Origin of the sequence: Paraburkholderia fungorum, assembly GCF_046027605.1 — a bacterium.
In the GTDB taxonomy this organism is placed as follows: domain Bacteria; phylum Pseudomonadota; class Gammaproteobacteria; order Burkholderiales; family Burkholderiaceae; genus Paraburkholderia; species Paraburkholderia fungorum_F.
Genome location: NZ_JAQQEF010000023.1, coordinates 1 through 57406 on the forward strand (window position 1 = coordinate 1; position 57406 = coordinate 57406).

Annotated in this window: 50 protein-coding genes and 4 tRNA genes (1 of these 54 cut by a window edge); 39 read left to right on the forward strand and 15 right to left on the reverse strand. The window is 61.8% G+C overall.

The window, feature by feature from the left end:
• The 14 genes from PQR53_RS29200 to nagZ form a co-directional block, all read left to right on the forward strand.
• A partial coding sequence (locus tag PQR53_RS29200) for a hypothetical protein (protein WP_408461877.1) occupies positions 1 to 354 on the forward strand: 354 nt, incomplete at its 5' end.
• A 101-nt stretch (positions 355 to 455) separates the two neighbouring features.
• Positions 456 to 1055 (forward strand): RNA polymerase sigma factor RpoE, encoded by a 600-nt coding sequence (gene rpoE, locus PQR53_RS29205; RefSeq protein ID WP_006051939.1) that lies wholly within the window; start codon positions 456 to 458, stop codon positions 1053 to 1055.
• Positions 1056 to 1137: 82 nt separating this feature from the next.
• Positions 1138 to 1764, forward strand: a complete 627-nt coding sequence (locus tag PQR53_RS29210) for a sigma-E factor negative regulatory protein (RefSeq protein ID WP_408461880.1) — start codon at positions 1138 to 1140, stop codon at positions 1762 to 1764.
• Positions 1765 to 1768: 4 nt separating this feature from the next.
• A complete protein-coding gene (locus tag PQR53_RS29215) occupies positions 1769 to 2812 on the forward strand; it encodes a MucB/RseB C-terminal domain-containing protein (protein WP_408461883.1) in 1044 nt (347 codons plus the stop codon).
• A gap of 37 nt (positions 2813 to 2849) precedes the next feature.
• A complete protein-coding gene (locus PQR53_RS29220; protein WP_408461886.1) occupies positions 2850 to 4364 on the forward strand; it encodes a DegQ family serine endoprotease in 1515 nt (504 codons plus the stop codon).
• Positions 4361 to 4651: a glutaredoxin family protein gene (locus PQR53_RS29225; protein WP_408461889.1), complete on the forward strand. Its 291-nt coding sequence runs from the start codon at positions 4361 to 4363 to the stop codon at positions 4649 to 4651. The genes PQR53_RS29220 and PQR53_RS29225 overlap by 4 nt, the downstream gene beginning before the upstream one ends.
• Positions 4652 to 4900: 249 nt before the next feature.
• Positions 4901 to 6694, forward strand: a complete 1794-nt coding sequence (lepA, locus tag PQR53_RS29230) for a translation elongation factor 4 (RefSeq protein ID WP_408461892.1) — start codon at positions 4901 to 4903, stop codon at positions 6692 to 6694.
• Positions 6695 to 6712: 18 nt separating this feature from the next.
• A complete protein-coding gene (lepB, locus tag PQR53_RS29235) occupies positions 6713 to 7606 on the forward strand; it encodes a signal peptidase I (RefSeq protein ID WP_408461895.1) in 894 nt (297 codons plus the stop codon).
• 175 nt (positions 7607 to 7781) lie between these two features.
• A complete protein-coding gene (gene rnc / locus PQR53_RS29240; protein WP_408461898.1) occupies positions 7782 to 9029 on the forward strand; it encodes a ribonuclease III in 1248 nt (415 codons plus the stop codon).
• Positions 9030 to 9084: 55 nt separating this feature from the next.
• Positions 9085 to 9984 carry a GTPase Era gene (era, locus tag PQR53_RS29245; RefSeq protein ID WP_408461900.1) on the forward strand — a complete coding sequence of 300 codons (900 nt, stop codon included), beginning with the start codon at positions 9085 to 9087 and terminating at the stop codon, positions 9982 to 9984.
• The gene (recO, locus tag PQR53_RS29250) at positions 9971 to 10900 is read left to right on the forward strand and encodes a DNA repair protein RecO (RefSeq protein WP_408461903.1); all 930 of its coding nucleotides are present in this window, start codon (positions 9971 to 9973) and stop codon (positions 10898 to 10900) included. The genes era and recO overlap by 14 nt, the downstream gene beginning before the upstream one ends.
• Positions 10897 to 11661: a pyridoxine 5'-phosphate synthase gene (gene pdxJ, locus PQR53_RS29255; RefSeq protein ID WP_408461905.1), complete on the forward strand. Its 765-nt coding sequence runs from the start codon at positions 10897 to 10899 to the stop codon at positions 11659 to 11661. The genes recO and pdxJ overlap by 4 nt, the downstream gene beginning before the upstream one ends.
• Positions 11662 to 11677: 16 nt before the next feature.
• Positions 11678 to 12121 (forward strand): holo-ACP synthase, encoded by a 444-nt coding sequence (gene acpS, locus PQR53_RS29260; RefSeq protein WP_179733391.1) that lies wholly within the window; start codon positions 11678 to 11680, stop codon positions 12119 to 12121.
• A gap of 70 nt (positions 12122 to 12191) precedes the next feature.
• The gene (nagZ, locus tag PQR53_RS29265) at positions 12192 to 13220 is read left to right on the forward strand and encodes a beta-N-acetylhexosaminidase (RefSeq protein ID WP_408461908.1); all 1029 of its coding nucleotides are present in this window, start codon (positions 12192 to 12194) and stop codon (positions 13218 to 13220) included.
• Positions 13221 to 13353: 133 nt separating this feature from the next.
• Here the strand turns inward: nagZ and PQR53_RS29270 are convergent, their stop codons facing one another.
• The 4 genes from PQR53_RS29270 to earP all read right to left on the reverse strand — a co-directional run bounded on the left by PQR53_RS29270 (position 13354) and on the right by earP (position 17673).
• Positions 13354 to 14736, reverse strand: a complete 1383-nt coding sequence (locus tag PQR53_RS29270) for a sigma-54-dependent transcriptional regulator (RefSeq protein WP_408461910.1) — start codon at positions 14734 to 14736, stop codon at positions 13354 to 13356.
• Positions 14737 to 15052: 316 nt separating this feature from the next.
• On the reverse strand, positions 15053 to 15259 hold the full coding sequence (locus PQR53_RS29275; RefSeq protein WP_179733385.1) for a CsbD family protein: 207 nt from the start codon (positions 15257 to 15259) through the stop codon (positions 15053 to 15055).
• Between the two features lie 283 nt (positions 15260 to 15542).
• The gene (efp, locus tag PQR53_RS29280; protein ID WP_408461912.1) at positions 15543 to 16100 is read right to left on the reverse strand and encodes an elongation factor P; all 558 of its coding nucleotides are present in this window, start codon (positions 16098 to 16100) and stop codon (positions 15543 to 15545) included.
• Between the two features lie 382 nt (positions 16101 to 16482).
• Positions 16483 to 17673: an elongation factor P maturation arginine rhamnosyltransferase EarP gene (earP, locus tag PQR53_RS29285; RefSeq protein WP_408462123.1), complete on the reverse strand. Its 1191-nt coding sequence runs from the start codon at positions 17671 to 17673 to the stop codon at positions 16483 to 16485.
• A gap of 281 nt (positions 17674 to 17954) precedes the next feature.
• Here earP and uvrC point away from each other — a divergent pair, with 281 nt between their 5' ends.
• From uvrC to PQR53_RS29330, 9 genes are all read left to right on the forward strand, one after another.
• On the forward strand, positions 17955 to 20180 hold the full coding sequence (gene uvrC, locus PQR53_RS29290; RefSeq protein WP_408461915.1) for an excinuclease ABC subunit UvrC: 2226 nt from the start codon (positions 17955 to 17957) through the stop codon (positions 20178 to 20180).
• A gap of 108 nt (positions 20181 to 20288) precedes the next feature.
• Positions 20289 to 20882: a CDP-diacylglycerol--glycerol-3-phosphate 3-phosphatidyltransferase gene (gene pgsA, locus PQR53_RS29295; RefSeq protein WP_408461917.1), complete on the forward strand. Its 594-nt coding sequence runs from the start codon at positions 20289 to 20291 to the stop codon at positions 20880 to 20882.
• Positions 20883 to 21108: 226 nt separating this feature from the next.
• Positions 21109 to 21184, forward strand: a tRNA-Gly gene (locus tag PQR53_RS29300).
• 62 nt (positions 21185 to 21246) lie between these two features.
• A tRNA-Gly gene (locus PQR53_RS29305) sits at positions 21247 to 21322 on the forward strand.
• 104 nt (positions 21323 to 21426) lie between these two features.
• A tRNA-Cys gene (locus PQR53_RS29310) sits at positions 21427 to 21500 on the forward strand.
• Positions 21501 to 21527: 27 nt separating this feature from the next.
• Positions 21528 to 21986 (forward strand): hypothetical protein, encoded by a 459-nt coding sequence (locus PQR53_RS29315; protein WP_408461920.1) that lies wholly within the window; start codon positions 21528 to 21530, stop codon positions 21984 to 21986.
• Between the two features lie 146 nt (positions 21987 to 22132).
• Entirely contained in the window at positions 22133 to 22891 is a 759-nt protein-coding gene (locus PQR53_RS29320) for a TraB/GumN family protein (RefSeq protein WP_408461922.1), read from the forward strand.
• A 202-nt stretch (positions 22892 to 23093) separates the two neighbouring features.
• Positions 23094 to 24074 carry a sensor domain-containing diguanylate cyclase gene (locus PQR53_RS29325; protein WP_408461925.1) on the forward strand — a complete coding sequence of 327 codons (981 nt, stop codon included), beginning with the start codon at positions 23094 to 23096 and terminating at the stop codon, positions 24072 to 24074.
• A gap of 219 nt (positions 24075 to 24293) precedes the next feature.
• On the forward strand, positions 24294 to 24800 hold the full coding sequence (locus PQR53_RS29330; RefSeq protein WP_408461928.1) for a GNAT family N-acetyltransferase: 507 nt from the start codon (positions 24294 to 24296) through the stop codon (positions 24798 to 24800).
• A 145-nt stretch (positions 24801 to 24945) separates the two neighbouring features.
• On the opposite strand, the gene PQR53_RS29335 is transcribed toward PQR53_RS29330, so the two are convergent.
• Genes PQR53_RS29335 through PQR53_RS29345 form a run of 3 tightly spaced genes read right to left on the reverse strand, consistent with a single transcriptional unit; the run spans position 24946 to position 26897 of the window.
• A complete protein-coding gene (locus PQR53_RS29335) occupies positions 24946 to 25830 on the reverse strand; it encodes a cytochrome c oxidase assembly protein (protein ID WP_408461931.1) in 885 nt (294 codons plus the stop codon).
• 17 nt (positions 25831 to 25847) lie between these two features.
• Positions 25848 to 26309 (reverse strand): copper chaperone PCu(A)C, encoded by a 462-nt coding sequence (locus PQR53_RS29340; RefSeq protein WP_408461934.1) that lies wholly within the window; start codon positions 26307 to 26309, stop codon positions 25848 to 25850.
• 18 nt (positions 26310 to 26327) lie between these two features.
• A complete protein-coding gene (locus PQR53_RS29345; protein ID WP_408462126.1) occupies positions 26328 to 26897 on the reverse strand; it encodes an SCO family protein in 570 nt (189 codons plus the stop codon).
• Between the two features lie 474 nt (positions 26898 to 27371).
• On the opposite strand from PQR53_RS29345, the gene otsB reads away from it, so the two are divergent.
• A complete protein-coding gene (otsB, locus tag PQR53_RS29350; RefSeq protein ID WP_408461937.1) occupies positions 27372 to 28121 on the forward strand; it encodes a trehalose-phosphatase in 750 nt (249 codons plus the stop codon).
• 55 nt (positions 28122 to 28176) lie between these two features.
• A complete protein-coding gene (gene otsA / locus PQR53_RS29355) occupies positions 28177 to 29637 on the forward strand; it encodes an alpha,alpha-trehalose-phosphate synthase (UDP-forming) (RefSeq protein WP_408461940.1) in 1461 nt (486 codons plus the stop codon).
• A 115-nt stretch (positions 29638 to 29752) separates the two neighbouring features.
• On the opposite strand, the gene PQR53_RS29360 is transcribed toward otsA, so the two are convergent.
• Complete coding sequence (locus tag PQR53_RS29360; RefSeq protein WP_408461943.1) at positions 29753 to 31588, reverse strand: ABC transporter ATP-binding protein; 1836 nt, start codon at positions 31586 to 31588, stop codon at positions 29753 to 29755.
• 692 nt (positions 31589 to 32280) lie between these two features.
• Here PQR53_RS29360 and PQR53_RS29365 point away from each other — a divergent pair.
• The 3 genes from PQR53_RS29365 (at position 32281) to PQR53_RS29375 (ending at position 35087) form a co-directional block, all read left to right on the forward strand.
• On the forward strand, positions 32281 to 33345 hold the full coding sequence (locus PQR53_RS29365) for a glycosyltransferase family 4 protein (RefSeq protein WP_408461946.1): 1065 nt from the start codon (positions 32281 to 32283) through the stop codon (positions 33343 to 33345).
• Positions 33346 to 33616: 271 nt separating this feature from the next.
• Positions 33617 to 34471 (forward strand): hypothetical protein, encoded by an 855-nt coding sequence (locus PQR53_RS29370; protein ID WP_408461949.1) that lies wholly within the window; start codon positions 33617 to 33619, stop codon positions 34469 to 34471.
• Between the two features lie 151 nt (positions 34472 to 34622).
• Positions 34623 to 35087 (forward strand): DUF2214 family protein, encoded by a 465-nt coding sequence (locus PQR53_RS29375; RefSeq protein WP_408461951.1) that lies wholly within the window; start codon positions 34623 to 34625, stop codon positions 35085 to 35087.
• 191 nt (positions 35088 to 35278) lie between these two features.
• Here the strand turns inward: PQR53_RS29375 and PQR53_RS29380 are convergent, their stop codons facing one another.
• The gene (locus PQR53_RS29380; RefSeq protein WP_408461954.1) at positions 35279 to 37162 is read right to left on the reverse strand and encodes an ABC transporter ATP-binding protein; all 1884 of its coding nucleotides are present in this window, start codon (positions 37160 to 37162) and stop codon (positions 35279 to 35281) included.
• 546 nt (positions 37163 to 37708) lie between these two features.
• Between PQR53_RS29380 and PQR53_RS29385 the strand changes: the two genes are divergently transcribed.
• Positions 37709 to 38374, forward strand: a complete 666-nt coding sequence (locus PQR53_RS29385) for an XRE family transcriptional regulator (protein ID WP_408461957.1) — start codon at positions 37709 to 37711, stop codon at positions 38372 to 38374.
• Positions 38375 to 38746: 372 nt separating this feature from the next.
• On the opposite strand, the gene PQR53_RS29390 is transcribed toward PQR53_RS29385, so the two are convergent.
• From PQR53_RS29390 to PQR53_RS29410, 5 genes are all read right to left on the reverse strand, one after another.
• Positions 38747 to 39712 (reverse strand): hypothetical protein, encoded by a 966-nt coding sequence (locus tag PQR53_RS29390; RefSeq protein WP_408461959.1) that lies wholly within the window; start codon positions 39710 to 39712, stop codon positions 38747 to 38749.
• A 587-nt stretch (positions 39713 to 40299) separates the two neighbouring features.
• Positions 40300 to 40374, reverse strand: a tRNA-Val gene (locus tag PQR53_RS29395).
• Positions 40375 to 40422: 48 nt separating this feature from the next.
• Positions 40423 to 41157: a DNA polymerase III subunit epsilon gene (gene dnaQ / locus PQR53_RS29400; protein WP_408461961.1), complete on the reverse strand. Its 735-nt coding sequence runs from the start codon at positions 41155 to 41157 to the stop codon at positions 40423 to 40425.
• An 80-nt stretch (positions 41158 to 41237) separates the two neighbouring features.
• The gene (gene rnhA, locus PQR53_RS29405; protein ID WP_408461964.1) at positions 41238 to 41684 is read right to left on the reverse strand and encodes a ribonuclease HI; all 447 of its coding nucleotides are present in this window, start codon (positions 41682 to 41684) and stop codon (positions 41238 to 41240) included.
• Positions 41681 to 42568 carry a class I SAM-dependent methyltransferase gene (locus tag PQR53_RS29410; RefSeq protein WP_408461967.1) on the reverse strand — a complete coding sequence of 296 codons (888 nt, stop codon included), beginning with the start codon at positions 42566 to 42568 and terminating at the stop codon, positions 41681 to 41683. Before PQR53_RS29410 ends, rnhA begins: the two co-directional genes overlap by 4 nt.
• Positions 42569 to 42587: 19 nt before the next feature.
• Between PQR53_RS29410 and gloB the strand changes: the two genes are divergently transcribed.
• From gloB to PQR53_RS29445, 7 genes are all read left to right on the forward strand, one after another.
• Positions 42588 to 43379 carry a hydroxyacylglutathione hydrolase gene (gloB, locus tag PQR53_RS29415; protein ID WP_408461969.1) on the forward strand — a complete coding sequence of 264 codons (792 nt, stop codon included), beginning with the start codon at positions 42588 to 42590 and terminating at the stop codon, positions 43377 to 43379.
• Positions 43380 to 43535: 156 nt separating this feature from the next.
• Positions 43536 to 45230 carry a transglycosylase SLT domain-containing protein gene (locus PQR53_RS29420; protein WP_408461972.1) on the forward strand — a complete coding sequence of 565 codons (1695 nt, stop codon included), beginning with the start codon at positions 43536 to 43538 and terminating at the stop codon, positions 45228 to 45230.
• A gap of 202 nt (positions 45231 to 45432) precedes the next feature.
• Positions 45433 to 46674 (forward strand): MFS transporter, encoded by a 1242-nt coding sequence (locus tag PQR53_RS29425; protein WP_408461975.1) that lies wholly within the window; start codon positions 45433 to 45435, stop codon positions 46672 to 46674.
• A 482-nt stretch (positions 46675 to 47156) separates the two neighbouring features.
• The gene (carA, locus tag PQR53_RS29430) at positions 47157 to 48311 is read left to right on the forward strand and encodes a glutamine-hydrolyzing carbamoyl-phosphate synthase small subunit (RefSeq protein WP_408461977.1); all 1155 of its coding nucleotides are present in this window, start codon (positions 47157 to 47159) and stop codon (positions 48309 to 48311) included.
• Positions 48312 to 48472: 161 nt separating this feature from the next.
• Positions 48473 to 51727, forward strand: coding sequence for a carbamoyl-phosphate synthase large subunit (carB, locus tag PQR53_RS29435; RefSeq protein WP_408461980.1), 3255 nt, complete (start codon positions 48473 to 48475; stop codon positions 51725 to 51727).
• A 151-nt stretch (positions 51728 to 51878) separates the two neighbouring features.
• Positions 51879 to 52355: a transcription elongation factor GreA gene (greA, locus tag PQR53_RS29440; RefSeq protein ID WP_097389983.1), complete on the forward strand. Its 477-nt coding sequence runs from the start codon at positions 51879 to 51881 to the stop codon at positions 52353 to 52355.
• 20 nt (positions 52356 to 52375) lie between these two features.
• Positions 52376 to 52885 carry a DUF4149 domain-containing protein gene (locus PQR53_RS29445; protein WP_408461983.1) on the forward strand — a complete coding sequence of 170 codons (510 nt, stop codon included), beginning with the start codon at positions 52376 to 52378 and terminating at the stop codon, positions 52883 to 52885.
• 162 nt (positions 52886 to 53047) lie between these two features.
• On the opposite strand, the gene PQR53_RS29450 is transcribed toward PQR53_RS29445, so the two are convergent.
• Complete coding sequence (locus PQR53_RS29450) at positions 53048 to 53578, reverse strand: YhbY family RNA-binding protein (RefSeq protein WP_323044074.1); 531 nt, start codon at positions 53576 to 53578, stop codon at positions 53048 to 53050.
• Positions 53579 to 53761: 183 nt separating this feature from the next.
• Here PQR53_RS29450 and PQR53_RS29455 point away from each other — a divergent pair, with 183 nt between their 5' ends.
• From PQR53_RS29455 to folP, 3 genes are all read left to right on the forward strand, one after another.
• Complete coding sequence (locus PQR53_RS29455; RefSeq protein WP_408461986.1) at positions 53762 to 54424, forward strand: RlmE family RNA methyltransferase; 663 nt, start codon at positions 53762 to 53764, stop codon at positions 54422 to 54424.
• A 188-nt stretch (positions 54425 to 54612) separates the two neighbouring features.
• Complete coding sequence (ftsH, locus tag PQR53_RS29460) at positions 54613 to 56502, forward strand: ATP-dependent zinc metalloprotease FtsH (RefSeq protein WP_054036261.1); 1890 nt, start codon at positions 54613 to 54615, stop codon at positions 56500 to 56502.
• Positions 56503 to 56585: 83 nt separating this feature from the next.
• Positions 56586 to 57406, forward strand: partial view of a dihydropteroate synthase gene (gene folP / locus PQR53_RS29465; protein WP_459251636.1) — the 5' portion only. Its footprint extends 79 nt past the window's final position; only the first 821 of its 900 coding nucleotides appear in the window; its start codon is at positions 56586 to 56588; the stop codon falls past the right edge of the window.

A 57406-nucleotide genomic window follows, 5' to 3' on the forward strand; every position in this document is an offset into this window, starting at 1 on the left:
ATAGCGACGTTGGCCGCTTACACCTGCTTTGCGTCGCATCTGCGTGGCTCGCAGGTGGTTCCGTTGACGTTGGCCGTGTGGGCATTCTTGACGCTCTGTGCGATAAAGCATGAGCACGCGCAACCCGTCGCACTGAAAATCGGTCCGGACGGACTGTCCGTCTGGAATCGGACCGGCAGTTTGCTGATGCAGGGCCGCATTGCCGGCTGTTCGCAATGGAGCGGTCGTTTGCTTGTTCTGGCGCTGGCGCCGGACCATGGGCGCTCTCGTACGCTACTTCTTGCTGCTGACGCGCTTCCAGCGTTTGTCTTCCGGGAACTTGCCGTGCTGGGCCGGCGTGGCGCCCGTGCGTGACTGTAACGACTGTAACCGCTGTTACCGGAGTAACGTGCCGCGATGATGGGGACGCTACAATGGTCCCCCGCCATGCGCCCAATAGTTAACGGATTTATCAGGTGAGCGAAAAAGAAATTGATCAGGTGCTGGTCGAGCGCGTCCAGAAGGGCGACAAGGCCGCGTTCGAGCTTCTGGTCTCCAAATACCACCGTAAGATTCTCCGGCTGATCTCGCGCCTCGTGCGGGACCCGGCCGAAGTGGAAGACGTCGCCCAGGACGCCTTTATCAAGGCGTATCGGGCGTTGCCACAGTTTCGCGGCGAATCGGCCTTTTATACGTGGTTGTACCGGATTGCGGTCAACACGGCAAAGAACTACCTTGCGACCCAGGGGCGGCGCGCACCGACTTCGACGGAAGCAGATGCTGAAGAAGCTGAAACTTTCTCGGACGCCGACCAACTAAGGGATATCAACACGCCTGAGTCGATGTTGATGAGCAAGCAGATCGCTGAGACGGTCAATGCTGCAATGGCGGTTTTACCGGAAGAGTTGCGCACCGCCATTACTCTTCGTGAAATTGAAGGTTTGAGCTACGAAGAAATCGCTGAGATGATGGGTTGCCCAATTGGCACAGTCAGATCACGAATTTTCCGCGCTCGCGAAGCCATTGCGGCAAAATTGCGTCCGTTGCTTGACACACCCGAAGGCAAGCGCTGGTAAACACCGGCCCGCCGGTTGGGGCGCGGGTGCAATATCTGGATTAGTGGTGTCACTACGAGGTATTTGTAAGATGGGGAGCATCATGGGGTCGGTCTCGATGCAATCGCAAGCCAGCTCGCGCGGCGAGCGTCTGTCCGCTTTTGTCGACGGTGAGCTGTTCGGCGAAGAGCATCTGAACACGTTTGTTTCCGAACTGGACGGCGCGGATCGTGCCGCCTGGTCGTGCTATCACCTGATCGGCGACGCCCTGCGTTCCGACGATCTGGCGGTCAGCCCGGCGGCGAGCAGCGCGTTCCTGAGCGGTTTTGCCGCGCGTTTCGACAATGAGCCGCACGTGCTCGCGCCGGCTGCAATGCCGGTTGCGCGCCGTTTGCTGGCGCTGCGCCGGCGTGTGGTGCCGGCCTTTGCCGTCGCGGCTGCCGCGGCCACGCTGACGTGGATCGTCGTGCCGCAACTGCAAGGCGTGCCGGGCGGCCCGGGCGTGGCGCAGGTCGCGTCGATCCAGTCGCATGGCGATTCGGTGCAACGCGTGGCCATGGCGTCGGTGCCGGCCGCGACAGTCCAGCCAATCGCGCAAGACGCGAACATCATCCGTGACGCGAGTCTCGATCAGTATCTGGAAGCTCACCAGCAATTCGCGCAACAACCGGTCATGCCGGGCTCGATGCCGCTGATTCGCGCTGCCGCAGTTTCTACGCAAGGCCAATAGTTTGATGCAGACTCCGCGGTTGAATAAAACGACTATCTGGGGGCGGCTGCCGGCATTTCTGTTCTGCGCAGCCGTATTGTTGTCCGCTACACCGCGGGTCTTCGCACAAACCGACGATCCACTCGTCGCCCGTCGTACCGCTGCGGAGCTGCTCGATCGCATCCATCAGGCCGCCCAGCAGCAGAACTACGAGGGCGCGTTTGTCTATCAGCGCGGCAATTTCGTTCAGACGTCGCGGATTACCCATTACGCGACCCGGACGGACGGCGAATTCGAGCAACTCGAGAGCCTCGACGGCAAGCCGCGCAAAATGCTTCGCCATAACGACGATCTCTACACATTCGTGCCCGAGCGGCATCTGTGCGTGGTCGAGAAGCGCCAGAACAAGGATTCATTCCCGGCGTTGCTGGCTGTAAGCGGCGAGCAGGTGCTGTCTGTGTACGAGCCAAAGCTGCTCGGCGACGATCGCGTTGCCGGTGTCGACAGTCAGGTCATCGAACTCGACCCGAAAGACGCCTATCGCTTTGCTTATAAACTGTGGGCCGACAAGAAAACCGGCTTGCTGCTGCGCGCGCAGACACTTGATCCGAATGGTCAGGTGCTCGAACAGTTGTCGTTTTCGCAGATTCGTATCGGCGTGCCGGTGGACAAGACCCCTATCGTCAACGGTATTCGTAATACAGCAGGATGGACCGTGGTGCATCCGCCGGTCGAGCCGGTCGATATGGCTGCGCAAGGCTGGCAGATCACGCCGACGGTACCGGGTTTCCGCAAGATTCGTGAGCTGCGTCGCCCAATGGCCGCGCGTGACGCGGGCCAGCCGACCATTCCAGTCGACCAGGCGGTATTCTCCGACGGCCTCGCGGCCATTTCGGTGTTTGTCGAGCCGGTCGAGAACAATACGCGCAAGGAAGGCGCGGGTAGCAGCGGCGCCACCCACGTGCTGGTCAAGCGACGCGGCGACTTCTGGATTACTCTGCTTGGTGAAGTGCCCCAGACCACATTGCAGCAATTTGCGTCTGCCATAGAATATAAAGCTCCGAAGTAATCCTCCGAATCACTCGAATCCCTCGGCTTGCTACGATATGACGACTTTCTCGGTGCGCAAATTCCTCGCGGCCGCGGTGGTAGCGGCGTGTTTGCCGCTCGTGCCGCACATGGCGTCGGCGGCTCCAGCCGCCAATCTGCCCGATTTCACTGACCTCGTCGACAAGGTCGGCCCAGCAGTCGTCAACATTCGCACGACCACGCGCGTGTCGAACAGCGGTGCCCGGGGCGGATTGCCGCCGGGTATGGACGACGGTGACATGTCGGAGTTTTTCCGCCGCTTCTTTGGCATTCCATTGCCACAGTCACCGCAATCTCCGGGCGCCCCAAGCTCGCCGCGCGGCGACGATAACGGCGGAAGCGGCGGCAGCCAGGACTCGCCGGACAACAGCGATCCCGAACAGAACAGCGGCGTCGGCTCCGGCTTCATTCTGTCGGCTGACGGCTACGTGATGACCAACGCGCACGTCGTCGACGACGCGGACACTATTTACGTCACGCTCACCGACAAGCGCGAGTTCAAGGCGAAGCTGATCGGCGTGGACGATCGGACCGACGTGGCCGTCGTGAAGATCAGCGCTGCCAATTTGCCGACCATCACGATCGGCGACTCGAACAAGGTTCGCGTGGGCGAGTGGGTCGTCGCGATCGGCTCGCCATTCGGTCTCGAGAACACGGTGACGGCGGGTATCGTCAGCGCCAAGGGGCGTGATACGGGCGATTATCTGCCGTTCATCCAGACCGACGTAGCCGTCAATCCGGGTAACTCGGGTGGTCCGCTGATCAACATGCAAGGCGAAGTGATCGGCATCAACTCGCAGATCTACAGCCGCACCGGCGGTTTCATGGGTATTTCGTTCGCGATTCCGATCGACGAGGCGATGCGCGTGGCCGACCAGCTGAAATCCTCGGGCAAGGTCGTGCGTGGCCGGATCGCGGTGGCGATCGGTGAAGTGACGAAAGACGTGGCCGATTCGCTCGGGCTGCCGAAAGCACAGGGCGCGCTGGTCAGCAGTGTCGAACCGGGCGGTCCGGCGGATAAGGCGGGCGTGCAGCCAGGCGACATTATCCTGAAGTTCAACGGCCATTCGGTCGACACAGCAACGGACTTGCCGCGCATGGTCGGCGACACGAAACCGGGCACCAAGTCGACGATTACGATCTGGCGCAAGGGCCAGACGCGCGATCTGCCGGTCACGATTGCCGAGATGCAACCGGACAAGACCGCCAAGGCGGATCAGAAGAAGCCGCCGGTGCCGAAGCAGCGCGCCACGAACGTCCTGGGGCTGGCCGTCAGCGATATTCCTTCTGACCAACTGAAGGCGCTGAAACTGCACAACGGCGTGCAGATCGACGCGGTAGACGGGCCGGCCGTGCGCGTTGGACTGCAAAAGGGCGATATTGTCCTGCGCGTCGGCGACACGGACATCACGAGCGCGAAGCAGTTCGACGATCTGACCGCGCATCTCGACACGCAAAAGATGGTGGCGTTGCTGGTCCGTCGCGGCGAGAACACACAGTTCGTGCCGATTCGCCCGCGCGCGCAGAAATGAAACAGGTGGCGCCGCTCATGCTCTATGGGCGCGCGTGGTGCCACTTATGCGATGACATGCGCGCCGCGCTCGAGCCTTTGCTGGCTGAGTTTGGCGCGCAAGTCGTCGTGATCGACGTCGACACCGATCCGTTGCTGGAAGCGCGTTATAACGAATGGGTGCCGGTTCTCGTCTGCGACGGTGTCGAACTGTGTCACTATCACCTCGACGCGCCGCGGGTTCGTGCCGCACTTGCCGCACGCCTCACAGCGGCGCAATCGGAATCCCCGCATTCGGGGTCCAATTAAGGCTCCAGATCGCGCACGAACGTGCGTTGCCGCCTGCCTGTTTCACGTCTCTCCTGTCGACCCAGAGTTGGCGCTTCAGCGCTTACTCTGGTCCCATGCACGCTAGCTGCTGAGCCGTCTTTTCTGCCCGAGCTTCGCAAGATGCGCCGGGCGATAGCCTTTTCGGCTAAAATAGATAGGTTTTTCACCTACTTACAAGGCGTGCTCCGCTATTGTCCGAGCGCGCCTTTTTCGCTTGATCGGTACTGAATGGATCATATTCGTAACTTCTCGATCATTGCGCACATCGACCATGGCAAGTCGACGCTCGCGGATCGCATCATCCAGATCTGCGGTGGCTTATCCGACCGCGAGATGGAATCCCAGGTGCTTGACTCGATGGATCTCGAGCGCGAGCGCGGCATCACCATCAAGGCACAAACCGCCGCACTGACGTACAAGGCCCGTGACGGGCAGATCTATAACCTGAACATGATTGACACGCCGGGCCACGTCGACTTCTCGTACGAAGTCAGCCGCTCGCTGTCCGCATGTGAAGGCGCATTGCTGGTCGTCGACGCAAGCCAGGGCGTGGAAGCGCAAACCGTCGCCAACTGCTACACGGCGATCGAACTTGGCGTCGACGTGATTCCGGTCCTGAACAAGATCGACTTGCCGGCCGCGAACCCCGAGAACGCAATCGAAGAAATCGAAGACGTGATCGGTATCGACGCCACCGACGCTACGCGTTGCAGCGCGAAGACCGGCCTCGGCGTGGAAGACGTGCTCGAAGCGCTGATCGCTAAAGTGCCGCCGCCCAAGGGCGATCCAGAAGCACCGCTGCAAGCGCTGATCATCGACTCGTGGTTCGACAACTACGTCGGCGTGGTGATGCTGGTGCGTATCGTCAACGGCACGCTGCGTCCGAAAGACAAGATCCGCATGATGGCGACCGGCGCGCAATATCCGGTCGAGCATATCGGCGTGTTCACGCCGAAGTCGAAGAATCTCGAATCGCTGTCCGCAGGGCAGGTGGGCTTCATCATCGCCGGCATCAAGGAACTGGCCGCCGCGAAGGTGGGCGACACCGTCACGCTGGTGAACCGTCCCGCCGCCGAGCCGCTGCCAGGTTTCAAAGAAGTGAAGCCGCAGGTGTTCGCCGGTCTCTATCCGGTCGAAGCGAACCAGTACGACGCGCTGCGTGACTCGCTGGAAAAGCTGAAGCTGAACGACGCGTCGCTGATGTACGAGCCGGAAGTGTCGCAGGCGCTCGGCTTCGGTTTCCGTTGCGGTTTCCTCGGCCTGTTGCACATGGAAATCGTCCAGGAGCGTCTCGAGCGCGAATTCGACATGGATCTGATCACCACGGCGCCGACCGTGGTGTACGAAGTCCTGCAGCGCGACGGCACGGTCCTCATGGTCGAGAATCCGGCCAAGATGCCTGAGCCGTCGAAGATCGAGGAAGTGCGCGAGCCGATCGTCACCGTCAATCTGTACATGCCGCAAGACTATGTCGGCGCGGTGATCACGCTGTGCACGCAAAAGCGCGGCAGCCAGATCAACATGCAGTACCACGGCCGCCAGGTCCAGTTGACCTACGAAATCCCCATGGGCGAAGTCGTGCTCGATTTCTTCGATCGTCTGAAGTCGATCTCGCGCGGCTATGCGTCGATGGATTACGAGTTCAAGGAATATCGCGCGGCAGACGTCGTGAAGGTCGACATGCTGATCAACGGCGACAAGGTGGATGCGTTGTCGGTGATCGTGCACCGTTCGCAGAGCCAGTATCGCGGCCGCGAAGTGGCGTCGAAAATGCGCGAACTGATTCCGCGGCAAATGTACGACGTAGCAATTCAGGCCACCATCGGCGCGAACATTATTGCGCGCGAGAACATTAAAGCGTTGCGTAAGAACGTGCTGGCAAAATGCTACGGCGGCGATATTAGCCGTAAGAAGAAACTGCTTGAAAAACAAAAGGCAGGCAAGAAGCGAATGAAGCAGGTCGGGTCCGTCGAGATTCCGCAAGAGGCTTTCCTCGCGATCCTGCGTGTCGAAGACAAATAAGACGAACAACGGATCCCTATGAATTTTGCGCTGATTCTTTTTGTGCTCGTCATTTTGACGGGCGTCGCATGGGTCGCAGATAAACTGGTTTTCATGCCGCAACGGCGCCGCGCGGCGGAAGCCGCGGTCGCCGAGTTCGACCGCCAGCAGGCACGCGTCGGCGAGCGTTTCGCCGACGAAAATGCGGCGCAAACGCGCGCCCGTCTGCGTGACGACAAGCTGCGTCAACCGTGGTGGCTCGAGTATTCGGCGAGCTTTTTCCCGGTGATTCTGGTGGTGTTCGTGGTGCGCTCGTTCGTGGTCGAGCCGTTCAAGATTCCGTCGGGCTCGATGGTGCCGACTCTGCTGGTGGGCGATTTCATCCTCGTCAACAAATTCGACTACGGCATTCGCCTGCCGATCACCAACACGAAGATCACCGAAGGGCGTCCGCTCGAACGTGGCGACGTGGTGGTGTTCCGCTACCCGAAAGACGAATCGGTCGACTACATCAAGCGCGTGATCGGCTTGCCGGGCGACACCGTCGCTTATCAGGACAAGCAACTGACGATCAACGGCAAGCCGGTGCCGGAAACGCCGCTGCCTGACTACCTCGACGAAGAGCGCCTCGGCTACGCGAAGCAATTCGAAGAAGATCTGGACGGCCGCAAGAACGCGATTCTGAACAACCCGGCCGTGCCGCCATTCATCGTCGGTGCAGAAGATTATCCCTATCGCGATAACTGCACGTACAACGCACGCGGCGTGATTTGCAAAGTGCCGCCGGGCAATTACTTCATGATGGGCGACAACCGCGATAACAGCGCCGATAGCCGCTACTGGGGTTTTGCGCCGGATAAGAATGTCGTCGGTCGCGCGTTTTTCATCTGGATGAACTTCAGCAATCTGAAGCGCATCGGCTCATTCCACTGAGCACGCATGTCTTGATTGCACGACACGCCGCGCAGGTGGCCCACACTTCGGTCACATCAGTCGCGGCGTGTTAGCACGCTACTTTAAGAATCCGCGGTAACGTCGCTTCACCACGCTTTTTCCGCTGGCCGTCCCGCGTTTTCGCCGGGGCAGGCGCCCGCGTTATACTCTGCCCATGCCCCTATCTCCGTTGGAAAGCCGTCTGCGCTACGAATTTCGCAATGCGGAATTGTTGCGCCAGGCTTTAACGCACCGCAGTCATAGCTCCACGCACAACGAACGGCTCGAGTTCCTCGGCGATTCCGTTCTAAATTGCGCGGTGGCTGCGCTTTTGTTCCAACGTTTCGGCAAACTGGACGAAGGCGATCTGTCGCGCGTGCGCGCCAATCTGGTCAAACAGCAGTCGCTTTACGAAATCGCTCAGGCCCTGAATATCTCCGAAGGCCTGCGTCTCGGTGAGGGTGAACTGCGCAGCGGTGGCTTCCGCCGCCCGTCGATCCTTGCTGACACGCTCGAAGCGGTACTGGGTGCGGTATTCCTCGACGGTGGGTTCGACGCCGCTCAAACGGTCATCAAGCGCCTTTACGTGCCGATTCTCGATCATATCGACCCGCGCACGCTCGGCAAAGACGCCAAGACGTTGCTACAGGAGTATTTGCAAGGGCACAAGATTGCGTTGCCCACTTACACCGTCGTCGCGACGCATGGTGCAGCGCATAATCAGCAATTCGAAGTCGAATGCACGGTGCCGAAGCTCGACGTCAAGGTGTCCGGTTCCGGCGCGAGCCGTCGTGCGGCTGAGCAGGCCGCCGCCAAGAAGGCGCTCGACGAGGTGATGGCCGCCGCCCCTGCCGTGGTCGCCAAGCCGAAGCGCTCGAAAGGCGCCCGTGCGGCGAAGAAGAATGCCGAACAGGAGATCGTCCCTGGCGTGACCGGCGTACAGGCCGCGCTCGATTTGCGCAGCCCGGATCGCAAGAATGAGCGCGGGGCTGGGCGAGGTGAGTCCCGTGCCGCGCCGGTGACGGAATCCGCAGCCGAGAAGTCGACCCTGACTGCGACGTCCGCGCCGCTGGCTGTGATTCGTGCCGCGCACGTCGAATACAGCGGGCAGGACAAGTCGGAGCGCGCGGACAAGACGGAAAAGGCAGACAAAACGATCGTTCACGCGAGCGACCGGGCTGGTGACAAAGCCCCGGCGGACAAGCCAGCCGAGAAGGCGGACACCAAAACCGCAGACGCCAAGCCAGAAGGCACAAAGTCCGTTGACACAAAACCCGCCGAAGCCAAACCGGAAGCCGCCGCTATCCGCGGCACCGACAAGCACCGCAGCCGCGAAGCCGCACCTGGCGTGCCGGCACCTGTCGAACACGAACCCGGCGTAGCCGACGCGGTGCAAACCCGCGTCGCCGATGCGGGCCATTGATTGCCATCGGCGCGCCATTCTCCGCGCGTCGATCTGAACTTGCCGTAGCCCGAATATGAACGCTCCCACTCCCACTGGTTTTCGCTGCGGCATGGTCGCGATCGTCGGCCGCCCGAATGTCGGCAAGTCCACGCTGATGAACGCGCTGGTCGGCCAGAAAGTCAGTATCACGTCGCGCAAGGCGCAGACCACGCGGCACCGCATTACCGGCATTCATACACTAGAAGACGCACAGTACATTTTCGTCGATACGCCGGGTTTCCAGACCAAGCACAGCGGCGCGCTGAACCGCTCGCTCAACCGCGCGGTCACGTCCACGCTGACTTCGGTCGACGCGATCCTGTTCGTGATCGAAGCCGGCCGCTTCGGCCCGGACGATCAGAAGGTGCTCGATCTGATCCCGCCATCGGTGCCCACGCTGCTGATCGCGAACAAGCTCGATCGCGTGTCGGATAAGGACTCGCTGTTCCCGTTCATGCAGCAGGTCAGCGCGCTGCACAAGTTCGCCGAGATCGTGCCGTTGTCGGCGAAGAACCCGGACGACATCAAGCGTCTGATGGCGACCGTCAAGCCGTTCCTGCCGGAAGGCGCGCCAATCTATGGCGAAGACGACCTGACCGATCGCAGCGAACGCTTCCTCGCCGCAGAAATCCTGCGCGAAAAAGTGTTCCGCTGGACCGGCGACGAACTGCCGTACACGAGCACGGTACTGATCGACAAGTTCGAAACCGAAGGTCGTCTGCGCCGCATTTTCGCGACCATCATGGTGGAGCGCGATACGCAAAAGGCGATGATCATCGGCCAGAAGGGCGCCAAGCTGAAGCAGATCAGCACCGAAGCGCGCCTCGACATGGAAAAGCTGTTCGATGGCCCGGTGTATCTGGAAACCTTCATTAAGGTGAAGAGCGGCTGGGCGGACAACGAAGCCGGACTCCGTGCGTATGGGTACGAATGACGCGTGGATGACGCTGAATTCCGACGCTGACCCGGACGACTCGGCGCCGGCAGCGCCGGCTCGCGAGCCGTCCAAACCTGCGCGCAGTACCAGAAAATCCTCATCGAGCGCGAGAAGCGCTCAGGGTGCTCAAGGCGCTCAAAGCGCCCAAGGCGAGCCGCGCAAAGCACCGCCGCGCCGCGCGCCTCGCACCTCCGCTTCCGACTACCGGATCGCGGAGCAACCCGCTTTCGTCCTGCACAGCTATCCGTACCGTGAGACCAGTCTGATCATCGACGTGCTGTCGCGCGATCACGGCCGTCTCGCGCTCGTCGCGAAGGGCGCGAAACGTCCGCACTCCGCTTTGCGCGGCGTGCTGCAGACCTTCCAGCCGCTGGCGTTGTCGTGGTCCGGCAAATCCGAAGTGCGCACGCTGACCGGCGCCGAATGGGTCGGCGGCATGTTGCCTTTAGCGGGCGATGCGCTGCTGTGCGGCTTCTATGTCAACGAACTGCTGGTCAAATTCTGCGCACGCGAAGATCCGCATCCGCAACTGTTCCATCACTACGTCGTCACCATGACGCGCCTCGCGCATGACGAACCGCCGGTGCAGGTGCTGCGTTCGTTCGAACGTGTGCTGCTGCGCGAAACCGGCTATGCGATGGCGCTCGATCGTACCGTCGCGCGCAAAGCCGTGCAGGCCGAAGGCCGCTATGTGTTCGACCCGGAGCGCGGCGTGCGCGAAGCGTCCGACGATCTGCCCGCGCAATGGCCGGTGATCGCCGGACAGACCTTGCTCGATATGGAAAAGGACGATTACCATCGAGCGCAGACCGTGGCGCAAAGCAAAACGCTGATGCGCTTCCTGCTCAACACTTATCTTGGCGGCACGCCGCTCGCGACGCGCCAGATCCTGATCGACTTGCAGAACTTATGAGCTTCTTTCTTACGTCGCCGAATGTGATTGACCTGGGCGTGAACATCGATCACGTCGCCACGCTGCGCAACGCGCGCGGCACCGCTTACCCCGATCCGATCCGCGCCGCGTTGATGGCCGAAGAGGCCGGCGCTGACGTGATCACGCTGCATCTGCGTGAAGACCGCCGCCATATCGTCGATGCCGACGTGCGCACACTTCGGCCGCTGCTGAAAACGCGCATGAATCTCGAATGCGCCGTGACCCCGGAGATGCTCGACATCGCGTGTGAAGTCGAGCCGCACGACGTTTGCCTCGTGCCGGAAAAACGTCAGGAACTGACCACTGAGGGCGGCCTCGACGTCGCCGGTCAGTTCGAGGCCGTGCGCGCCGCATGCAGGCAACTCGCCGAAGCGAACTCGCGCGTGTCGCTCTTCATCGATCCGGACGAAACGCAAATCCGCGCCGCGCACGAAGCGGGCGCGCCGGTGATCGAGCTGCACACGGGCCGCTATGCTGAAGCGCACGATCCCGCCGAGCAGCAGCGCGAATACGAGCGCGTGGTGCGTGCCGTCGAGTTCGGCGCAACGCTCGGCATCAAGGTCAATGCGGGCCATGGCTTGCACTACACCAACGTTCAGCAGATCGCCGCGATCGAGGGCATCGTCGAACTGAATATCGGCCACGCGATTGTCGCGCATGCGATCTTCGCCGGCTGGGATAACGCGGTGCGCGAGATGAAGGCGATCATGGTCGCCGCCCGTCTCGGCGCACGCGCGTAACGCCGCGGCATCGCATATGACGATCTACGGCATCGGCACGGACATCGTTCAGGTCAGCCGCGTGGCCGCGGTGATGACGCGCACCAACGGGCGCTTCGCCGAGAAGGTGCTCGGTCCGGACGAGCTGCGCGTGTATCACGCTCGCCACGCGCGGTCGGCAGCGCGCGGTCTCGCCTTTCTGGCGACGCGGTTCTCCGCCAAAGAAGCGTTCTCGAAGGCGATCGGCCTCGGCATGCGCTGGCCGATGACCTGGCGCGCTCTGCAAACACTCAACAGGCCGAGCGGCGAGCCCATGGTGGTCGCATCGGGCGAACTCGCTGAATGGCTCGACGCGCGCGGCATCACGGCGCGCGTGACGATCAGCGACGAACGCGACTACGCCGTGTCGTTCGTGATCGCTGAAACGGGCGAAGCGGCGCGAGGGCCGGACGCCCCGCACGCACCCGCGAGCGACGAATAAAAAATATTTTGAACACGGCGCGCGTCGGCCGTGTCTCTCTTTGTCTCAAGCTTTTTTCTAGCGGAATTCGATGAAACTCACTCCCGGGCCGGTCATGCTCGACGTAGTCGGCAAAACGCTGAACGTCGACGACAAACGCCGCCTTGCCCATCCGATGACTGGCGGTGTGATCCTGTTCGCACGTCATTACGAGAGCCGCGCGCAATTGATCGCGCTGACTGATTCGATTCGCGTGATTCGCGATGATCTGCTGATTGCCGTCGATCACGAAGGCGGCCGCGTACAGCGCTTTCGCACCGACGGCTTCACGGTGCTTCCGGCCATGGGCAAGCTCGGCGCGCTGTGGGACAGCGACGTGTTGCATGCCACCAAGGTGACGACCGCGGTCGGCTATATCCTCGCGGCCGAATTGCGCGCGTGCGGCATCGATATGAGTTTCACTCCGGTGCTCGATCTGAATTACGGCCAGTCGCAGGTGATCGGCGATCGCTCGTTCCATCGCGATCCGCGCGTCGTGACGTTGCTGGCGAAGAGCCTCAATCACGGTCTCGCGCTGGCCGGCATGAGCAATTGCGGCAAGCATTTCCCGGGGCACGGTTTCGCGCAGGCGGACTCGCACGTCGCCATGCCGGTCGACGACCGTCCGCTCGACGAGATCCTGCGTGACGACGTGGCGCCGTACGATTGGCTTGGGGTGGCGCTCGGGGCCGTACTCCCCGCACATGTGGTTTATCCGCAGGTCGACTCGAAGCCGGCGGGCTTCTCGCGTGTCTGGCTGCAGGACATCCTGCGCAAAAAATTGCGCTTTGAAGGCGCGGTCTTCAGCGACGATCTGTCGATGGAAGCCGCGCGCCAGGGCGGCACGTTGACGGAAGGCGCGAGCGCCGCACTGCAAGCCGGTTGTGACATGGTGCTGATCTGCAATCAGCCGGATGAAGCGGAGAAGGTGCTGGACGCACTGCGCTTCACGCCGTCGAAGGAGTCGCAGCAGCGGCTCAAGCGCATGCGGCCGCGCGGCAAGGCGCTGAAGTGGAGCAAGCTGGTGGCGGACCCGCAATATCTGCAAGCGCAGGCGTTGCTGCGCAGCGCGTTTGCATGAGCGGCGGATAGACCGCGGGTCAGCTACTTCAAGCATTTGCATTGAACAAAAAAACGGCGCCTCACTATCAGGCGCCGTTTTCCATTCAAGCCAGGCTTCACGCGAACGCCGGCCTCCAGCCGGCCTCACTCACTCAGTTCAATCGCATCCGTTGCAGCTTGTTGTACAGCGTCTTCGGACTGATCCCCAGCAGCGACGCCGCGCGATGCCGCGTGCCGCCGACGGCATCCAGCGTCGCGCGAATCAACATTTCCTCGACGTCCGCGAGTGGCGTGCCGACGGTGACCTGCACGCGGCTGCCGTTCAGATCGCGGCCATTCACCGAGCCTGCTTCATCGGCGCGCAGCGATTCCAGCACGTCGCCCGATGCGTGATAGGCCCGGCGCACGCGATCCTGCAACTCGCGCACATTGCCCGGCCACTGGTACGCAAGACACTCGCGCAGGAAGTTCGGTCCGACCTGCTTGGCGACGTCCGACATGCCGCGCGCGGTGCCTTCGCGATTCAATTCGTCGACGACGGCTTGCGCGATCAGCGCCGCATCTTCGCCGCGCTCGCGCAGCGGCGGCAGCGTTAAAGCGGCCGCTTCGAGACGCAGCGCCAGATCTTCGTGCAGGCTGCCGTCGGCAACCGCCGCGCGCGGATTTTTGCGCGTGGAGGTGATCAGCCGGAAGTCAGTTGCCACCTGATTCGTGCCGCCAACCCGCATGAAGGTCTGCGAATCGAGTGCGCGCAGCAGTGCTTCCTGCTGGGCGCGCGGCAGTTCGGCAATTTCCTCGATGAACAGCGTCCCGCCGCTGGCCTGCTCGAACAGACCCGGCTCGCGCTGCTCGGCGCCGCTGAACGCGCCGCGTTCGTGGCCGAACAACACGCTATCGAGCGAGCGATGCGCCGCGACGCTGCCCGCCGTGCGGCAATCGAACGTGACGAACGGCCCTTTGCGGCGCCGGCTCATGTCGTGCAGCGTGCGTGCGGCGACCTGCTTGCCCGTGCCGGCTTCGCCGGAAATCAGCACAGCGGCTTCAGTCGGCGCGACGTGTTCGATCGTGTCGTACACATGCTGCATCACACCGCTGCGGCCCAGTATCGAGCCGAAACGGCCGAGTTGACGCAACGACGCGCGCAGCGTCTGGACCTCTTCGGTCAGTTCGTAAGGACGCGGAATGCGCGCGAGCAGGCTACGCAAACGCGGGATGTTGACCGGTTTGAGCAGGTAGTCCCAGATGCCGTGGCGCAGGCCCTCGATCGCGCTCTCGACCGTCGCATTGCCTGTCATGACGATCACGGGCAGGGCGCCGCCGGGTGGATGCGCCGGCAAGTGCTGCAACACGTCAAGGCCACTGCCGTCCGGCAGATTCAGATCGACCAGCACGACATCGGGGATAAAGCGGGTCAGCGCCGCCCGGGCCTCGGCGATGGTGGTCGCGGTGTCGACCGAGAAACCATCGGCGGCGAGGATGGCGGACAGACCTGACAGGCTATTGGGATCGTCTTCAACAATCAGGGCGTGGGGCATGGCGAGCGCTATTTTTTAGATTGACGGAATGCCCGGCATGCGGCGCCGAATACTTTGGCGCGCGACACGGGCGCGATGGCTGGCCGGTACTGCCGGTCGAATACCGCACCGCGCGAGCAGCAGCCGGTCCCACGGCTGCGCAGCCGCCGATGCCAACCAATTGGCATGAGCGCGACGCTGGTCGTGGAGTGCGACGTGCAAGCGGAATTCGGGCGACTCGACTCACGAAGTTCTGGTCCTTTGCTTTTCAGTGGATGGCCGCCGTGACGCGCTGTGGCGCGTGAGCGGCTCATCTGTATTTCCTTCATTCGACCGGTTAGAAATGCCGGTTGCTATCAAAGAAGCGCCGTACCTCAAGTTCCGCCTGCTCGCGGGTCTTGCCGTAACGCTCCTGGATCAGCCCCGCCAGTCTGTCGGCGTGGCCTTCCGCCTTGGTTAGCTCGTCGTCCGTCAATTCACCCCATGCTGCCTTGGCCTTGCCGACCATTTGCTTCCACTTGCCTTCAGCGATGTCGTTATTCATATCGCATCTCCGGAGTTGATGAAATAAAGCCGTGACGGCCTGTAACCCAACGAAGCATGGACTGTGCCAAAGCTAATTACTTAAGTTTATCAATGGTTTGACGAATGCGAAGCAGGAAGAAAGGGCTGCGGACTGGTATTTTCGAGAAACCTGCCGGTAAAGTTTTCCTCAACCATACACGGCGGCGCAAAAAAGAAAAAGCGCCCATGGCGGGCGCTTTTTTTTACCATTTTTTTATTGCCGCGCCGCACTTGCTCCGGCGTGGGATGCAGGCGGCAGACGCTTAGGCGCGGCTGCGGTACTCGTGCGTACGCGTGTCGATTTCGATCTTGTCGCCGATGGCGCAGAAGAGCGGCACTTGCAGTTCGAAGCCGGTGTTCAGCTTGGCATTTTTCAATACCTTGCCCGACGACGTATCGCCCTTGACAGCCGGTTCCGTGTAGGTGATTTCGCGGACCAGCGTGGTCGGCAGTTCGACCGAGATGGCCTTCTCGTTGTAGAACACGACTTCGCAAGCCATGCCGTCTTCGAGGTAATGAAGGGCGTCGCCCATCATTTCGTTTTCGACTTCGAACTGGTTGTAGTCGGCGTCCATGAACACGTACATCGGGTCAGCGAAGTACGAGTAGGTGACTTCCTTGCGCTCCAGCACCACGACGTCGAACTTGTCGTCTGCCTTGTACACGTTTTCCATGCCTGCGCCGGTCAGCAGGTTCTTGAACTTCATCTTGACGACGGCGGAGTTGCGGCCCGATTTGTTGTATTCGGCCTTTTGCACGACCATCGCGTCTGCGCCGATCATTACTACGTTGCCGGTGCGGAGTTCCTGTGCGGTCTTCATAAAACTGTCCTGTACGAAATAAGTAGCTTCAACTTTTGCTCAACGGCATACGGCGCAAGCGGCTTCGCTGCTCCTCGCCATACGGCGCGGGACCGCCTGGGAGCGGTGCGTGGAGCATGGCCGGCTGGCCGCGGTGACCCGCGGCGAGGCTGCAAATCTGCAACTCCTTGCAACCCCCTGCAACCGTTACCTGCTTTTTACCCTGTGCGGGCGTGATCACGAGTGGCGCCGATGCCGAGTTTGCCTCGCGAGTCGATCTGGCCAGTTAGTCTGGCGCATTGATTTGCCAGACGAATTTGCCAGATGAGTTTGCAAGACGAGCTTCCAACACTTACTCGCTGCGATCGGGCCGCGCTTGCGTCGTCGGCCGTTGGATAACCGCTTATTTTAACTGACTTTTTGCGAACAAGGCCAGATTTCCGGCGAGGTCGCCTACCTGGGACAGTTCGGCGGCCCAGTCGGCCGCGCGCTGTTTCAGCGCCGCGTGGTGGTGCCGGAATTCCGCCCAGTCCGGCCGGCCCGCGCCGTTCCAGGCGTGCCAGAAGCGTGCGAGCGCGTCCCGCGCGTCACTGGGGAGGGTGCGGCCGTAGTGGGCGAGCGCTGCGTCGAGCTTGGGCAAATGGGCGTCGTCGGCCTGGGGGTAGATGTGCCAGATAAAGGGTTTGGCGGCCCATTGGGCGCGCACGAACGAATCTTCGCCGCGCACGAAGTTGATGTCGCTGGCCCATAGCAGCGCGTCGTAGCCGGGTTGCTCCGTGAAGGCGAGCGCGTGGACGCTGAGGCCGCCGCGCTCGGCGTGCGAACCGGCGGTGAACGAAGGCAGGCCGAAAAAGCGCGCGATCGCGCCCGAAATGCGGCCTTCCGGGACCAGCAGAACGACCGGTTCGGCGCTGTCGCGCCATTGTTCGAGCAGGCTGTCGACGGCGGGGTTTTCGTAGGCGAACAGCGAGACGACCGTGGCCGTTGACGGCGGCGCGCGGCCGGTGGCGGTCAGCCACCACGCTTCGCGCGCGGGTTGCGAGGTTTCGAAGGCCGCCCGCGCGGTGTCCAGATGGCGTTCCTTCAGCACGCCGCCGGTGCCGGGGCCGAGTCCGGGGAAAAAGAAGGTCTTGGTCAGCGGGTAGCGGGGATGCGGCGAGGGCCGCAGATGGAAATCCGCGACCCAGTCTTCGGCGCTCAGATATTCGAGGTTGAACCAGACTGGCGCGCGTTCGCGCCGCGCCATCGCCGCGACGTAGATCGGCGGCAATTCACAGGCAAATGCCTCGATCACGACGTCGGCCACTTCGAGCGTATCGCCCGCGTGGGCCGGCTCGTGCCAGTGTTCGACGACGATGCCGCCGACCGCCTGGCGCGCGCGATCCAGCGCCAGCGAAGGGCATAGTTTCTGGAACGCGTGCAGGTCGTCGACGAACACACGCACCTGCCAGCCATGCTCGCTCGCCAGTTGGCGCGCGAGACGCCAGCACACGCCGATGTCGCCGAAATTGTCGATCACCGCGCAAAAAATATCGCAGGCGATTGCCGCGGGCGCAGCAGTGGCCGGTTCGGAAGGAGGCGGAACGGAGGACATGGTGGCGTGGGTCGCAGAGTGGAACGGACGGCTGGTTGGATGGCGCGGAACCTTGCTGGCGGGCGACGCAATCAGATGCAGCCGCCCCAGCATGCGCCGCTGCATCGCGCCATTCGATGCAGCAGGGTTCGAACGCACGCGGAATGCTCTAAACTGGCGATTCTAAAGCACTCATCCGCGGTTCCGCGCCTAAGTGACCGCCAGGTGACCATAAGTGACCCCTGAGCGCGCAGCACGTAGGCAGAGGCTTCTGCGGCACTGTCCCAGCCAACCGATTCTGCATGACCGAACCCGAAGCAACCGACGTTTTCGAGCCGAAAAAAGTGCTCGCCCAATTGCCGCATCTGCCCGGCGTCTATCGCTATTACGATACGCAGGGTGCGGTGCTTTACGTGGGCAAGGCGCGCGATCTGAAAAAGCGCGTGTCGAGCTATTTCACGAAGACGCTGCTGTCGCCGCGCATCGCGATGATGGTGACGCGCATCGCGCGCATCGAGACAACCGTGACGCGCTCCGAGGCTGAAGCGCTGCTGCTCGAAAACAATCTGATCAAGGCGCTGGCGCCGCGCTACAACATTCTGTTTCGCGACGACAAATCGTATCCGTACCTCAAGCTGACCGGCCACAAGTTTCCGCGCATGGCGTATTACCGCGGCTCGGTGGATCGCAAGAATCAATACTTCGGCCCGTTCCCGAGTGCCTGGGCGGTGCGCGAGAGCATCCAGATCCTGCAGCGCGTGTTCCAGTTGCGCACCTGCGAAGACTCCGTGTTCAACAATCGCACGCGGCCGTGTCTGCTGCATCAGATTGGCCGTTGCACGGCGCCGTGCGTCGCGGCGATCAGCGAAGAAGATTACGCGCGCGATGTCGCCAATGCGTCGCGTTTTCTGCTCGGCCGGCAGGGCGAAGTGATGAAGGAGCTCGAGCAGAAAATGCACGCGTTCGCGAGCGAGTTGAAGTTCGAGCAGGCCGCGGCGGTGCGCAATCAGATGAGTTCTCTGTCGACCGTGCTGCATCAGCAGGCGATCGAAGTCGGCGGCGATAGCGACGTGGATATTCTCGCGGTCGTCGCGCTCGGCGGGCGCGTGTGCGTGAATCTCGCGATGGTGCGCGGCGGACGGCATCTGGGCGACAAGGCGTATTTTCCGGCGCATGTGGAAAGCGCGTTGACGGTTGCGGAGGGCGGGCTTGAAGAGGGTGGCGAAGACGAGCTGCTGATCGACGTCGCAGGCGGCGCCGGCCTGGCATCTGACGAGGGCGTACGCGGCGACAGCGCGTCGTCCGATGCAGCTGACGCGCTCGCGATCGCCGAGGAGATGCCGTCAGAAGAAGACGACGATGAAGAGGACGCTGCGGTCGAGGCAGAGGCGGATGCGTTGGATGATGCGGCGGACTCCGACTCCGACTCCGACTCCAAAGTCGAGCCTTCGGCGCAACGCAAAGGCCGTGCAACCGCCGGCGGCATCGAATCTGAAGTGCTGGAAGCGTTCATCGCGCAGCACTACATCGGCAATCGCGTGCCGCCGGTGCTCGTGGTCAGCCACGCGCCGGCCACGCGCGAACTGGTCGATGTGCTGATCGAGCAGGCCGGCCATAAGGTGACCGTGCTGCGCCAGCCGCAAGGTCAACGGCGCGCATGGCTCGCGATGGCCGAGCAGAACGCGCGGCTCGCGCTCGCACGCCTGCTCTCCGAGCAAGGCTCGCAGCAGGCCCGCACGCGGGCGCTCACCGACACGCTCGGCATGGAGTGCGACGACCTCGCGCATCTGCGTATCGAGTGCTTCGACATCAGCCACACGATGGGCGAGGCGACCCAGGCGTCGTGCGTGGTGTATCACCATCACAAGATGCAGTCGTCCGAGTACCGCCGCTACAACATCACCGGCATCACGCCAGGGGACGATTACGCGGCGATGCGCCAGGTGCTCACGCGCCGTTACGAGAAGATGGTCGCGCAAGCCGCTGCGAATGCCACTGACGAAGCCGCCGAATTGCAAACCGATGCCTCCGCGGACCCGTCCGTCGCACCGGATGCAGCGGAGCCGGTAGCGGCTGGCGGCATCCTGCCGACCATCGTGTTGATCGATGGCGGCAAGGGCCAGGTCGAAATCGCACGCCAGGTGTTCACCGAACTGGGTCTCGATACCAGCATGCTGGTCGGGGTCGCGAAGGGCGAGGGCCGCAAGGTCGGTCTCGAGACATTGATTTTCGCCGACGGCCGCGCGGCGCTCGAACTCGGCAAGGAAAGCGCGGCGCTGATGCTGGTCGCGCAAATTCGTGACGAGGCGCACCGTTTCGCCATCACCGGCATGCGCGCGAAGCGCGGCAAGACACGCCAGACATCGCGCCTTGAAGAACTCGAAGGAGTGGGCGCGAAGCGACGCCAGCGGCTGTTGGCGCGCTTTGGCGGCCTGCGCGGGGTGGTTGCGGCGAGCGTCGAGGATCTGGCGAGCGTCGAAGGGATTTCGCAGGCGCTGGCCGAGCAGATCTACCGGCAGTTGCACTGATCCGGCGTCGAAGCGGCGCGCGTGCAAGGCGCCGCGCGCCGCTTTGCTTGTGGCAGGCCTTGTGACACGGCACAATTGCATCTCCCTTGTCAGACGCTGCGCCTGCCCATGCCGTTTAATTTCCCGATTTTCCTGACTTGGCTGCGGATCGTTCTGATTCCGCTCGTCGTCGGCGTGTTTTATTTGCCCGACATGATGATGAGCCCGGCACACCGCAATCTGGCAGCCGCGACGATTTTCATTCTGGCGGCGCTGACCGACTGGTTCGACGGCTATCTGGCCCGCAAATGGAATCAGACCTCGGCGTTCGGCGCGTTTCTCGATCCGGTCGCCGATAAGCTGATGGTGACGGCCGCGTTGCTGGTGCTCGTGCAACTCGCGCGGATCGATTCTGCGATTGCGCTGGTGATCGTCGGCCGCGAGATCGCTATCTCGGCGCTGCGCGAATGGATGGCGCAGATCGGCGCCTCGAAGAGCGTCGCGGTGAATTCGCTCGGCAAGTTCAAGACCGTGTGTCAGATGGTGGCGATTCCGATGCTGCTGTTCTATGGGCCGTTGTCGTTCGGCGGCGGTGTCACTGTCGACACGCGTGTCTGGGGCCTGTGGTTGATCTATCTGGCCGCGTTCCTGACGATCTGGTCGATGCTCTATTACATGAAGCTCGCGTGGCCACAGATCCGCGAGCGGAGTGGCGTTGCCTGATTGAAGATGGATCATCGAAGCGCCAGGTCGGGGCGCTTGAAGCATGTCCGCGCATGCCCGACGTCTGCGAAGCATGAGTGAAATCTTTTCAGTTAAAGACATTCGCAAAAGGGGTTGACACGTTTCAGTCGTTTCTCCATAATCTCGTTTCTCCGATGCACGCAGTTTGAAGCGCGATGCGGTAAGAGCGTAGTTGCAGTAACAAGGCAGCAGTTAGCAGGACAATGCGGGAGTAGCTCAGTTGGTAGAGCGCAACCTTGCCAAGGTTGAGGTCGCGAGTTCGAGCCTCGTCTCCCGCTCCAATTTTTAAAGCAACGCGTTGTTTGGCGAAGTAAAAGTGCAAGGCGTTGTGAAGTAGGGCAATGCGGGAGTAGCTCAGTTGGTAGAGCGCAACCTTGCCAAGGTTGAGGTCGCGAGTTCGAGCCTCGTCTCCCGCTCCATACATAAGGGGAAGCAACGCTTCCCTTTTTGTTTGGTGGGCCGGTCCTTACGGTTACCCACCAAACAAATCTGAGAATCTGCAGCTAGATTCCAGTCCGCTTGCGGCGCGATAGCAAAGCGGTTATGCAGCGGCCTGCAAAGCCGTTTAGGCCGGTTCGACTCCGGCTCGCGCCTCCAGTAGTTGATGTAAAGAAAAGCCCCGACTTGTCGGGGCTTTTCTTTTTATGCGGCTTCGTCGCCGATACCAACCCGGAGCGTTTCGGCAACGGGCTTGCGCGTTCCAGTCCCTACTTTCTCATCGTCACCTCGCCGCGCTTGGCTCGGCGCGAAGGCGCTTGCCCTGGATCGCTCATCACCCACTCAAAAACAATCGCCGACTTGCTTTTGCTGCATGAGAAAGCAGCCCCGGAAAAAATGCCTTTGCGGCGCGACCTGGACGCATCTGCAGGTGGCCTTGGTCCATGGGCTCTGGTGGGACTACGGCGCGCGGCACCGCTGACGCGTATCTACTGGACTGCATTGCTCTTCATCGATCCGCTGACCGCGTTGCCACTGCTATGGCGACCAACAGCCGGGCCGATCCTCAGTGTCGCCGTCATCGTGTCAGACGTAGTGCACAATTCATGGTTGGCACTGCATCATCCGATTCGCATGGATCTGTAACTTTCGCAGATCGTCTTCCTGTTGTTCGTCGTGTGCATGGTGCGGACCGTCTGGCAAGGGGCCGCGAGTGGCGCCTCCGCGCTGCGCGCCGTCGATTGAATTGCCCGATTGCCTTTTTGTGCAATTGCCCGTCTACACGAGGCTGCATGTATCTACAACTTACCGGCACCAACGTTCGTCTGCTCGGCTCAATGCATCTGTTTCCTGCGACGAGCCGCAGAACGCCGCCATGGATCGGGCAAGCGTATGACTGGGCCGAATCGCTGGTCTTCGAATCCGATCCGCCGACGATCCTGCCGTTTCTGAAGTCATATCCGCAGGATGGCGCAGCCCAACTGCAGCCCTTGCTATCCGCCGATGCCTGGAATCGGCTGCAAGCCGCGTGGCCCGCGGAAGGCCCGTTGGCGCCGCTCGCCGATCTGCGTCCGTGGGCCGCGCTGATCGTCGCGCCGACGCTGTTCCAGCAAGTCGTCGAAGGCGTCGAGCCGCGCATGCTGCGCTCAGCGCTCGCGCAATCCAAACCGTACCAGTATCTCGAGACCGCGCAGGACGTGGCGGCGTCGCTCGAAGCGATTCCGCTCGACGCTATCGGCACGGCGCTCGGCATGCTGATGTCCGATCTCGACGAGCCGCAGCGCACGCTCGAGCGAATGCACGCCGCCTGGCTGCATGGCGATCTACCGGCCGTGCAGCAGATTGCCGTCGAGTCGCCGATGTTCAATCTGCCCGGCATCCGCGAGGCTATTCTCGACGCCCGCAATCGCGCGTGGGCAGCGCACGTGACGGCGTTGCTCGGGCGCCCGGAGCGGACCCTGGTGGTAGTAGGGGCGCTGCATTTGTGCGGGCCCGGTAACTTAGTCGAATGTCTCGCACAAGCCGTTGAGCCGGTTTCTGTCGGCGAGTAGCGGGTTGCCGACGCGCAAGCCTGCGAGCCGCAATTCACCGTGAAATGTCTCGATTGCGGCACCTGCCGGGAACACGACGGCAACACGGCTCCCACTCGACCCGGAGAAATTCGCGAAACGGGCTCAATTGGACATAAAAACTGCCGCTATACACTACTGGCTCACGAACCCGGTCACCCCTCATAGTTTTACGGAACACTCCATGCAAGTCCCCCTGATGCCCAGCAATGAAAGCGCCCGCCTCGACACATTGCGTGCGCTGAATATTCTCGACACCTTGCCTGAAGAGCGCTTCGACCGGCTGACTCGCCTTGCCAAACGGCTATTCGGCGTGCCGATCGCGCTCGTGACGCTGGTCGATACGGACAGGCAGTGGTTTAAATCGTGTATCGGGATGGCAGCGTCCGAGACGGCGCGCGACGTGTCGTTCTGTGCGCACGCGATTCTCGACGACGAAATCCTGATGGTGCCGGACACCTTGGCCGACGGGCGTTTCCACGACAATCCACTCGTCACGGACAGTCCGAACATCCGTTTCTACGCCGGCTGTCCGCTCACGGTTCCGAATGGCAGCAAGCTGGGCACGCTGTGTCTGATCGACACGAAGCCGCGCGGCCTCGACGACGAAGAGCGTGAATTGCTGCGCGATCTGGCGCATATGGCTGAGCAGGAACTGGTGGCCGTGCAACTGGCCACGCTCGACGACCTGACGCTGCTGTCGAACCGTCGCGGTTTCGAAGCGCTCGCGCAACATGCATTGACCGTCTGCAAGCGGATGGATAAACCGGCGTCGCTGCTGTTTTTCGATCTGAACGATTTCAAGCTGATCAACGACACCCACGGCCACGCGGAAGGCGACCTCGCGTTGAAGACCTTCGCCGAGGTGCTGCGCAACGCGCTGCGCGAAAGCGATGTGATCGGGCGGCTGGGTGGCGACGAGTTCGTCGCTTTGCTGACCAACGCGGGCAGCGGCGAAACGCAGGAAGTCACGCAGCGTCTCACGGCCTTGCTGAGTGCGCGCAATCGCGAAGCACAGCGTGGCTACCAGATCCGCTATAGCGTCGGCCAGATTCAGTACGATCCCCCGCGGCATGCATCGATCGCCGACTTGCTCGCGGCTGCCGATGCGGCGATGTATAGCCACAAGCAGGCGTCGAAGGCACGGGCCGCGCGCGGCCACTGAGCGTGGCATGAATGCGAGCGTATCCGGTACGCACACGCGGCACACGCGGCGTGCCGCGGATTCCGGTGACGAGAAGATCCACAGCACTCGCAGCCGTACCGTCTGTCGACCTCGCGAGAATCGGCGCCGGCCCGGCGCCGCATAGCCTTAGTCCGCCACGCACGGCATAATTCCGCATTGCCACCGCCCGTGACGGCGCGCTTCCTTTGAAGATTTCCCATGACAGAATCGCAGCAAACCCCCGCCACGCGACTGGCGCAACTCGAATGGCGCTGGAAAGCGTTCGAAGACCTCACGACCACCGAAGTCTATGCGATGCTGGCCGCGCGCAGCGCGGTGTTCGTGGTCGAGCAGAAGTGCGTGTATGAGGATGTCGACGGGCTCGACTCAGAGGCCTGGCATCTGTTTGCCTATGGTCCCGGTGACGCGGGCAACACCCGGCGTCCACCGCTCGCGGGTTATCTGCGCGTACTGCTGGCCGATGCTGGCGACACCGATATCCGCATCGGCCGCGTTCTGACAACCGCGGAATTCCGCGGTATCGGCCTTGGCAATGCGATGCTCGAACGCGCGCTCGCGCATATCCGCGCACAGTGGCCGGGTACGCCGATCCGTTTGCATGCGCAGGCGCATCTGCAGGGTTTCTACGGCGCGTTCGGTTTTACGCCGGTATCAGAGATTCACGAAGAGGACGGCATTCCGCACGTGTGGATGCGTTCGGCCTAAGCCAGACTGCAAACCGTGCTCGGCGTGCGCGCGCCGCACGCCTTCCTGGGCCGCGACCGCAAAGCCCTTTCGGCATCGTCATTTGTCGGCCGCATCTTGCGATTCGGCCCCGCGCCTGATTCCGCCGTCAATAGCTTCGAAATGGTCAGTGCTGGCTGGCCGCCGGCGCTGACGTGGCTTGCCCCAAACCTTGCGTCGCCGTGGCGCGCCGCTCGCTGCGCAGACGTCCGCGTGCCGACAGCCGCATCCAGTGACGCAACGCCAGCAGTGCGCCGATCACGCTCATCATCGAACCCGGAATCCACAGCAACAGGCCGCCGATCTGCTGATCGCGCATCGGGCTCAGCCATGTGAAGGCGCGCCCGCAGATCGAGTAAATCGGATACAGCTCGTGCGGCGTGAAGAAGATAAACGCGCCGAGAATGATCTGCGGCGGAATCGCGGCGATCACCACCAGCACGCGCTTACCCGGCGACAAACGCGCGGGCGGTGCCGGGCGCGGATCGAGCACGAGCCACCAGAACAGCAGCCCGTCGATCACCATGCTCCAGTTCATCACGCGGTACAGCCGCCAGTCGAGCATCGCCATGAAATGAATCGGCGACATTAGCCAGAAGTAGATCAGCCCGACGAACAACGTGACGGCGACCACCGGATGCATCACCACGTCGAGTAGCTTGCGTACTACCGGCGTCTCCAGCGCGGGCCGCACGAAGCGCTGCCGCCAGCTGAATGGAATGCCCGCGCGCAATGCGGCGCCCGGATAAGAGAGCGCGATAAAGAACGGCCCAAGGTGATGCAGCACCAGATGCTGCGCACGATGCATGAAGAACTCATGCTCGAAGAAATAATCGAGCCGCGTATGCAGCGCGACATACAACGCGACCAGCCCGAACCAGAAAGAAATGCGCCGGCGAATCGACACCTTCGCCTTGCGTGCGCCGCGCACGAACAGGATCGCCGGCACCAGCAAGGCAATCACGACGGTCGGCGAGAACTCCCAGGGATCGAGCCAGTAGAGCAGATTCATCGCGAAGCGTAACTTGGTTACTTCGTTTGGGCGGGCGACTTGACCGCGAACGGCGTATCGAGCGTTTCGCCGTCGGAGAACTTCAGCGTCAGATGCACGGTGTCGCCCGGTGCGATCTTGTGCTTTGCGTCTTCGAGCATCACGTGATAGCCGCCCGGCGCGATCGACACCTGGCCGTGCGCGGGCACCGTCAGTTTGTCGACCATCACCATCTTTTGCGTCGAGCCGTTCGATACCGTTTGATGCAGCATCGCGTCGCCGTAATCGTTGCTGGAAATATCGACGAGATCGACCGGCTTGTCGCCCGCGTTCACCAGCGTCACGTAGCCGGCGGCGGGGAGGTTGTTCGGCAGCCAGCGGACCCACGCGTCCTTGACGCTGATCGCGTTGGCACCGGCGGCAAACGCCGCCGACGCGCAACCGAAGGAGAGGGCGAGGGTGCAGCTCAGTGTGGCGAACGTTTTGATCTTGATCGACATGAATGAACTCGGGAAAGGTCAGGAACGGTCATCAATGATACGGCGCAGGTCTTGCGCGATCGTATCGGGAGTATCGTGATCGGTGGCAAGCAGGCGCGCGTGGCCCTCCTGATCGAACACGTAGACGGCGGAGCTATGGGTGACTTCGTAGTTGCCGTTGGGGTCGCTCTTTTCCATCTGATAGGCGACCCGGTAACGCTTGGCGAGCGACTCGATCTGCCAGTCGGTGCCGGTCAGGCCCTCGGCGTGTTGCGCGTCGAAGGCGCCGACGTAATCGTGCAAGGCTTTGGGCGTGTCGCGCGCGGGGTCGACGGTGATGAACAGAATGCGCACTTTTTGCGCGTCCGGGCCGAGTTTGCCGAGCACTTGCATCAGGCGGCCCATCGTTTCAGGGCAGACATCGGGACAATGCGTGTAGCCGAAGTAGACGAGCGACGTGCGGCCTTTGAACGTATCGCCGGTTACGGCGCGGCCGTCGTCGCCAGTCAGCGTGAAATCGAGGTCCGGCAAGTGGCCGGTCACATTGGTCAACTGCCACGGTTCGGCGGGATGCGTGCAGCCGCTTAGGGTGGCCAATGCGCCCGCCATGACGCTCAACGCAACCAGGCGCCTCGTCCACGGCTGGCGCGGCGGTGAGAGGTTCGGCTGCGGGTGTCGGGACGAGATGATCGGGAACAAAGCAGGGTTCAATGACTCGATTGGAGAGCGGTGCGCGACGCTGCCTGTGAACGGATGCGACATGGTTCGGGCAACGCGCGCGGCTCGTTGTAGTGTGCAAATTGGGTCGCCACTGCAATAGTCTGCGTCGCTGCGACTGTATCGCAAAACGTCCGATTACGTCGCCGGCGCCCACGGGCGCGTGGCTTGCGAGTCAATTTGACGCAGGCGACTGAAAGCTGGCTGAAGCCGGATTGTTGTCTTTGTGAATGTGATGGTGAGTGGCGTCGGCCGTCATGCCAGGCCAGGCTTGTGGCCAGGCTTACTTTCTCGAAAAATTGACGGCGGCGCGGTAAGATGCGCACACTTTTCCGGCCGCAGAAGGCTGAAAGGCAAATTTAACCCATGCAAGCACTTCCGGCTGTTCTGTCTCCCAGCGAGACGGCATTTTTTTTCGACTTCGACGGCACGCTCGTCGAACTCGCGCCCACGCCGGACGGCGTGCTGGTACAACCGCGCGTCATTGTCCTGCTGACCGAGTTGCGGAGCCTGACGAACGGCGCGGTGGCGCTCGTGTCGGGCCGTGGCATCGACAGCATCGACGGCTTTCTCGGCATGCCCGATCTGCCGATCGCGGGTCTGCACGGCGCCGAGCGGCGCGACGCGAATGGCGACACGCAGCGCATTGGTTTTCACGACGAGCGCCTGTTGCGCATGGAGCAGGTGCTCGCGCAGGTCGTCAACGAACATCCCGGCATGCTGCTCGAGATCAAAGGCGCGGCGCTGGCGCTGCATTACCGCAACGCGCCCGACCGCGAGCCCGTGGCGCGCGAGGCGACCGAGCGGCTGGTGGCCGACTATCCGGCCTCGTATGTGTTGCAGCCGGGCAAGATGGTCTACGAAATCAAACCGAAGGACGTCGACAAGGGCCGGGCGATGCGCGCGTTTCTCGACGAACCGCCGTTTGTTGGCCGCAAGCCGGTGTTTGCCGGCGACGATCTGACCGACGAGAAAGGTTTTGCCGTCGTCAACGAGCACGGCGGCTGGTCGATCAAGGTGGGCGCGGGCGACACGACGGCGCATACGCGCGTCGAGTCGGTCACGGCGTTGCTCGACTGGCTGGAATCGATTGTCGCGGCGGCGCGCAAGGCATGATGGATACGCCGTATCGCTCAACGTACAACACGCACTGCATCGGGAATCGCGCTTCATGAGCCGACTGATCATCGTATCGAACCGGGTGGCGCCGATCTCGGAGGGCGGCCCGGCGGCGGGCGGTCTGGCGGTCGGCGTGTACGACGCGCTGAAGGAAACCGGCGGCATGTGGTTCGGCTGGAGCGGCGACGTGCTCAGCTCGGGTCAGCCGCAGATCAAGGTTGAAGAGCGCGGGCCGGTGACCTTCGCGACCATCGCGCTGATGCGCCGCGATTACGACCAGTACTACCGCGGTTTTTCGAACGCCACGCTATGGCCCGCGTTTCACTATCGGGCCGATCTGCTGCAATACGACCGGCATGATTTCGACGGCTATTGCCGCGTCAATGCGTGGCTCGCCCAGCAACTCGTGCCGCTCCTGCGCGAAGACGACGTCATCTGGGTCCACGACTATCACCTGATTCCGTTCGCCCAGGCGTTGCGCGCGGCCGGCGTGAAAAATCGCATCGGCTTCTTTCTGCATATTCCATTTCCGGCTTCGCAGGTGCTGCTGGCGGTGCCGCCGCATCGCGAGCTGGTCGAAGCGCTCTGTTCGTTCGATCTGCTCGGTTTCCAGACCGCGCCAGATTTGCGGGCGTTTTGCGACTACATCGTCAACGAGGCGAACGGCACGGTTGACACTTCGGGTCGCGGTCCGCTGACCGTGCATGCATTCGGCCGCAGCTTGCGCGCGGCGGCTTATCCGATCGGCGTCTATCCGGACGAAATCGCCGAGCTCGCGAAAGCAGGCGAGCGCGGCAAGCCCGTCCGCATCATGAAGACGGCACTGCATTCGCGCAAGCTGATCATGAGCGTGGACCGCCTCGATTATTCGAAGGGGCTGGTCGAGCGTTTTCGTGCGTTCGAACGGCTGTTGGAACACTTCACCGCGCAACGCAACAAGGTGTCGTTCCTGCAAATCGCGCCGCCGACGCGCGCCGACATGCACGCCTATCAGGACATCCGCTTGCAGCTCGAAGGGGAGTCGGGGCGCATCAATGGCCGCTTCGCCGAGCTGGACTGGACGCCGATTCTCTACATCCACAAGCAGTACGAGCGCTCGGTGCTGGCCGCGCTGTTTCGTACGGCGCATGTCGGCTATGTCACACCGTTGCGCGACGGCATGAATCTCGTCGCCAAAGAGTATGTGTCGGCACAGGATCCGGAGAATCCGGGCGTGCTCGTGCTGTCGCGCTTTGCCGGCGCCGCGCAGGAACTGGATGGCGCGTTGATCGTCAATCCGGTCGATATCGACGGGATGGCCGAGGCGCTCGCCACGGCGCTGGAGATGCCGCTTGTGGAGCGTCAGGCGCGTCATCGCGACATGATGGTGCAACTGCGCGAGAACAATGTGTCAGTGTGGCGCGATAATTTCATGCGCGATCTGCAGAGCGTGGGTGCGGCGAAGAGCGCCAGAACGGTGAAGGTACGTGCTGGCTCAGGCAGGAAAGCCGCGCGTGAGACCTTGGCGGGATAGGCGGCGATTCAGCCGGCGATTCAGACCGATTGCGACTGCCCGGGAAAACAGAAAAGCCGCTCGAAAGCGGCTTTTCTGTTTTTTTTTGCTGAAACGGCAGAGGACGGCGCGTCGCTTAGACCACGTGCTGCTCGTCCACTTTCTTGCCGCCGATATGCAGCGTGGTGCCTTTGCCATACTGCTTCGACAGCAGATCGCGGTAGAGGCCCGGGCGCTGGCGCAACTCTTCCGGACTGCCGTCGTCGATCACCTTGCCCTGGCTCATCACGATGATCCGATCGAAGTTATTCAGCGTCGACAACCGGTGCGCGATCGCGATCACCGTGCGGCCCACCATCAGCCGGTCGAGCGCCTTCTGGATCGCTTCTTCCGATGCACTGTCGAGCGCCGAGGTGGCTTCGTCGAGCAGCAGGATCGGCGCGTTCTTCAGGATCGCGCGCGCAATCGCGATCCGCTGACGCTGTCCGCCGGAGAGCTTCACGCCGCGGTCGCCGACGATCGTGTCGAACCCTTCCGGCATGGCTTCAATGAAATCGCTGCAGCGGGCTTCGCGCGCGGCGGCGATCACTTCGTCGCGGCTCGCTTCAGGGCGGCCGTACGCGATGTTCTCGTACACCGTGCGATGGAACAGCGAGATATCTTGCGGCACCAGCGCGATCGCGTGGCGCAGGCTGTCCTGGGTGATCGCGGCGATGTCCTGGCCGTCGATCTTGATTGCGCCGCCCTGGGTCTCGTAGAAACGCTGCAGCAGCGCCAGCACGGTGGACTTGCCCGCGCCCGACTTGCCGATCAGGCCGACCCGCTGGCCCGGTTCGATGTGCAGGTCGAAGTGATCGAGAATCGGCCGGCGGCGCGGATAGGCAAACGTCACGCTTTCGAAATCGACCCGGCCGCCTTGCGGCACGAGTTCGCTCGCACCATCGCGATCCGGCATGCCGTGCGGCTCGAGCAGCGTGCGGACAGCTTCGGCGAGCCGCGCGACGTGCTGCGTGACGTCGACGAGCGCGACGGCCAGATCGCGCGTGCCGTGCAAGATCGTAAAGCCCAGCGAGCTGACCAGCACGATGTCGCCGGAAGTCGCCTTGCCCTGATCCCACAGCCACAGTGCCCACCCCAGCAAGCCCGCCGACAGCAGCGCGGTGATGACCGCATGCAGCAGGCGCAGCTTTTCCAGATACAGCAGGCTCTGCTGGCGCGCTTCCATTTCCGCCTTGACGGTCGCGCCGAAACGCTGCTGTTCGCGAAACGTCATGCCGAAGGCGCGCACCAGACCCATGTTGCTGATCACGTCGACCAGCTCACCGTCCACCGACGCTGCCTTGGTGGCGAAGTGATGGTGCCGGGCCGAACCCCGTCCCGCCAGTTTGTAAAGCACGATCGACAGAATCGCCGAGCACAGCATCAGGCCGCCCGCCATCAGCGGATTCACGGCGATGATCATGATGATTGCACCGAGCACCGCGATACACGGCGGCAACACGTTCCAGGCGGTGGTGTTTTCGGCGGTGTAGACCGCATTCGAGGTTGCAGTGATGCGGCTCGCCAGCATGCCCGGCTGTTTCTCCGAGTAATAGGTGGGCGAGTGGCCGCTCAAATACTGGAACAGGTCGCGCCGCAGGTCACCCGTGACAGCCACGAAAGTGTGCGCGGCGACCCAGCCGCCGACCCGCCACAGCAGGTTGTCGGCGGCGATCAGGCCGACCAGGATGGCGAACGCACCCCACAGTGGGCCGGGGTGATGCCGGCCTTCGCCGAGCACGTCGATCAGATGTTTGATCGCGTATTGCGAAGCGAGCGCACAGCCCACGGCCGCAAACACGCTGCACAGAACGATCGCATGCGCGAGCGGATGGCGGCGAATAAAGCGGAAAAGAAACGCAAGCGGCCGATGCGCATAGCTCGCAAGCTTTGCGTTCTGGGCATTACGCTGGGCGATGGTTAAGTGTTCCAATTGATCGTGAGGTCGATGTGGTTCGGGTTGTGCATGCAAGGCATGGGCCACAGCAAAGAGTTCGCCGCGAAACCGATGCTTCGCATTGTAAACATGCAAAAGCGATTGCGCCCTGTGTATCCGGGCGATGGCGCGACTGATTTCGCGATAGACGACCGCGACCTACCATTGCTCGACCCGCCAGTGGGCCGGTGGTTCATGCGGGTTGCGGACTATTTCGGGATATAATTACAAATTGCATTCAACTGCGGTGCGGCATTTCTTCAATGCCTGCCGGTAAAGTTGACGCAAGAGCTTACAGATGCCGGGATCGAGGTCTGCGTTGCAAGCCAGTTGCTACTGTAGAACTGTCTTTTAAAACAAGGGTTTGCAAAGTGTTTCCCCTTTGTAACAACGTAAAGACTTTGAAATGTTGTGGTGCAGCGAGATCCCCGGCACTGATAATGCGTGCTCTGTTTGCCCACCGAAATATCTGACAGTTTGTCAACGTAGGTGTCATGTGTGCGTTTACCGGCACATGCGCAGACGGCGAACAGCTGATCTGGGCTCACTACCCAAGCGATCCATCGCAGGATTTCTCGAAAGAATCAGGCCCGCGCCGGCATATCCGGCCAGACTGCCCTGGCGAGCAAGCGAGTCGCTTTTACCAAACGCAGTATCTTTGCCTGATTTTTTACGAGGAGTTCTTCATTATGCGAATCGCTCAAATCGCTCCCTTGCACGAGGCGGTTCCTCCCAAGCTTTACGGTGGTACGGAACGCGTAGTGTCCTACCTGACCGAAGCATTGGTTGAACAGGGCCACGACGTCACGCTCTTCGCGAGCGGCGATTCGCAAACCTCGGCGAAACTCGAAGCGTTCTGGCCGCAGGCGCTGCGCCTCGACCCGACGATCCGCGACGTGATGGCGCCGCACATGTTGCTGCTCGAAGAAGTGCGCCGCCGCGCGGACGAATTCGACGTGCTGCATTTCCACATCGATTACTACCCGTTCTCGCTGTTCGCGCGTCAGCCGGTGCCGTTCCTGACCACGTTGCATGGCCGTCTCGATCTGCCGGAACTGCAACCGATCTTCAATACGTTCAGCGACGTGCCGGTGGTGTCGATTTCGGACAACCAGCGCATCCCGCTGCAACAGGCCAACTGGCTGCAAACCGTTTATCACGGTCTGCCGGAAAACGTGCTCACGCCGATCAAGGACGTTGAGCCGGGCTACCTCGCATTCCTCGGCCGCGTCTCGCCGGAGAAGGGTCTCGACCGCGCGATCCGCATCGCCGGCCAGGCAGGCATGAAGCTCAAGGTCGCCGCCAAGATCGACAAGGCCGACCGTGCCTATTACGAAGAAGTGATCAAGCCGCTGATGGCGCTCCCGCACGTCGAATACATCGGCGAGATCGGCGAAGGCGAAAAGCGTGAGTTTCTCGGTAACGCGCATGCACTGGTGTTCCCGATCGACTGGCCGGAGCCGTTCGGCCTGGTGATGATCGAAGCCATGGCGTGCGGTACGCCGGTCGTCGCGTTCAACCGCGGTTCGGTGCCGGAAGTGATCGAAAACGGCGTGTCGGGTTTTGTCGTCGAAGACGAAATCAGCGCGGTTGCCGCCGTGAAGCGTCTGCACACGCTGCCGCGCGCCAAGGTGCGTGCCGCGTTCGAAGCGCGCTTCTCATCGAAGGTGATGGCGAAGAACTACGTCGCTACCTACGAAGCGCTGCTGCGTCAGAAGCATCGCACGGTGCTGCGCGAAGTCAACGCCAGCTAAGTGCTGTAAGGAAAAGCAGCCCGGACGTCCTGCTGAAGCGCTGGCGGCGCCTCTGGCACGGCGCCCCCGGCGATCAGGCGGTCCGGCTGCACCCAACAACGCCCCGCGTGCGTCTCGCCCTCGGGGCGTTGTTGCATGCGCGCCGCGTTTTGCCTTGTGAACGGCAGAAAGTACGGTTTGGACACCGGCAGCATGAGCCAATCTCCGTAATATCCCTATAATGGCCGTGCCGCAAATTTGGCTGCGGCGCCGCCGACGACAGGAGGATGCCTTGGCGAGAACGAAAGAGACGCGTGCGAACGCGGCGCCCGGCGCCGGAACGATTTTCGCGCTGCGCGCCATCGGTCTCGTGCTCCTCGCTCGCTGGCTTTTTTCGATGGCGCAGATGGACCTGGGCGCGTCGTTGTCCGCGATGGTGTCCTCGCCGTGGGCGTGCATCAACCTGGTGTTCCTGTTCCTGCTGATCTTCCTGCCGGGCGCGCGCGCGGTGGCTGAGCGTCCGTTGCATCCGTTGCCGCAATGGTTGCGGCAAGCGCTGCGCCTGTTTGCTTTTCTCGGCTTTCTGTTTGCGGTCTGGTCGGTCGGCGCATTTGCGGCAAGCGCCGGTTGGCGGCGCGCCGCGCAGGCGGTGGCGGCCACCAACGGCTGGCTGTTGGCGGCGCCGGCGTTGTACGCGGCGGTGGTCTGGATTTGCCGGCCGCGCGCGCTGTGGCGTACCAATATCGCCGCGCGGCGCTTTGCGATCGGCCGCTATGCTGTGGCGCTCGATCCGGCCACACGCACGGTGGTTGTCTGGGCCGAGCGTCGCAAGGTCGGTCAATACGACGCGCGCGAATTGTCCGTGCGATGGGCAGCGGGTCAAGGGATGAGCTCGACGCCGACGCCTACCCCCGCGGTGGCGCTCGGCGTGGCGGGCGAGTCTGGTGCGGCCGCCGCGCCGCTCGGCTCGGTCGGCGCGCCTGCGTTGGCTCGCAGTGGCTTCGGCCGTCGTCCGAAAATCGAATTGCTGTGGGATTCGCCGGCTGCGGCAGGTCACAATCGACAAACCGTGTTCCGCACCGCGCTGACGACCGAAGGCGATCGGGTCGCCGCGCGTGCGCTCGACACTTCGTTGCAGCAAGTCTGAGTGTGTTGCTTTGTGCAGTTGACCGCACCCCGCAGGCTAACCAGGCATCGTAAAGTAAGCTGTAGTCGATAATAAGAAGTGACGCCCGGCGTCTCAATGGGCGAGTGGACATACATCGATCGTTCATATTGCGTCGTTTGCAGGAGTCGCCATGCTGGTTCGCTGGTTGCTTGCCGCCCTTCATCTACTCGCTTATGGCTTTGCGCTCGCGTCGATTCTCCGGCGTACCTGGGCGCTGCGGCGCGCCAGCGTGCCCGCTGCATTGCGCTCCGTATTCCGCGCGGATACGGGTTGGGGCATATCGGCGTTAGTGCTGATCGTCACGGGTCTGATGCGCGCCTTTGGTGGCTTCGAAAAGGGCGCCGACTACTACCTCCATGAGCCGCTCTTTCACGCCAAGATGACGCTGCTCGTGCTGATCCTCATTCTCGAAGTCCCGTCGATGCTCGCGCTGATGCGCTGGCGTGCCTCTATCAGGAAAGGCACCCCGCCTGATTTGCGAAAAGCGCGCAAGTATGCGCGTTTCAGCGTGATCCAGACCGTGCTGCTGGTGTTGATGGTGTTCGCGGCTACCGGTATGGCGCGAGGTATCGGACTGCCTGCGGGCGTGGTCTAGTCGCGCCTTGAAGCGCCGGGTAGTGCGTCGCATTGAGTCGCCGCGTAGCGCATGGCGTTCCGTCAGGCGCAACTGGCGAGAAACATCGCATGTGTGCTCGTACGGGCGAACGAAGCGGGGCGTGCGTAACGCCAGCAGAAACGGCCTTTTGCCGGCGGTTTCCGCGTGACGTTCCGCACGCTTACAGCGATTTAATTGCCGACCAGTACACTTGAATCATCGAGCCGATTCGCCTTCGCGCCATCGGTCCTGTGCGTGACCTCCGAATCCGAATCGCCCAGGCCCTTGATCAACTCCAGTGCCTGACGTTCGAACAGCCGCCGGTACAGGCCGTTCTCGAGCCTGATCAGCGCCTCGTGACTGCCTTGCTCGATGACCTTGCCCTTGTCCAGCACCAGCAGTCTGTCCAGCGCCCGCACGGTGGAAAGACGGTGCGCCACCACCAGCGTGGTGCGGCCCATCATCAACCGTTCCATGGCCTGCTGGATCAGCACTTCGCTTTCGCTGTCGAGGCTCGAGGTCGCTTCGTCCAGAATCAGGATCGGCGCGTCCGCGAGAAATGCCCGCGCAATCGCCACGCGCTGACGTTCGCCCCCCGAGAGCTTGACACCGCGTTCGCCCACCAGCGTGTCGTAACCTTGAGGCAACGCCACGATAAAGTCGTGCGCACTGGCGAGCTTCGCGGCGCGTTCGATCTCGGCGCGGCTCGCGCCGGGCCGTGCATAGGCAATGTTCTCGGCCAGCGAGCGGTGAAATAGCACCGGCTCCTGCTGAACGATCGCGATCTGACTGCGCAACGACGCCTGCCGCACCCGGGCGATGTCCTGCCCATCGATCGTGATCCGGCCTTCCGAAATGTCGTACAGCCGCTGGATCAGCTTGATGAAGGTCGTCTTCCCCGAGCCCGAATGCCCGACCAGCCCGACGCGTTCTCCCGGCGCGATGCGCACGGAGAAGTTATCGTAGAGCGGCGTGGCCTTCGTGCCGTAGTGGAAGGTGACATGCTCGAAGCGAATTTCGCCTTTACCGATCGCGATCGGGCCCGCGCCGGGACGATCTTCAATACCCAGCGGCTGGCTCTCCAGCGACACCAGTTCCTCCATGTCGTTGACCGAACGCTGCAGGTTGCGGATGTGCATGCCCACGTCGCGCAGATAGCCTTGCAGCATGAAGAACATCGTCAACGCGAACGTGATATCGCCGACGCTTGCTTCGCCGCGCGCCCACAACAGCAGCGCGGCGCCGAGAATCGCGGCCTGAATCGCCACCAGCATGCCGCCCTGGAGGCCGCCGTTGATCGTGCCGCGTATCCACGTGCGGCGCGTGCGATGACGCCACTTGCCGATCACTCGTTCGAGCAGCACTTCTTCGCGCGCTTCGGCGCCGAACGCTTTCACCACGCCATTGCAACTGACGGCGTCGGCGAGGGCGCCCCCCATGCGCGTGTCCCATGCGTTAGCGAGGCGTGCGGCGGGCGCCACGAAGCCGAGCGACATGGCCACGGTCACCGCGATGTACAGCATCGAACCGATCCCGACGACCGCACCCATCATCGGCCAGCGCCAGCCGAGCAGCACCGCAGCCCCAACCAGCATGACCAGCGACGGGAGCAGCGCGATCAGCAGCGTGTCGTTGAGCAGATCGAGCGCCCACATGCCGCGCGTGATCTTGCGCACGGTGGATCCGGCGAAGCTGTTGGCGTGCCAGTCCGTTGAAAAGCGTTGTACGCGATGAAACGCGTTCGCGGCGATCTCGCTCATCATCTTGAGCGTCAGCCTGATGATGTTGAAGAACACGCCCTGGCGAAGCAGCGTGGCGCCGAGCCCGAGCGCGCTCAACACGCAGAACGCCGTGATCGCGGCGTGCCACGCGACCGCGTCGCCGGCGGAGCCGGATGCGATTGCGTCGACGAGCCTCCCGGCGAACATCGGCGTGAGCACGTCGGCCAATGCCGAGAGCAGCACGAGCGCGGTAATCGTGAAGATGCGCCACGGCTGCTTGGCCCAGTGAAGGAAGGTGAAGCCGAGGACGTCCTTGAAGGCTTGTCCACGAAAATCGAGTTTTTTTCTAGTCATTTGCCACGACCCGGTGACGCGTGAGCGCACCGAGGTTCCAGTCAGAAGCGAACGGAAGAGACAGTCAAGCGCGCCGGGCTGAGTTGACAACCATGCCGGCAATGAAACTAAGGACTGTCTGGAATTGCGCGGAACGCCTGTTCAGGCAGAACCGCATGAGCGACAACGCGACAACTTTAAGGTCGCGAGAATGGTCGTAAGACCATCTCAGGGACGGCGCTATGCACTGCGAACATGTGACGCCTCCCTGTAGTCGAATGAGGTGAAGAAAGTAGACGGGGCGAGTGCCCGAGAGCCGACTATATCAGCAGTATCTGGCGGTCGCAATCGTACGGGGTTTCGGTGTTGACTTCGAGGCGGCAGACGCAGGGGCGTCGTGATGAATCCCGCATGCGGATGCGGGAGGGTATTAAGCGGCTGCCTCCGGGTGTCTCGACCCATCGGGAACGACGCGCCAGCCCCGCCTGATATTTGTGCTTGCGGTGCAGAAAACTAAACTTTAAATTGAAAGATATCTAAACCGTGTATAGTTTAGATTCCTGTTCCATGACCACCCTTCCCGAACGTATCCAGATTGTCCTGGACGAGACCGGCATCGATCAGACCGAGTTGGCTGAAGCCGCTGGCGTTACCAAAAGCACTGTCAGCCAATGGCTGTCGCTCGCCATAAAGTCGATGAAGCACGAGTACGCCGTCGGCATCCAGAAGAAATATGGCTACAGGATTGATTGGCTTGTCAGGGGCGAAGGAGAGAAGAAGTTGGCCGATGTCGGGGATCGAAGCGAATTCGACCCGATCTGGTTGCTTGAGAGACAACGCATTCCGGTAGTGGGCATGGCACAGCTAGGTAACGACGGCTTCTGGGCCGAAATTGAGTCTCCCGTCGGATATGGCGATGGTTATCTGGAGTTTCCGTCCAAGGAGAGGGCCTACGGGCTGCGCTGCACAGGCGATTCCATGATGCCGCGCATCCGTAACGGCGAGTTCGTGGTCGTCCAACCCGATCACGCTGTCGAACCGGGCGACGAGGTGCTGGTCAAGGCAACGGACGGTCGGGTCATGATCAAGGTCTACCTCTATTCGCGCGACGGTCGCAAATATTTCAATTCGGTCAACCGGGATCATCCAGAGATCGCGATCGAGGAGGAGAAGATCGAACTTCTGCACTACGTCGCGGCGATTGTTAAGGCTTCGATGTTTCGGCCGGAGTAGAGAAAGCGGCGGCCATTCCCTCGCTATGAACGCCGCCGGCATTTAACCGGCGGTTTTTTAGCTGAGCCGGTTTAGAGATCTTGACTTTTTGTGTGTAGATATTTAAACTTCGGTCATTGTGTCGGTGTCCGACGGAAGTGTTGACCTAGTGCAACCTGCACGGCGGCACGAAGCGTTGTCGGAACAATCCTGCGCGAAGGCGCGTCGTCGCGGGTCGGTTTTCCGGATTGGAGCGTGCGGTGATTGCGCTGCACCGCGCTTCGCCCACAATGTGCGAGCGCGTCGGAAAATACGCGTCCTGAGCGATCTCACGGCTTCGCGCGAATGCAAGTCTCCGAGTCGATTTGCGCGATCTGCAAGCGTTGCCTCGGGTTATGTGGTTTCAGTCGTCGGCGTTGGCCTCGGCTCAGGCGGGTTACGTTGTATGAGCCGGTTGCGGTGCTTGATCGCGAATTTCTTGACGAAGCCAGCGTTCACCGGCAAGTGGTCGTTCGTGCCGAGCCGATCAGCTACCGCGGAGTTGTACGCCCGGCGCAGTTCTTTCGGCATCAAGGCCATGTTGGCAAGTGCGATCACATGCACATGGTTTGCGGAGAAGCCGCGCGCGGCCTTGCCGCGTCCACGCTCCCATCTGATCAACGAAGCTGATATGTCGGCGGCGCTCATCGCGTGTTTCTCGCTCCCGCGCGTAGCCGCGCCTCTGCCGCTGTTTGCGCCTCGGGTTGTGAGCTTTGCTTCTCTCGGTGTCCGGAAGGCTCGTTCGCTAGCGGCATCGCGGGCTTTTCGCTGGTGACAGTCTGATGGCGGCCACTCGTTGAAATCGAGATCGACGGATTCGATTCGGCGCCTTCGGCAGTCCTTTTTGGTGAGCGTGCTTTCTGTGTTGAAACATTGCTTGAGTTTGGCTGCCCACGCATCGCGCGCTTTCGCTGCGAGAGTGGGGTGATACAAGCGTCCGTCGCTGCACTTGATCCAGTCACGTAGCGCACCATCACGTATAGCGGGCCAGTCTGTGTCGATCTTGCCGCGATGCCAATATCCGACGCGCTTTGCGAGCCACTCGTCATCGTCCGGGAGTGAGGCGGCCGGCATCTGATGCCATGAGGCACAGCGCAGCAGGACGGCGGCCCCGCAAGCTGCGAGAGTTTCGTCATGGGCCAAGCCAGAGTTGCAGAGACGCGCGACATCGAGGGGCATGAAAGCGTGATCGCGCAGGTCGCAGCCGGCGGGGGTGAGGGGATGGAGTAGTCCGTTGATACCTGTCGTCTCGCCAGTAATTCCAGTTCGATGCTGATTTGGTGAGCAGGTTGGGACAAGTCCGGGCGTACTTTTATTCATTTCATCTCCGGGTGATTTAGCGCCTGCAAGATAAACGCTAGCCCGATCGAGAAATATGAGAAAAATCTGAAACTGCCCCCCCGCGTGTTAGCGATTGGGTTCACGTTCCTTTTGATCGGTCAGGTGACTTGAGCGACGAACGCATAGGACAGTGCGGCTCGCACATTGATCACGTTCGCCGCCGGTACTCGTCGCTCAGTGAGCGGCCACGGAATGGACGCAGAGTCACTCGAGTCCTATCCATGAGACCGAGCCGCTGAGGCGTTCGATGTCTCGCGCAAAAACGCTTTCGGAGATCGTGAATGGCAAATCTTCAGCCAGTCCTGAGACGGCTATGCGGGGTGAGATGATGTTTGGTGACCGCAGCCACCGGAGTTAGCGAACTAGACGGAACAAGGTGGCACCCACACCCCTGATTTCCTCGCTGCTGTATTCAGCATGTGAAGCCGCTTCAGATAAAGACCACCGCCGTGTTGGCGACAATGAAAAACCCGTGGGCGACATAGGCAATAAAAAACCCCAGCATCCTTTCGGATCTGGGGCTTTAAAGCAACGTCGGGTAACGCTTGCTTAACTTGCTTATGTACTGGTGGGTGGTACAGGGATTGAACCTGTGACCCCTGCCGTGTGAAGGCAGTGCTCTACCGCTGAGCTAACCACCCGAAGAGAGCCGAATTATGTCAGGGATTTTTGCACCCGTAAAGTACTTTTTAAGCGGTTTGCTCATCCGCGGCCGGCGCGGGTTCGAGACGCCACACGCTCGTGCCTTTGATCGCCTTGTCGAGGCCGTCGAGTACCGTCTGATGTTCGGCGACCTCTTCGTCGCTCGCGGTAATCACGATCAGATTTAGCGAATCGATCGCGATGCGCGGCGCGTGCGCGCCACCACCACCGTGCGAATCGCCGAGCATGTCGATGACGAGGCTTTCCTGGCCGCGTGTCATCGCCAGATACACCTCGGCGAGCAGTTCCGAATCGAGCAATGCGCCGTGCAGGGTGCGGTGCGCGTTGCTGATGCCGAAGCGATCGCACAGTGCGTCGAGTGAATTGCGCTTGCCCGGGAACATCTGCTTGGCGCGCGCCAATGTATCGATAATCTCGCCGCAGTAGGTTTTCACCGGCGGCAAACCCAGTAACGCAAATTCGGCATCGAGAAAGCCGATGTCGAACGGTGCGTTGTGAATGATCAGTTCCGCGTCCTGAATGAAGTCGCGAAACTGGTCGGCGATCTCGGCGAACTTCGGCTTGTCGCTCAGGAATTCGGTGGTCAGTCCGTGAACCGCCAATGCGCCCGGATCGCTGTCGCGTTCCGGGTTGATGTAGAAATGCAGGTTGTTACCCGTGAGGCGGCGGTTCACCATTTCGACGCAACCGAGTTCAAGGATCCGGTCGCCGGTTCGTGCATTCAGGCCGGTGGTTTCGGTATCGAGGATGAGTTGACGCATGTCGGATTAGCCTGCTCTAAAAAAATCAGCAAAGAAAGAAGGGCGCGCGTGTGGTGTCGCTACGGGCGGCACCGCACGCATCATATTTCCGCGAGTGATGCGACGCCGCGATTGGCGAGTTGATCCGCGCGTTCGTTTTCCGGGTGGCCGTTGTGACCGCGTACCCAGCGCCATTCGATGTCGTGCTGTGCGACGAGTGCGTCGAGCCGCTTCCAGAGATCGGCGTTCTTCACCGGCTGCTTGGCCGCGGTGATCCAGCCTTTCTTTTTCCAGCCATGAATCCACTCGCTGATACCTTTCTGCACATACTGCGAGTCGGTGTGCACGACGGCCTTGCAGGGACGCTTGAGTGCCTCGAGCGCGGCGATCACGCCCATCAGTTCCATGCGGTTGTTGGTGGTGTTGGGTTCACCGCCGAACAGTTCTTTTTCCTGGTCGCCGAAGCGCAGCAGCGCGCCCCAGCCGCCGCGGCCTGGGTTGCCCTTGCAGGCGCCGTCGGTATAAATATCGATGATGTCGGAAGTCATTGAGTATGGTTGCGTGTGTTCGGGGTGGCGGCGGGCGCGAGGCCCGCGGCGAGGACAGGTTTCTTCACTTTCAGCGGGCCGACAAGGCGCATGCCGCGCACGCGCTTGATCGCCTTGACCATGTACGTGGCGCCAAAAATCGGCCACCAGCGGTCGCCGGCGGCTTCCATGAAACCATAGCGGGACAGCCATTGATCGCTGCCGAGCGGCGGACGATAGCAGCCAAAGCGCCCGCGTTCAAGGTCGAAACCCAGCAGTTTGATCCAGTCTTTCAAGCGCGTGAAGGCGATCAGATCGACTGCCGCGGGTACGAACGGGCGGCCGGTCATCTTGCCGACCGACTGACGTGCGCCCCACAGCGACAGTGAATTGAAGCCGAGAATGATCAGTTGGCCTTCAGGCATCAGTACTCGCTCGGCTTCGCGCAGCAGCCGATGCGGGTCGCTCGTGAATTCCAGCGTATGCGGCATCACGATCAGGTCGACGCTTTGTGCCTCGAACGGCAAGTCGAGCAGGTCGCACCAGACAGCGCTACGCCCAGCCGGCGCCGACAAGCCCGCGGGCAGACCTTGCGCGGCGCCCCTCCTCGAATCATTCGCCGAGCTGTTTCCTGAACCATTTGCCAGGCCATTTCCGGCACGCCCCAGGCCGCGCGGGAAAGTGTAGGGCGCACTCGCGCCGCTCGCCGCGTCGAGCACGAGTCCGCGACACGGCATGCGGTTCTCGCGCAAGGCGTCGAGTTGTGGCAGGCCCAGTTGCAGCGCATGGTAACCGAACACGTCCGACACCACGCGATCGAGCTGGGTCTGTTCCCAGTCGAGCACGTAGCGGCCAGGTGGCGAATCGGTCCAGGCCGGCCAGTCTATAATCGCTCGATCAGTCATATCAGGGAATGCGTCACCTATGAATGCGCTCGAGTACGTACCGGTCCCGGCGTTTGAAGACAATTACATCTGGGTCGTTTCCGACGGGCATCACGCGGTGGTCGTCGATCCGGGCGAGGCCGCCCCCGTGCGCGCATATCTGGCGAAACGAGGTTGGCGGCTGAGCGCTATTTTACTCACGCACCATCATCAAGACCACGTCGGTGGGGTGGCCGATCTGCTGAACGGCCAGGTCGTTCCCGTGTACGGCCCCGCCGGTGAAGCGATCCAGCACCTCACGCACCGTCTTGAAAATGGCGATCACGTGACGATTGCGGCGCCCGCACTCGAATTCAGCGTGCTCGACGTGCCGGGTCACACGAGCGGTCATATCGCGTATTTTCAGGCCGCCGACCCGCGCGGCACGCCGCACGTGTTTTGCGGCGACACGCTGTTCGCGTGCGGCTGCGGCCGGTTGTTCGAAGGCACGCCCACTCAGATGCTGGCGTCGCTGGATTCGCTTGCCGCGCTCCCCGGCGCGACCGAGGTGCACTGCGCGCACGAGTACACGCTGTCGAACATCCGCTTCGCGCTCGCTTGCGAGCCGGGCAACGCCGAACTGCAAGCCTGGCGGGACAAAGCGAGCGAATTGCGCGCGCGTCAGGTGCCCACGCTGCCCACCACGATCGCCCACGAACGCGCCGTGAACCCATTTTTGCGCGCCGACAATCCCGCGATTCAAACAACCCTGCAAGAGCAGTTGCACGAAAAAGTACCCGATCGTTTAGCGGCATTTACGCTGATGCGTGAATGGAAAAACCGCTTCCGTTGATCCGTTCGGCGTCAGGTATTTCTCACGTGATGAATCGCAAAAATTCGCCAAGCCCAAGATTTCCTTGATTTTTTTCGTAATATTCCGATTGACGTAAACGATGCCGTTTCGTACTATCGGCTGCAAATTCCAGCCCTTGTGGAAGCCGAGACGTTCATGCGATTTATCTTTAGTGCGTTGTTGGTCCTGACACTCGCCGCTTGCGCGAGTCAGGGACCGGCGACGAATAGCCCCACCACCGCAACAAATCCCGCCAGTCAGCAAGCCGTAGCCGACGCCCTTCGCAAGACAGCCACCGCCAAAGAGACAATCAACGTCGACCAGGGCTCGGTCACTCAGCTGACGAGCCAGGACGCTGATCTGTGGGGCCGTATTCGCCGTGGTTTTCAAATGCCGGATCTGCAAACCGACCTCGTCGATATGCAGGTCAACTGGTATGCGCAGCGCCCGGATTACGTGCAGCGCATGACCGAGCGTTCGCAAAAGTACCTTTATCACATCGTCGAAGAGCTCGAGGCGCGCCATATGCCCACCGAGCTTGCGCTGCTGCCGTTCATCGAATCCGCGTATAGCCCGCAGGCGTTGTCGGTGGCGAAGGCGGCGGGCATGTGGCAGTTCATGCCGGGCACGGGCCGCACCTATAACCTCAAGCAGAACATGTGGCAGGACGAGCGCCGCGACGTGCTGGCGTCGACCAGCGCCGCGCTCGACTATCTGTCGAATCTGCATGACATGTTCGGCGACTGGCAACTGGCGCTCGCCGCGTACAACTGGGGCGAGGGCAACGTGCAGCGCGCGATCGCCCGCAACGAGGCGGCGGGGCTGCCCACCGACTACCTCAGCCTGCGCATGCCGAACGAGACGCGCAACTACGTGCCCAAGCTGCAGGCCGTCAAGAACATCGTGATGAATCCGCAGATGTACGGGCTCACGCTGCCGTCGATTCCGAACCACCCGTATTTCGTGACGGTCACGACCTCGCACGACATCGACGTGGACATGGCGGCTAAGCTCGCGAATCTCTCCACGGACGAATTCCGCTCGCTGAACCCGTCGTTCAGAAAGCCGGTGATTCTCGGCGCCACGCAGCCGCAAATCCTGCTGCCGTTCGACAACGCGAGCGCATTCGAACGCAATCTGAAGGCGTACTCCGGTTCCCTGTCATCGTGGACCACGTACACGGTCACCGAGCGTGCCGCGCCAGCGGCGATTGCGCAAAAGATCGGGGTCGACGCCGACACGTTGATGGAAGTGAACAAGATTCCGGCCGGCATGCGTCTGAAGCCGGGCTCCACAATCGTGGTGCCGCGCGGTTCGGATGACGACGAAGACATCAGCGCCGACGTCGCCGAAAGCGCCGTATTGGCCATGGAGCCCGACGTCCCCGACACCCGCAAGATGCTGATCCGCGTGCGTCGCAATCAGACAATGGCCGCCATCGCCGTGCGTTATGGCGTCTCGATCGGTCAGTTGAAGGCGTGGAATCGCACGCATCGTGATCAGGTTTCGCGTGGTCAGGTGATTGTGCTGCACGTGCCGGTCGGCAAGGCGATGCCGAGCGAACCCGGTCCGGAGCGCATCGCGACCGACGTGCAAGGCGGCGGGGTCGAGAAGATCGGCACCCGCGTCGCAGACACGCGGAACGATTCGCGCTACGATAAGAAGAAGGGTCGTGGCCATTCCGCCGTGGTGAAAGTATCTGAGCCGGTGGGCAAAGCCAGCAAGCCGACAACGTCCGGTGCCAGCAAGGGCCAGGTGACGAAGGTGTCGGCTTCCACGTCCGGCAAGGCGTCGAAGGCCGCGGCAGATAGCCGCCCGAAGACCGCGGCCAACGCGAAGAAGGGTAAGTAGACCAAAAAGCGGCTCCCACGGTAGTGACCACATGCGTTGCGGGGGCAGCGCATGAATTGCGCTCCGATCACGCACCGTGTTATTCCAACGCCGTCACCCGTGGTGACGGCGTTTTTCATTCCGCCGATCAATTCGGGCGAAGTTCGCCCGTTTCATTTATCTTTCGTGCTTGGGCCAAATCCGGCCGCTCATCTCAAAGTTTATGTCGTCGACCCAGTTGCGCGTGTTTTTCCTGTTTTCCGCCGGTTACTTTGTTTCTTACGTATTTCGCGGCGTCAATCTCGGCTTTGCACCTTTCATCACGCACGATCTCGGCTTGTCGGCGACGGATCTCGGCGTGTTGACCAGTTTGTATTTTCTCGGCTTCGCGGGCGCGCAGATCCCGGCTGGCGTGTTGCTCGATCACTTCGGCGCGCGTCGGGTGACGGCGGTCACCTTGCTGTTCGCCGCGCTGGGAATCTGGGTGTTCGGCGCCGCGCACGGTGTCGGCGCGATGATGGTCGGGCGCCTCCTGATCGGCGTTGGGGTGTCCGTGTGCCTCGGTGGCGCGTTCAAGGCGTTGGCGCAACATTTCGCTCCGGCCCGGCTGCCGTTGATGAACGGGCTGGTGATGGCGATCGGCGGTTTCGGCGGCGTGATGGTCGGTTCGCCGCTCACCTGGGCGCTGGGCTTCGCCAGTTGGCGCGCGGTCTGTATCGGTCTAGGTGTGCTGACGGTTCTGGTGGCGCTTGCGCAGTGGACGCTCGCGCCGGACAGCAAGGAAACCCATCACCAGGCAAGTCTTGGCGCCCAGTTCAAAGGCACCTTGCATATCCTGAAGAGCGCGGCGTTCTGGAAGATCGCGTCGTTCTCGGTCGTCACGCAGGGCGTGTTCTACGCGATGCAATCGTTGTGGGTCGGTGCCTGGTTGCGCGACGTACAAGGCTTCGAGCCGCGAGAAGCGGCCGCCCTGGTGTCGATTCTCGGTTTCGCCATGATGGCCGGCTGCGTGGGTTTCGGCGCGGCGGCACGCAGCCTCGAGCGGCGCGGCATCTCGCTGTATGTGTTCTGCGGCATTGGCATGGCGCTGTTCGTTGTCACCCAGTTGCTGATCATGTTCAGCGTGCCGTTACCTGCGAGCCTGCTGTGGGCGGCGTACGGTATTTTCGGCGGCACCGGCATTCTTAGCTACGCGGTGATGGCGCGCCACTTCCCCGCGCAGATGATCGGGCGGGTGAATACCACGCTGACGCTGATCCTTTTTCTGCTGATTTTCGGTTTCCAGATCGGCGTCGGCGCGATCCTGTCGCATTGGCCGGCCAGCGGCGGACACTATCCGGCGGCCGCGCATCTGACCGCCTGGGGCATTCTGGTGACGCTTCAGGTGTTGAGCGCGATCTGGTATGTATTACCCGATCGCACGTTGGTTCGGCCGGCGCAGATGCACGCCGAGCAGGAGGCCTGAAGCGGTCATGCTGCTTCGCCGATACAGGTAGACGCCGAATTGCCGCCCTGAGGCGCTCGCGTCCGGCACTTGGTGCCGGGGTGTCATATTTACCGGGGCTATCCCGATTCTGGCCCGTGTAAATTTTGTCCTATGGCTTCCGTGCTACGCCCAGCAAGGCTTTGAGCGGGTTCAGGTGACACTGCAGCATGCCGCCTCACCATCTCGGATTTGGCGGGAAGGGTGATTTCACGCTATAATTTCAAGGTTTGAGCTTATCAACCCGCACCCTAGCGCCTACCTCTCCCAAACCGTTCATCCGCCGCGCGCTTTTGACGCCCCGCACCCAGCCGATCCGTCCACACAATGGACCCATCGCGCGCCCTTGCGACGTCACTAGCTGTACGCGAGCGAGTCTGCGCGCGCATCCTGCTGATGCGTTTCGCTGCGGCTCGCAGTCGGATAGACAGGTCGGCAACAGGGTGTTCCCCAAGGAGTCTCCCGTGTTGCCGTCATTTTCTCCCGCTTTGCTCGCACTCGCCGACGGCACGGTCTTTCGTGGTTACTCGATCGGCGCCCCCGGGCATACGATCGGCGAAGTCGTGTTCAACACCGCTATCACCGGCTATCAGGAAATCCTGACTGACCCGAGCTACGCGCGCCAGATCGTGACCCTCACGTATCCGCACATCGGTAACGTCGGCGTGAATGCTGAAGACGTCGAAGCCACGAAAGTCCATGCCGCCGGCCTGATCATCCGTGATCTGCCGGTTCTCGCGTCGAACTTCCGCATGGAGCGCACGCTCCCGCAATATCTGAAGGACGAAGGCGTGGTCGCCATCGCCGGTCTCGACACCCGCATGCTGACCCGCGTGCTGCGCGACAAAGGGGCGCAGAACGGCGCCATTCTGGCCGGCTCGGATGACGAGGCGAAGGCAATCGAACTCGCGCGCTCGTTCCCGGGTCTGTCGGGCATGGACCTCGCGAAGGTCGTGTCGACCAGGGAAAGCTACGAGTGGACCCAGACCGAATGGCGTCTGGGCACCGGCTACGGCACGCAGAATGCGCCGAAATACCGCGTGGTCGCGTTTGATTACGGCGTGAAGTACAACATCCTGCGCATGCTGGCCGAACGCGGCTGCCACGTGACCGTGCTGCCGGCGCAAGCCACTGCCGCTGACGCGCTGGCGCTCAACCCGGACGGCGTTTTCCTGTCGAACGGCCCCGGCGATCCGGAGCCGTGCGACTACGCGATTCGCGCGACCAAGGAGCTGATCGAACGCGGCATTCCGACCTTCGGCATCTGCCTCGGCCATCAGATCATGGGCCTCGCGCTGGGCGCCAAGACCCTCAAGATGAAGACCGGCCACCACGGCGCGAACCATCCGGTGAAGGATCTCGAAGACGGCCGCGTGGTCATCACGTCGCAGAATCATGGCTTCGCGGTCGACGCCGACACGCTGCCGGCCAACGCCAAGGTGACGCACGTCTCGTTGTTCGACGGCACGCTGCAAGGCTTCGCGCTGACCGACAAGCCGGCGTTCTGCTTCCAGGGCCACCCGGAAGCATCGCCTGGTCCGCACGACATCGCCTATCTGTTCGATCGCTTCACCGCGTTGATGGACACGAAGAAGGCCGGCAAGACCGCAGCGGCATAAGTCTTGTAAGCGGTCTTGTAAGCGCCCAGGCGGCGCGCGGCTCGCACCGCGATGGGCGCACTCAGCGCGAAGCAAGGCGGGCCGCACCAAACAGAGCGCGCGCAACGTATTGACGCAGCGCGCCGACGGAAAGAATTCAGGAATACATTAGCGAGAGCGTTATGCCCAAGCGGACAGACATCAAGAGCATCCTCATCATCGGCGCGGGTCCGATCATCATCGGCCAGGCGTGCGAGTTCGACTACTCGGGCGCGCAGGCATGCAAGGCGTTGCGTGAGGAAGGCTACAAGGTCATTCTCGTCAACAGCAATCCGGCGACGATCATGACTGACCCGAACACGGCCGACGTGACCTACATCGAGCCGATCACGTGGGAAGTGGTGGAGCGCATCATCGCCAAGGAGCGCCCGGACGCGATCCTGCCGACGATGGGCGGTCAGACGGCGCTGAACTGTGCGCTGGATCTCCACGCACACGGCGTGCTGGAGAAGTACAAGGTCGAGCTGATCGGCGCGTCGCCGGAAGCGATCGACAAGGCGGAAGACCGCCAGAAGTTCAAAGACGCGATGACGAAGATCGGCCTTGGTTCGGCCAAGTCGGGCACCGCGCATTCGATGGAAGAGGCGCTGCAGGTTCAGGCTGAGATCGCTGTGCAAACGGGCAGCGGCGGCTATCCGGTGGTGATTCGTCCTTCGTTCACGCTCGGCGGTTCGGGCGGCGGCATCGCATACAACCGCGACGAATTCGAAGAGATCTGCAAGCGTGGTCTCGACTTGTCGCCCACGCGCGAACTGCTGATCGAAGAATCGCTGCTCGGCTGGAAAGAGTACGAGATGGAAGTGGTCCGAGACAAACAGGACAACTGCATCATCGTCTGCTCGATCGAAAACCTGGACCCGATGGGCATCCACACCGGTGACTCGATCACCGTCGCGCCGGCGCAAACGCTCACCGACAAGGAATATCAGATCCTGCGTAATGCATCGCTCGCGGTGTTGCGCGAGATCGGCGTGGATACGGGCGGGTCGAATGTGCAGTTCTCGATCAATCCGAAAGATGGCCGGATGATCGTGATCGAAATGAATCCGCGCGTGTCACGTTCGTCGGCACTGGCATCGAAGGCGACCGGCTTCCCGATCGCGAAGGTCGCGGCGAAGCTGGCAGTCGGCTACACGCTGGACGAACTGAAGAACGAAATCACCGGCGGTCAGACCCCGGCATCGTTCGAACCGACGATCGACTACGTCGTCACCAAGATCCCGCGCTTCGCGTTCGAGAAATTCCGCGAAGCCGATTCGCGCCTGACCACACAGATGAAGTCGGTCGGTGAAGTGATGGCGATTGGCCGCACCTTCCAGGAGTCGTTCCAGAAGGCGCTGCGCGGACTGGAAGTGGGCGTCGACGGTCTGGACGAAAAGACCGACAACCGCGACGAGATCATCCGCGAGATCGGTGAAGCGGGTCCGGACCGTATCTGGTACGTGGGCGACGCATTCCGTGTCGGCATGACGGCCGAAGAGATTTTCGAAGAGACCTCGATCGATCCGTGGTTCCTCGCGCAGATCGAACAGATCATCCTGAAGGAAAAGGCGCTGGGCGGCCGCACGCTGGCGAGCCTGTCGAAGGAAGAACTCAAGTATCTGAAGCAAAGCGGGTTCTCGGACCGTCGTCTGGCGAAGCTGCTCGGCGCGAAGCCGGCGGAGGTACGCCAGCGTCGTATCGAGTTGAACGTGCGTCCGGTGTACAAGCGCGTCGACACGTGCGCGGCCGAGTTCGCCACGAAAACCGCCTACATGTACTCGACCTACGAGGAAGAGTGCGAAGCGAACCCCACGAACAACAAGAAGATCATGGTGCTGGGCGGCGGCCCGAACCGGATCGGCCAGGGTATCGAGTTCGACTACTGCTGCGTGCATGCCGCGCTCGCCATGCGCGAAGACGGCTACGAAACGATCATGGTCAACTGCAACCCTGAAACCGTTTCGACCGACTACGACACGTCCGATCGTCTGTACTTCGAATCGCTGACGCTCGAAGATGTTCTGGAAATCGTCGACAAGGAAAAGCCGGTCGGCGTGATCGTGCAATACGGCGGTCAAACGCCGTTGAAGCTCGCACTCGATCTCGAAGCGAATGGCGTGCCGATCGTCGGCACGTCGCCGGACATGATCGACGCCGCAGAAGACCGCGAGCGTTTCCAGAAGTTGCTGCAGGATCTCGGCCTGCGTCAACCGCCGAACCGCACCGCGCGTGCTGAAGACGAAGCGCTGAAGCTCGCTGAGGAAATCGGCTATCCGCTGGTGGTGCGTCCGTCGTACGTGCTGGGCGGCCGCGCGATGGAAATCGTCCACGAGCCGCGCGACCTCGAGCGCTATATGCGCGAAGCCGTGAAGGTGTCGAACGATTCGCCGGTGCTGCTCGACCGCTTCCTCAACGACGCAATCGAATGCGACGTGGATTGCATCTCCGATGGCGAAGCCGTCTTCATCGGCGGCGTGATGGAGCACATCGAACAGGCGGGCGTCCATTCGGGAGACTCGGCTTGCTCGCTGCCGCCGTACTCGCTGTCGAAGGAAACCATTGCCGAGCTGAAGCGCCAGACCGGCGCAATGGCGAGGGCGCTGAACGTGGTCGGCCTGATGAACGTGCAGTTCGCGATCCAGCAAGTGCCGCAGGCGGATGGCTCGAAAGAAGACATCATCTACGTGCTGGAAGTGAATCCACGTGCGTCGCGCACGGTGCCGTACGTGTCGAAGGCGACCAGCCTGCCGCTCGCGAAGATCGCGGCGCGCGCGATGGTCGGCCAGACCTTGGCGCAGCAGGGCGTGACGAAAGAAATCGATCCGCCGTACTTCAGCGTGAAGGAAGCCGTGTTCCCGTTCGTCAAGTTCCCGGCAGTCGATCCGGTGCTTGGACCGGAAATGCGCTCCACCGGTGAAGTGATGGGCGTGGGTGAGACGTTCGGGGAAGCGCTGTTCAAGTCGCAGCTCGCGGCAGGGTCGCGTCTGCCGGAGTCGGGCACGGTGCTGCTGACCGTGATGGACGCCGACAAGCCGAAGGCGGTCGTTGTCGCACGCATGCTGCACGAACTCGGTTATCCGATCGTCGCGACCAAGGGTACGGCTGCCGCGATCGAAGCGGCCGGTGTGCCGGTCAAAGTCGTCAACAAGGTGAAGGACGGTCGTCCGCACATTGTCGACATGATCAAGAACGGCGAAATCGCGCTGGTCTTCACGACCGTCGACGAAACCCGCGCGGCGATTGCTGATTCGCGCTCGATCCGTATGAGCGCACAGGCGAACAAGGTCACGTACTACACGACAATGTCCGGCGCACGGGCCGCAGTGGAAGGTTTGCGCTATTTGAAGAACCTGGAAGTCTATGATTTACAAGGCCTCCACGCTCGCCTAAACTAAGGCTTCGAATTCCTGTCCAAGATGTAAGTGCCGCGGTTAAGCGGCGTTCCGCAGGTGCTTGGGTCCGGGCTTTGTCCGGCGCTCTGGCCCCCGCGGAATGCACTTAACCGCGGTGATTTTTTTTACGGCTGTTTTTTGCATAGAGTTGTTTATGAGCACTGTTCCATTGACGAAGCGCGGCGCGGAAATGTTGCGCGATGAATTGCAGCGCCTGAAATCGGTTGAGCGTCCCTCGGTGATCAATTCGATCGCTGAAGCGCGTGCCCAGGGCGATCTGTCGGAAAACGCGGAATACGACGCGGCGAAGGAAAAGCAGGGCTTCGTCGAAGGCCGTATTGCCGAAATCGAATCGAAGCTGGCCGGTGCGCAAGTGATCGACCCGTCCAAGGTGGAAGCGGACGGTCGCGTGGTGTTCGGCGCGACGCTCGAACTCGAAGACCTCGATTCGGGTGCCAAGGTCAAATACCAGATCGTCGGCGACGACGAGGCGGACATCGACCACGGTCTGATCTCGATCAGCTCGCCGATCGCGCGCGCGTTGATCGGCAAGTCGGAAGGCGACGTTGCATCGGTGCAAGCGCCGGGCGGCGTGCGCGAGTACGAAATCATCGCGGTTAGCTACGTTTGAAGGCGGCTCAGGTGTCCTTGATGCCACATCGCCTGTTCCGCCTGCTGACGGTAGTTTGGGTGGGTAGTCTGTTGACGATCGGCTATGCTGTCGCGCCGGTGTTGTTCACATCGCTCGACCGGATGACGGCAGGTGCGGTGGCGGCGCAACTGTTTCGCATTGAAGGCGTGCTGGGCGCGGTGTGCGGTATTTTGCTGCTGGTTCTGGCGAACATACTGGTTCGTCGCGGCAGTGATGCTTATCGCCGTTTGCGCTGGTTGATCGCCGGTATGCTTGTCTGCGTGCTGGTGGGCTACTTTGCATTGCAGCCGTTTATGAATGCAATGCGCGTGGCCGCGCTGGAAGCGGGCAGTGATGTCGGGCATTCAGCTTATGCGACACGCTTCGGCATCCTGCACGGCGTATCGAGTCTGTTTTATCTGATCGAAAGCCTGCTGGGCGTGGCGCTGGTGTGGAAGCTGCCGGCGAGCGTGGGTAGCTTGACAGCAGAGCAGGGCGCTCGCGGCGCTGCGGGGAACGTAACCGGTTGAGTGACGCGGCTACGGCTTGCTCACGCGGGTTTGCCTGTAGAGTTGCTCAAGCGGAACCGCCCCGGCGACTTTATCCAGGCAGAGTCAACCAGGTATAAGTGACCACGCGGCCTGAGCAGTTCACATCAAGGTGCGGACACCGCCCGCACCCTCATCATTCGCTTACTTCGACGACTGATGCGCACGCTTCGCGCTGGTCTGGCGCTTCTTGGCGCGCTTGATGTTGCCGCCTTGCGTGACCCGTTCATTGCCGCGCACCACGACCGCTTTTGCCTTCGGCTTGCGCATCGGGATTTCGCTGGGCTTCACCACCGTGACCACGCGCGGCGCGCGGCCTTTACCCGGTTTGGCTTCGACAGCCGCTTCGCGGGCGCTCGGCAGGGCGCCGCGCTTGGCCTTCACGGCCGGTTGTGCGGCTGCTTCCGGCTTCCAGATCACCAGCAGCTTGCCGATATGCTGGATCGGCGCTGCATTCAGCTTGTCGCAGATCTGTTCGTAGATCGCGATGCGTTCTTCGCGTTCGTCGCCGAACACGCGGATTTTGATCAATTGGTGCGCGCCAAGGTGGACCTTGATTTCCGACAGCACAGCGTCGGTCAAGCCTTCGGCGCCGACGAGCACGACCGGTTTGAGCGCATGTGCCTGGGAGCGCAATTCGGCGCGTTGGTCGGAAGAGACTTTAAGGGCTGGCATGGAAAGTGGGAGACTCGACTAAAATGGCGGCACCTGCATTTCCGAGAGATTTCGGCCAATAGCGCAGGGCGGCGCGTCAGAACAACAGAATCGCGGATGACTGCCAAGTTTGGCGGTGGCCGCGCGAATTAACCGCGTATTATCCCCTAAAGCGCCACATTTCGCAGCAAGAGTTCACCTTTAATGGCAAAAAACAAGTTCAACACGGCGTGGTTGCACGATCACATCAACGACCCGTACGTAAAAATGGCGCAGCGGGAGGGCTATCGCGCCCGCGCAGCCTACAAGCTGAAGGAAATCGACGAGCAGGACAAGTTGATCCGGCCAGGCCAGGTGATCGTCGACCTCGGCTCCGTGCCGGGTAGCTGGAGCCAGTACGCCCGCAACAAGCTGGCCAAGGGCACGCAGCGCGACGCCGAGCGCGAGGGCGGCATTGACGGCACGATCATCGCTCTCGACATGCTGCCGATGGAGCCGATCGCGGACGTCCATTTCATTCAGGGCGACTTCCGCGAAGACTCGGTTCTCGAACGACTGGAAGAATTAGTCGGGGAGCGCCAGGTTGACCTTGTAATTTCGGATATGGCGCCCAACCTGTCGGGAGTGGCGGTGGCGGACGCCGCGCGAATCGAGCATCTGTGCGATATCGCGATGGAATTCGCGCAAAATCACCTGAAACCGGATGGTGCCCTTTTAGTCAAATGTTTTCACGGCAGCGGTTACAGCCAGATTGTCGAAAAGTTCAAACGCCAGTTCAAGGTGGTGGCGGCCCGCAAGCCAAAAGCGTCGCGGGACAAGTCGTCAGAAACGTTTATTTTGGGTAAGCATCTCAAGCGGCCCGCGTAGGGGCGCTGCAGGAAGGTTCCGCACCTGTCGTTAATGCGCCCAGGCGCTGGAAATCGGTGCTCTGATAGCCCGCTTCGCTATTTATGTGGTAGCGAAACGTTATGGCAGGGGTCTGCGGACTGGATTAGAATGCTTTCGTGGTGCCGCAAGGCAAATGTAGGCGCCCGTCTAAGTGAAGGAGTGGTGCTTTGAACAACAATATGTTTTCGAAAGCAGCAGTGTGGCTGGTTATCGCACTGGTGCTGTTTACGGTGTTCAAGCAGTTCGACAAGCCCCGTGTCCAGGAAGGTGTTTCGTATTCGCAGTTCATGGACGACGCGAAGAACGGCAAAGTCAAGAACGTCATTGTCCAGGGGCGGAACCTCACGGTCACTCCAGCAGACGGCCAGAAGTACCAGATCGTGTCGCCCGGCGACATCTGGATGGTCGGCGATCTGATGAAGTACGGCGTTCAGGTGAGCGGTAAGGCTGATGACGAACCGAATGCGCTGGTGTCCGCGCTGTACTACCTCGGACCCACGATCCTGATCATCGGATTCTGGTTCTACATGATGCGACAGATGCAGGGAGGCGGGAAAGGCGGTGCGTTCTCGTTCGGTAAATCCCGTGCACGTCTGATCGACGAAAACAACAACGCAATCAATTTCACCGACGTCGCCGGTTGCGACGAAGCCAAGGAAGAAGTCTCCGAACTGGTCGACTTCCTGCGCGATCCGCAGAAATTCCAGAAGCTGGGTGGGCGCATTCCACGCGGCGTGCTGCTGGTCGGCCCGCCGGGAACCGGTAAGACGTTGCTGGCGCGTGCTATCGCCGGGGAAGCGAAGGTGCCGTTTTTCAGCATCTCAGGTTCGGACTTCGTGGAAATGTTCGTGGGTGTCGGTGCGGCTCGTGTGCGCGACATGTTCGAGCAGGCCAAGAAGCATGCGCCGTGTATCGTGTTCATTGACGAAATCGACGCGGTTGGCCGTCATCGCGGTGCCGGTATGGGCGGCGGTAACGACGAGCGCGAACAGACCTTGAACCAGATGCTGGTCGAGATGGACGGCTTCGAAGCGAATTCCGGTGTCATCGTGATCGCTGCCACGAACCGTTCGGACGTGCTGGACAAGGCGCTGCTGCGTCCGGGCCGTTTCGACCGTCAGGTGTACGTCGGTCTGCCGGACATTCGCGGCCGCGAACACATCATGAAGGTTCACCTGCGCAAGGTGCCGATTTCGAACGACGTCGACGCAGCGGTTATCGCACGCGGCACACCGGGTTTCTCCGGCGCCGATCTGGCGAACCTGGTCAACGAAGCAGCACTGTTCGCGGCTCGCCGTGGCAAGCGCATCGTCGAAATGAACGACTTCGAAGACGCGAAGGACAAGATCTTCATGGGTCCGGAGCGCAAGTCGGCCGTGATTCGCGAAGAATCGAAGCGTGCTACGGCGTATCACGAGTCGGGTCACGCGGTCATCGCCAAGCTGTTGCCGAAGGCCGATCCGGTGCACAAGGTCACGATCATTCCGCGCGGCCGTGCGCTGGGCGTCACGTGGCAGTTGCCGGAGCATGACAACGAAACGTATTCGAAAGACTACCTGCTGGACCGCCTCGCGATCCTGTTCGGTGGCCGTGTCGCGGAAGAGCTGTTCCTGAATCTGATCAGCACCGGCGCATCGGACGACTTCAACAAGGCAACGGCTACGGCCCGCGCCATGGTGGCTCGCTTCGGTATGACGGACGCACTCGGACCGATGGTCTACGTCGACGACGAAAACGACGCTACGCCGTTTGGCCGTGGTTTCACGCGCACCATTTCGGAAGCGACGCAGCAGAAGGTTGACGCAGAAATCCGTCGCGTGCTGGACGAGCAATACAACCTCGCCAAGCGCTTGCTGGATGAGAACCGCGACAAGGTCGAAGCGATGACAGCCGCGCTGATGGAGTGGGAAACGATCGACGCCGATCAGATCAACGACATCATGGCAGGCCGTCCGCCGCGTTCGCCGAAGAGCTCTCCGCCGTCGGCAAGCGACGCCTCGTCGGGCGGCAGCCCGGGCACTGAGGTCAAGCCTGGTAGCGCGACCGCGCCGGCCTGATAGGCGACCAGTAGAAAGTGCGGGCCGGTGTGTTTCACACCGGCCCGTTTTGCATTTATCCGTTTTACGTGATTGACCGCTACGTGCCGAAAGTCGAATTTGCTTCTCTTCCCCTTCCTGAACTGCTGCAATGCGGCCGCTTCAAGCTGACCTTTGAACGCCCCCTGGTTATGGGCATCCTGAACGTTACACCCGATTCTTTTTCCGACGGCGGTCAGTACGCGATGCGCGGCGATGCGCTGCGGCAGGCCGAGCGCATGTTGCTCGACGGCGCGGACATCATCGACATCGGCGGTGAGTCGACCCGCCCGGGTGCGCCGCCGGTGCCGCTCGACGAAGAACTGGAGCGGGTGATCCCGCTGGTCGAACAACTGCGCGGCGCGAATGTGCCGCTGTCGGTCGATACATACAAGCCAGAAGTGATGCGTCATGCACTGACGGCGGGTGCCGACCTGATCAACGATATCTGGGGCTTCCGCATGCCGGGCGCGATCGACGCCGTGCGCGACAGCGAATGCGGTCTATGCGTGATGCACATGCTCGGCGAGCCGCAGACCATGCAAGTTGGCGAGCCCGCTTATAACGACGTCGTAAGCGAGGTTCGACAGTTTCTCGAAGAGCGGGTGGCGGCATTGCGGCAAGCGGGCATTGTCCGTGCGCGTATCAGCGTGGATCCGGGCTTCGGCTTTGGCAAGGCGGTCGTCGAACACAATTACGCGCTGCTCGCGCACCTGCCGGACACCGCGCCGCGGGCCGAGCCGCCGTACCCGATTCTCGCCGGCATGTCGCGCAAGTCGATGGTCGGCGCAGTGGTGGGACGCCCGGCGCCGGAACGCGTCGCGGGCAGCATCGCCGCGGCAGTGTGTGCTGCCGGGCGCGGCGCGGCAATTCTGCGCGTGCACGA

What these genes read in the sequence shown, in the direction of transcription:
- PQR53_RS29375 (WP_408461951.1), top strand. Translation starts at nt 34,623, where the DNA reads ATGCTGGTTCGCTGGTTGCTTGCCGCCCTTCATCTACTCGCTTATGGC.
- dnaQ (WP_408461961.1), bottom strand. Translation starts at nt 41,157, where the DNA reads ATGCGTCAACTCATCCTCGATACCGAAACCACCGGCCTGAATGCACGA.
- lepA (WP_408461892.1), top strand. Translation starts at nt 4,901, where the DNA reads ATGGATCATATTCGTAACTTCTCGATCATTGCGCACATCGACCATGGC.
- rnhA (WP_408461964.1), bottom strand. Translation starts at nt 41,684, where the DNA reads ATGACTTCCGACATCATCGATATTTATACCGACGGCGCCTGCAAGGGC.
- pgsA (WP_408461917.1), top strand. Translation starts at nt 20,289, where the DNA reads ATGCCGTTTAATTTCCCGATTTTCCTGACTTGGCTGCGGATCGTTCTG.
- PQR53_RS29455 (WP_408461986.1), top strand. Translation starts at nt 53,762, where the DNA reads ATGGCAAAAAACAAGTTCAACACGGCGTGGTTGCACGATCACATCAAC.
- nagZ (WP_408461908.1), top strand. Translation starts at nt 12,192, where the DNA reads ATGAAACTCACTCCCGGGCCGGTCATGCTCGACGTAGTCGGCAAAACG.
- PQR53_RS29320 (WP_408461922.1), top strand. Translation starts at nt 22,133, where the DNA reads ATGTATCTACAACTTACCGGCACCAACGTTCGTCTGCTCGGCTCAATG.
- PQR53_RS29210 (WP_408461880.1), top strand. Translation starts at nt 1,138, where the DNA reads ATGGGGTCGGTCTCGATGCAATCGCAAGCCAGCTCGCGCGGCGAGCGT.
- PQR53_RS29275 (WP_179733385.1), bottom strand. Translation starts at nt 15,259, where the DNA reads ATGAATAACGACATCGCTGAAGGCAAGTGGAAGCAAATGGTCGGCAAG.
- gloB (WP_408461969.1), top strand. Translation starts at nt 42,588, where the DNA reads ATGAATGCGCTCGAGTACGTACCGGTCCCGGCGTTTGAAGACAATTAC.
- lepB (WP_408461895.1), top strand. Translation starts at nt 6,713, where the DNA reads ATGAATTTTGCGCTGATTCTTTTTGTGCTCGTCATTTTGACGGGCGTC.
- PQR53_RS29330 (WP_408461928.1), top strand. Translation starts at nt 24,294, where the DNA reads ATGACAGAATCGCAGCAAACCCCCGCCACGCGACTGGCGCAACTCGAA.
- PQR53_RS29220 (WP_408461886.1), top strand. Translation starts at nt 2,850, where the DNA reads ATGACGACTTTCTCGGTGCGCAAATTCCTCGCGGCCGCGGTGGTAGCG.
- PQR53_RS29345 (WP_408462126.1), bottom strand. Translation starts at nt 26,897, where the DNA reads ATGGCGGGCGCATTGGCCACCCTAAGCGGCTGCACGCATCCCGCCGAA.
- recO (WP_408461903.1), top strand. Translation starts at nt 9,971, where the DNA reads ATGGGTACGAATGACGCGTGGATGACGCTGAATTCCGACGCTGACCCG.
- PQR53_RS29225 (WP_408461889.1), top strand. Translation starts at nt 4,361, where the DNA reads ATGAAACAGGTGGCGCCGCTCATGCTCTATGGGCGCGCGTGGTGCCAC.
- PQR53_RS29450 (WP_323044074.1), bottom strand. Translation starts at nt 53,578, where the DNA reads ATGCCAGCCCTTAAAGTCTCTTCCGACCAACGCGCCGAATTGCGCTCC.
- PQR53_RS29385 (WP_408461957.1), top strand. Translation starts at nt 37,709, where the DNA reads ATGACCACCCTTCCCGAACGTATCCAGATTGTCCTGGACGAGACCGGC.
- PQR53_RS29335 (WP_408461931.1), bottom strand. Translation starts at nt 25,830, where the DNA reads ATGAATCTGCTCTACTGGCTCGATCCCTGGGAGTTCTCGCCGACCGTC.
- rnc (WP_408461898.1), top strand. Translation starts at nt 7,782, where the DNA reads ATGCCCCTATCTCCGTTGGAAAGCCGTCTGCGCTACGAATTTCGCAAT.
- pdxJ (WP_408461905.1), top strand. Translation starts at nt 10,897, where the DNA reads ATGAGCTTCTTTCTTACGTCGCCGAATGTGATTGACCTGGGCGTGAAC.
- PQR53_RS29445 (WP_408461983.1), top strand. Translation starts at nt 52,376, where the DNA reads ATGCCACATCGCCTGTTCCGCCTGCTGACGGTAGTTTGGGTGGGTAGT.
- PQR53_RS29420 (WP_408461972.1), top strand. Translation starts at nt 43,536, where the DNA reads ATGCGATTTATCTTTAGTGCGTTGTTGGTCCTGACACTCGCCGCTTGC.
- PQR53_RS29270 (WP_408461910.1), bottom strand. Translation starts at nt 14,736, where the DNA reads ATGCCCCACGCCCTGATTGTTGAAGACGATCCCAATAGCCTGTCAGGT.
- PQR53_RS29390 (WP_408461959.1), bottom strand. Translation starts at nt 39,712, where the DNA reads ATGAATAAAAGTACGCCCGGACTTGTCCCAACCTGCTCACCAAATCAG.
- PQR53_RS29325 (WP_408461925.1), top strand. Translation starts at nt 23,094, where the DNA reads ATGCAAGTCCCCCTGATGCCCAGCAATGAAAGCGCCCGCCTCGACACA.
- era (WP_408461900.1), top strand. Translation starts at nt 9,085, where the DNA reads ATGAACGCTCCCACTCCCACTGGTTTTCGCTGCGGCATGGTCGCGATC.
- carB (WP_408461980.1), top strand. Translation starts at nt 48,473, where the DNA reads ATGCCCAAGCGGACAGACATCAAGAGCATCCTCATCATCGGCGCGGGT.
- PQR53_RS29380 (WP_408461954.1), bottom strand. Translation starts at nt 37,162, where the DNA reads ATGACTAGAAAAAAACTCGATTTTCGTGGACAAGCCTTCAAGGACGTC.
- greA (WP_097389983.1), top strand. Translation starts at nt 51,879, where the DNA reads ATGAGCACTGTTCCATTGACGAAGCGCGGCGCGGAAATGTTGCGCGAT.
- PQR53_RS29410 (WP_408461967.1), bottom strand. Translation starts at nt 42,568, where the DNA reads ATGACTGATCGAGCGATTATAGACTGGCCGGCCTGGACCGATTCGCCA.
- otsA (WP_408461940.1), top strand. Translation starts at nt 28,177, where the DNA reads ATGAGCCGACTGATCATCGTATCGAACCGGGTGGCGCCGATCTCGGAG.
- PQR53_RS29425 (WP_408461975.1), top strand. Translation starts at nt 45,433, where the DNA reads ATGTCGTCGACCCAGTTGCGCGTGTTTTTCCTGTTTTCCGCCGGTTAC.
- acpS (WP_179733391.1), top strand. Translation starts at nt 11,678, where the DNA reads ATGACGATCTACGGCATCGGCACGGACATCGTTCAGGTCAGCCGCGTG.
- PQR53_RS29215 (WP_408461883.1), top strand. Translation starts at nt 1,769, where the DNA reads ATGCAGACTCCGCGGTTGAATAAAACGACTATCTGGGGGCGGCTGCCG.
- earP (WP_408462123.1), bottom strand. Translation starts at nt 17,673, where the DNA reads ATGTCCTCCGTTCCGCCTCCTTCCGAACCGGCCACTGCTGCGCCCGCG.
- otsB (WP_408461937.1), top strand. Translation starts at nt 27,372, where the DNA reads ATGCAAGCACTTCCGGCTGTTCTGTCTCCCAGCGAGACGGCATTTTTT.
- PQR53_RS29365 (WP_408461946.1), top strand. Translation starts at nt 32,281, where the DNA reads ATGCGAATCGCTCAAATCGCTCCCTTGCACGAGGCGGTTCCTCCCAAG.
- uvrC (WP_408461915.1), top strand. Translation starts at nt 17,955, where the DNA reads ATGACCGAACCCGAAGCAACCGACGTTTTCGAGCCGAAAAAAGTGCTC.
- PQR53_RS29340 (WP_408461934.1), bottom strand. Translation starts at nt 26,309, where the DNA reads ATGTCGATCAAGATCAAAACGTTCGCCACACTGAGCTGCACCCTCGCC.
- efp (WP_408461912.1), bottom strand. Translation starts at nt 16,100, where the DNA reads ATGAAGACCGCACAGGAACTCCGCACCGGCAACGTAGTAATGATCGGC.